The following is a 57,671-nucleotide window of genomic DNA, read 5'->3' as shown; positions in this document are numbered from 1 at the left end:
TTCTGATATTTTTCTTTTTATCGAGACTGAAAATATGTCTATTCAAGATGTGAGAAATCTTATTTATGATCATTTGGAAGAATTAATTAAAGATTGTAATAATGAAATAACTAAAAAATGGTTACAATTTATTGCTAACGACAGAAGCAAGAAAAAAATAAATAAAAGAGATAAGTTTAGCAATTTTACTTTACCAAATCATTCAAATTTAGAAACTAAGAGACTCTATGTAAAAAGTTTAAATGATGAAAATTTTTACCTAACAAGTCCAGACTATACAGAATCAATAGAAATAGAAATTTCAGATAAATGGCCTTTTCATCGATATTCAAATAGACTGGATCGTTTTTTTGAGTTTAAAGATGAAGTTTGGAAACTTAAAAATTCTATATAATTGAGAAGTCATAAAAACAGACGAATTTCGGATGATCTGAAAGCTCCACTAACGACAATAAATGTCTTGTTCTGAAAAAACTTTCCAGATTTGACTATTAATCCTAATAGATCTTACTGATTCGAATATGTGTAAATATTAGAACCTAATCATTTAAGTTATTGGTAACTAGAGGCCTTTAAGGAATTCAACAAATAAATTCTAATTACCAACAACTTTTTGTATTAGTGATAGATTGTTAGCTTTTGCATCTTCTCAATTCATATATTCCATAATATTCTATTCTCTTTAAGTCTACACTACACTAACAGTCAACTTCATTAATAGTACTTATATTGTGTTATTATTAAAAAATGCATAATAATTCATCTTATCTAATTTTAATCTTTCAGTAAATCTTCGTTTGTATAAATATTTGCCTTCATAAAAATATTTGTAGAAGCTATTAGATCTTTTGCCAAATTCACGTCAGAAGCAAAATAAATTACTATGAGATCTTTTCTTGCACGTGAACAGGATACATAAAATAGACGCCTCGTCCTAGCTATTACGTTGTCTCTACCTTCTTTAATATTTTCCTTATCTCTCGTCGATAATTCTTCAACTCCAAAATACTTATTATAGGAAAAATGGATATGAGAACTTTCATCGTCATCTAAAATTGTTATAACTTTATCGAACTCAGCACCTTTAATACCCTGTTGAGTAGCAAATGGAGATTCATTATCACAATATTTTTTGTATCCTAAAAATTCATTTGCGCTGCATTTAAAAAACCGCTGCATTGCTTCTTTTTCGATGGTTAAATTATCAACATCCTCTTCCTCTTGATCATTTCCAAATGTTCCATTTAAATGATTAATGATTCTACCATCCAAAACAATCAATTCTTCCTTTTCAATAATTTTTAGTATATCATAAACAGTTTGCTTAGAATCTTCATTCATTCCTGCTATAATTTTCTCTGTTGCTATTTTAAGTCCTGTCAATGTCTCACGTAATTGCACTCCTTTTTGATTTTCACTTGATAATTTCGGACATTGGTCTCTAAGAATACTCAGAATATCAAAATTGGCATTTAGTTTAGAATATTGTACTAATGGAAGAATAAAATTCATAAAAGGTCTTAAAGGCCAAGCACTTCCATCTAAAAGACCATCTTTAAAAGATTGCGGTGCATCATCATTCATTGCAGCGTATAAATTTGGAAAACCTAGTCTAATAGCAGCCATTCTATGGACAATTACTAAAATTTTAATATCATCAGATACCCAGTGATTATCGTTAAATAATCTTGAAGCCCATTGCTGGACTTTTTTTACATTTTCTGTACGAGAATCATTAATTGGCAAAATAAAAAGATTTGAACTACCTTCTACAGGATTTCCATTTTCAAAGCGCCCTCTGATTTGCTCTAAACCATCTGCCGGTTTTCTGATTTCGTTAATAGTTTTCAAAACCTGTTGTGAACATCTAAAGTTTTCTGGTTTAGTAATAGTTTCCCAGTTTTCTTCACTGGGGATTTCACCAACACCAGTAGGGAAAATTTTCTGCATTGGATCCCCAAAAAAACCTAAACAAAAGACTTCGCTGTGAAGTTGATCAATTTTTTTTAATGAAGAGACAATAATTGGAAAAGTATCTTGGCTTTCATCTACAAATATATACGGATATTTTTGGCTTATTATAGCTCCTAACATTGTGTAATCTTCTATCATTGATGTAGAAAGTTTAATAACGTCATCATGCCCAAGAATACCTTTACTATAATTACTGCCCGTGCCATATGTAAAATATGGTATACTTTCAATCTTAGAAACATGAACATCTAATTTCTCCAATTGCTTATTTAGTATTTCAAGTGGTGTCCTTGTTCGCGGATTATCAATTTTTGCTTGGATTTCAAATTGCTTTTCCGCTATGCGCTGAATAACCCATTTCTTGATATCTTTTTGGAAAGATCTTATCACTGTCCATAGAAAACTATGTATTGTAGAGACATGAATTAATGAGTTATTTTCGACATCATTCCATATTTCTTTAGCCGCAATTTCCGTATAAGTAATGCAAGCAACCTTCTGCCCTCTTCTTCGTAAAGCGTCACCTTTTGAATCAACAATATGGCTTAAGGCTTTAACAAGCGAAGTTGTTTTACCTGATCCGGCACCAGCAATCATATTAAAACTCGTTCGAGGAAACTTATCTAAACAAGTTCTCAATTGAAGATCTGCCTCAGTATCAGGCGAATTTATTCTTTTAGTCATTGGATATTTTTTTTGCTTCTGCACTGACCTCTGTATGAAGTGGTTCTTCATCTGCAACTTCAAGAATGGCAGCCGATACATTTATTTTAACATTCTTTTCCAACCATTTAAGTCCCGTTTCAATATATTTCGGAACAATCCAATCATCTGTTTTCGAAGACAATACACCGAGAGCAAAATTTGTTTTGTTGAATTTATCGGATTTAACTCGATTATGTATTTTTTCTGTAAATTCACTTAAGTTCGTTGGCTTGGTTCGAAGTTTTAAGCCAATATGTTTGCCAGATTCAGATTGACAGAAATCTGCATTTTCAAGTCCGAAAGCTTCTTCCAAAGTCCTTCCAACAGCAACATATTTGTTATTATCCCAATTAATTTCGACCTTTCTTTGATATGTGACCCGTACAGTTGCTGGTGTATGGTCTGTTGGTTGTTGTATTAAGTTCTCATCATCACATAATAATAGCTCAGAAATTAAAGTTTTTTTAGGAATCCATTTTATCAGCGTTAAATTAGAAGTAATTGCACTTTCAAATTCTGGTAAACACTTTTTTCCAAAACGATATTTTTTAGCAATTGGCTCATCGCCTTCATTCTCTGGCTGTTCATTAACTTCAATTTCAATATCATCTTCTTCGTCATCTAAAACTTCATCCACTTCGGTTATTTTTTGCTTTACACTATCAAGATCTGTAATCACTAGGGTTGGAATTCCAAGAAACTCAACTAAATTCTTAAATCTATATGCATAGGCTCCACCAACTTCTAAAATACTTAAATAAGCTTTACTTAAAGATTCTGCACATTTTTCAATCATCGCAGGTAACAAAATCCTTTCAACATTTCCCTCAACTAGTATTACTGCATCGGCAAAAAAAAGATCACAATGTGTAAGTTTCATATATCTCTCAAAAAAGTCTCGCTCAGGTTCATCTTTATAAAATCCTGAAAGATTTAAAGCTACTGAGTGCTGATCGGATCCACCCGCACCTTCTCTTCTAAAATATCTAACTGGCCGGAAGCCACTTTCATATAAAATGTGCGGCGAATGGGTAGTAACGGCTAATTGAATACCATAGTAATATGCGTCCTCACCTTTAATCTTTAAAATATTTAGTATCTGTCTTATAAATACTTGTTGTAATTGAGCGTGTAAGTGAGCTTCTGGCTCTTCAATAATTATCAGTTGTAATAATGCTCTATCTTCCTTTTCATCAATCCACTGCGCCTGCAGATCTAAAAGCTCAACCACCATATAAATAAGGTTTTTAAATCCCAACCCATTATAATTATCGGGCAATGTAAGACCGTCAGAAGTTCCGTCCATTGAATAATGAACTTTTGTGTCTTGGCTCATAATACTTGCTGGATTTAAAGCAGATTTAATAACGAGATGAGGATTTGAAACCCCAGGATAGCCCAGTTCCCCTAACCTATCAAGCATGTCAGAGAATACACTTTTTAAATGTTCATTAAGTTGAATTTCTGAATCAAATAAAGCACTCAATGCTTCATGATCATCTTCTCTTTTTTCTAAATTTCTTTTGTAAAATCTGCTTAGACATTTAGACAGATCTTCAGCACGTGCGTTTGATGCTTTATCCGAAAGGTATCTTTGCGCATGCAAAGTATCTACTCTAAGAAGCGACTTAACAAGCGATTTACTTCTCTCTTTCTGTATTAAAAGAGGTATATAATCCTCACTTTGATTAAATTCTTCATCGAATTTGGAATGATCAAGTGAGTAATATCTAAACTCATATTCCTGGCTTAAAAAGCGACCAAGAAAATCAATTAAATTTTTTGGCCATGGTTTATACTTTTTATCTTTTTCTTTAGGTACATATTTATCAACTTTTTCTTGCGCTTCTCTAAATTTGAGTAGGGTTTCTCTGCTGTTTTTTGGTTGAAAAACAATTCTAAGACCAATGATTGAGCCTTCCCATGTTAATTCAGGCAAAAGATCAAGTACCCTGTGCAGATCGTTTTCTCTAATGGTAAACCATAAGTCCAAACTTATATTTGGTAACTCCACATTATCAGCTATACTTTTACTTGGATCGTCTCCAATACAATTGATTTTTGACCAACAACTAGAATTGAAATCGTATATGGTAAACTCATCTTTATGATTATTTACGAACATATCCAAGGCGTGAGTAGCAGAAGTTTTTCCGCTGTTATTAGATCCAACAAGAATTGAGATGTCAGATTCAACATCAACAAAAACATTTTTAAGACGACGGAAATTCTGTATCCTAAAACAATTAATTTTCATGGCTAAGTTTTCAGGTAATTAGTAATGATAATATTAAGAAAAATACATGAGCAATCAAAATGCAGTAAATTAACTCATTTTTCATAGGTATGATGCTTAAAAAAAGCATAACTTTTTATTTAACACATAAATTGATAATGCAAAAACGTTCAATCAATATTTTTGTAAAAATAAAAGGCACAGCTTAAAATTATATATGTTTTTGCAGAAAGAATTGCAATAAATTTTAAATAATTGAATAGTATCATTATAATATTTAAATAGCAGAATATAAATTACAAAATCTTAACTATCTAAACTTAACATTGCGAGCAAATTGTTTGACTCCTCAATAATCCACTCATCCCGACGAACCAAGTCACTGAGTATGCCCAACTGCAACGGACTCAACAGTTCCTCAATATCTTTCGGCATTCCATTCCATTTACTGTCATGCTTTGTTTGCAATATCCCTCGGGGATTACCATTGGGTGTCAAAAGCTTTATATCGGGGATAATATTCAGTACGTTTTTATAAATCACACACAAACCGTCATAATCCCAATCACAGGAGTAGAAGATTGGCAATCCTCTACCTTGGACATCTGCAAAAGCAAGTTTTGCAATATTTTTTCCGCCGGCATACCATAGCTCGATGTGGTTTGCTCTGGCGATGGTTGGGCGCTTCAAAAAGTCAATATTCTCGCATAATACAATGCACCTCGGATCTTTGCACTCCAGCACAAATTTATATTGTTGATCTTTATCATCAGCGAGCTCCTTAATACCAAGCAAAGACTTAATGCTATTGATTAGAGAATACTTACCTAATAGATATTTTTCGTTTCTAAAAAACATCAGTGATACCATCCTTACAGTAACCTCACTCTTTAGAATCTGCTGTCGCAGTGGTTCTAGGTTTCCGTTCTCAACATCGCACTGTATTCCCATCAAAATAATTATATCTGATTCCTCAAAACGCAAATATGGTGATAGCAACCCATTGGATTCCAAAAATGTCTCATAAATAACATAGTTATTGAGATAGTCTCTTTGGTACATTTCCTCATAGCCGGGCAACACGAATAACATTCTATGTCCCAGTTCAATTTTGCGACGAGAGTTGATCAGATAACTAATTTCTTGACTAGAGGCCAGTGTCTGGTTCAACTTAACCTCCTTATTTTTATATAATGTATTGAGTGCTTTTAGTTCGATCCAATTCATTCTTCTAATCGGTTTATATAGGCTGCAAGATCATAACTCACGGATTTGGTTTTGAAAAAAGAAGAAGAAGGATAATGATTAATCTTGTCATTCCCTTTTCCCTTAATTAGATGGTGCGCATACCATTCTTGTGACAGCCCGATATTAAAAGCATGCGGAGCCATCGTAATAATTTGGTAATGAAATTCCTCTGCTATATCCGGGAAAATATTAAAATTCGTGTTATCGAGACTTCCCAATTCCTCCAGAATAATAAAACGAAGTCCTGCTTGATCCACCTTTTGACTTGAAAGTCTAGCTACAGCGAGTAATGCAATAGCGGAATAACTTTCGCCCGTACTACCGGATATATCCTCTCCCAAATCATCCTTTAAACTTGTACTAATCGAAAAGTATGTCTTGGCATCAAGCAACTCGGAGATTGACACGCGATCTTTTAGACCTGCCATTTTTCGAAAAAACTCTTCAAGAAAACCATCGATAGATTGATTAAAAAGCTCTAGTTCACCATTCATTGCCACATAACGTATTTCATTGGCCATTTTCTCAAGATATTCAATCTTAATACTTGCACTAGGATCAAATCTCACGATAAAATTATACTTTCCACTTATTTTCTTCCTGTTCATAAAAAAACCGTCAATCTTTTCGATTTGAGCTTTATAACGCTTATAGTTTTTGGCAGTTTTTGAGAAAACCTCAGCCATCTTATAACGAATGTTATCTGCAATACGGGTACGCTCATCATTAGCCTCCCGCAATGCCGGAACAATGTCATCTCTCGTTTTGAGCTTGCTTCCAAGTAGAACTCGCTCCAATACAGCGAATGAAAATGAACTATGCTGAAGTTCATATTCAACTTCACTGTTTTTCCCTCCTTTAGTTTCCGCAAAGTCTGAAACAATCTCCACATACATTCGAGTATAGGCGTTTAGTGATTCTGAGCACTTATTCTGCAAAATCTCCAGATCTTGTGACTGTTCAAGAAATATTAGTTCTTGCTTCTCAAAATTACGTTGAAAATCTGCCATCAGAATTTTAAATTCCCCTTCTAATTGAAGGACATGGTTTCTCTGGCCTGAAATATCATTATTCAATATTCGAATTTCCTTTTCAAGTGATAGAATCTCACCTTCTTTAATTCCAGCATATTTAGAAATTTTTTTTGAGCGCTTCAGCCACATATCCTGTACCCCTTCCAAAATTTTTTCAACATCTTCTGGCCTTGCGTCATTTCTTAGTGAGAAGTTATGTTGCAACTCCAAAAGTTGTTCAGACTTCTGTCTATACACCGACTCTAATCCTTCGATTTTTTCCGGCAGTTGGAGAATGTAAGCTACAGCCTCCATTAGCTTTCCCTTTTGTGAAGAATCACAAATATCTGGTGCATAAGAATAATCAAAAAGTGATCTTTCATACTCCTTACCGTCCCTGATATCACTAAGAGCTCTAATCTTGCTCTTCACAAGTTGAAGCTCGCTATTTACCTTCTCATTTAGCTTCTTAACTCCAGCATCCAATCCTTTCCGGTCCATAAGCATTTCTGCATCTCCGTTATAAGCTATGAATTCCGCTATTTTATCCAACTTCACCCATATCCCGCCAGGTCGTTTTTCAGTTTGGATTGTTGCAAAATCCGCCGGCTCAATGAATCTATCTCCGTTAACTGGATCTACAAGCTCTTTGGTAGACAAGGTGGCAAAATAAAGCAATGTCTGGACTTGGTCATCATTAAGATCAGGCAAATTTTGAATAAACCAGTACAATAGGCTTTCACTAGAATTTTTTGCAAGTAGTTCGAGCAATTTTTCTTGTTGTACTTTTTGCACAGTCAGCATAGATTTAGAGCTTTCTAACATCTGTAGCTGTTTCTCTCTTACCTGATCCAATTTATCAAGTGTAGAGTAATTCATTAAATATGGTCTAGCATAGTTGACAGCATTTTCAAAAACCTCAACATTGCGTAAAGTAACATCAACTCTCTTTATTACCCCTTTCCAACTTGCATCTACTCTAGGAAGAACAATAGCTCGAAGTGCATCCAGCTGTTGAGATAATTCAATAGCCTCTTGACCGAGCTTTACATACCTATAAATATTCTTATAATTTTGTTGAGCAACCTGAAGACTTGATGTAATACGTCTTTCCATATCGGGAATCTTTTCCATCAATAAAGACAATTTTTGCTTGGTATTCAATAGATTTGTAGCCTGTATCGATTTTTCGTTCACGAGATTGGTATATCTTTCAATTTCAATCTTACAGTTGCTTAATTTAGCCCTTTTGAACTCCATAAGAAGATTCTGCCAAGAATTAAACTTCCCGTTTAACGCTTCTAACCTATTTTGCTTGATACTAAGTAATTTTATATGTTCATTTAATCTTGAATAATCTTTTAATACTTTCTCTAGATCATTTTTCTTTTTATTGAAATCCGCATGTACATCATCCTCACTTTCTTCCAACAGAAATTCTTTCAAATTTTTTGATGCATCCCTTCCTGAAAGTTTCAAAGTCTTGGCCTTCGAGAAAGACTGTATTACCTTAGCAAATACCTTTAGGTTGTTCCCCCTTGCAAGATTTATCGGTAAAATTTTCTTCTCACTAAGAAAATGATAATATTCCTCAACCTGCTCCTTAGTTTTAAAAAAAACAAGTTTAAGATTTTGCTGGACTGCAAGCGACTCGGCAAGATCCTCAATTTCTGGAATAATTCCATCAATTACAAAATCCCGAGAAAGCAGTAGCTGTTCTTTATACAATAGCATTTCAGAACGTTCCGATTTAAGTTCTGCACTATTACTAATCACAAATGGTACCAGACGTTTCCGCTCCTGATCACTGATCTGTACGCCTATAGTTATAAAACGGTCTGGCTCCACAAGTACATTCAAAAAACAGTAGCCGCAGCCATCCCCCAGCGGAAGAGTGTGGATGAACCTTGTTTGCTTCATATCTTCAGTACCAAACTTGATGAGTTCCCTGTCATAAATAAACAATAACTGCAACAAGTCGGCAAGAATTGACTTTCCAACACCGTTAGGCCCAATAAAATCAGTCCTTTTCTCATGGAATAGATAATCATTGTTATAGTGTTTCAGCAATCCAACCGTGGAAAGTGAATATATCTTAGGATTCATCATCATTGTTCATCTTTATTTTTGATTTCATCGTAAGCTGGGATACAAATATGTCGAAATTCTCAAGTTCCCTGTCATACATTTTCGCAAGTCTATTGATTGCAGGGCGAAGTTCAAAACTCTGAACCTCCGTACCACCCGTGCTGGGCAACTTCTCTACCCAACCTATTTTATCAAAAAGATCAATAGTTTTATTGAACTTGCGATAGACATTTCCCCATTCCCGGGCATCATAGCTGTTGGACTCACGAACTTCACCGAAGAGTACTTTTTTGTAGGAATGCTGTAGTTCACCTTCTAAAATGATATTGCGGAGATCAGACCATTTTACGATTTTATTCTCATCGAAAAACCGCTTATAATAAATGTCGATCAACATAAGTCCAATAAGTGTCTGGGTAGAACTAATGACCCTATGGCGGGAATAGTCCAGAAATAGTCCTTTGGAATCGTCAAAAAAATTCAAGTAAAAGCAAAACTGCCCATCAAAATTGCCCGAAACAAGATCTAATCTGTACAACCTTCCGTAAAATGTTTTCCAATGCTCGAGATTATCTTCAATTAAGTTGAAAGCTAGATAATCCCGCTCATCGATATGCCTACCCGAGAGTAGCTTTAAATTGATATCTGCAAAATGCTTCTCAATATTTTCTTTGGCCAAAAAAGCATAAGAAATTACATCGTTATCTTTGTTATCCATGTTGTCAAATTTTCTTTTTGAATTTCGGTGAGCTGCTGGCGAATATCGATCTGTATTCCTTGCTCCGTTGAGGCAAGTGCAATAAGTTCGGCAGCAACTCCATATGCAACACTAAAATCACCTTGGTCATCGATAATCCGACGCATTTCCCTTTCCAATGATAGATCCTTTTCATTTACGAGCTGCTCTGTTAACTTTTCGACCCATATGTTTATAACCTGCTGTCGTGAAACTTCCTGATCGATCTTTTCGCGCTCCTGGTGCTCATATAAAGGATCGGGTAAAACAACAATTACTCTATTTGGTGCTCGATCAACAAATTCATAATGCTTTTGGTGGAACATCCTAGGCTGCTCATACACCAGGTTTTTCAATGGAAAATCCGTATCCACATTAATTTCATCCTCACCAAAGGATGACGTCTCCAAAAGATAGACAAGCAGTTTCTGAACTTTCAGTCTATAATTGGACCGGCTGGAAAAATATTCCTGTAACTCGCTGAGCTTCTCACTTGCATTGAAAATCTGCCTACGGGCACCATTAATCTTACGCTCAACAGCATTAAAGAAAATCTCTATGTCGGCATAGATCGCTCTGGAACGTTCCCAATTTTCATTGAGTTTTTTCTTTTTATCGCTATCCTCCAAACTTCTCCCTTCGTCCATTTCTCTATAAAAAAAATCGACCACATCACCAAGATCCTTTAGAAATCTATCCTTGCTTCGCATTGCATCAGTAATATCTTGCGCACGCTCACCAAATTTCCGGAAGGTAAGCGCGAATGCCCTCACCATCTCCACAGCCTCCTGTCCCTGATTGTCTAGAAGACCATTTAACATAAGATAGGCGTCTCTAAGCTCGTCCTCAAGCCCCTCTAGATGATCAATGATTATTTTTTTTGGTCCCGCAATAAATAATCTTCCGAATTTCCTTTCAAGATCATTGATATCCTTGATCTCTTGCGGTAGAATAGAAAAACATTTCTCAAAATTCTCTTTTAAAGGCTGATTCTTATAAGGATTTTCTAGCTTATTACGCATCAAATCTAAAACTCCTTTAGCATATTCCGTTAGGTAATATCTACCGGGTTCCTCTGGGTGATTTGCAATAAGGTAATTTAGCAGATCATCTTTAATCTGAGACCACTGCCTCACGGATTCCTGCTCAAATTCAAAGCTAATCTCCCGCAGAATGAACTCAATATCATTCAAAGTAAAGTATTCATCCAGTTCGCCGAACTTTATCTTTTCATCTAGGGCAATGATAAGATAGCCACCTCTAAATTTTGAAGGCAGCAGCTGATCATATTTACTATATAGACCTTGATCTCTTCTCATAAAAACTTAATCGAATTCTACATGCCAATCGTGTTGCAAAAGTTACACGCTACAAACATTTTTTGCTAAGAATTCATTTTTGGTCAATACTTTATAGCTAAATTTAGGCAAAAAAAATAAAATACTATTGATAACAGCTACGGGAATCCGTAATTTAAAAGAAATTATTGCCCATTGACTGCAGAATTGGTATAAGTCCCCGATACCAATCTTACTTGTCAGATACAAGAGAAATAAAAAAACAATTCCACTCCTCTCCCTTTCATGTAAAAAAAATGAAATTATAAAACTTATAATCAACATCATGATTAAAAATATATAAAAATACATTTCTTTTATAAACTAAATTGGAGCTGATTATTATCAACTCCAATTTGTAAAATACGTATTTTGGCCATTAAAATAGTCCGAAAAATTAATAAAAATCAATATGGCAAGAGGATTCGAACTTGAATTACAAATCCTAAAGTACTAAAAACCAAAATATTGACAATTATACTTCTTAAAATATTAGGACAAAAGTTCGAAAAATCGCTCCCGTCAACATATCGCAAAAGGATTCGAACTCTCCGAACACAAACACAAACAGTTCATAATCAAATATTTAATTTCAGAATCCAATTCAAATCTTGTATCAGACGGTTCGAAGATAATCCTTCCAAGTTCACTGAAAAAGACTTTACAGAAATGTGAAGTCTTTTTTGCTTTATAACAGCATCATAAAAGATCAGCTGAATAGAACATTCCTATTTTAATGGGGATCTCAAAGGTTCGGATCCTTTCGAATTAAATTTGATAACCAAGTCTTTACATCAATATAGAGACTTTTATTTTTCGCAGATCAGATTATTGGGCCATTCGCTATTGAAATGGTACATCCTGAAATGCCTGTTACAATTAATACTTTTCGGCTCAGGCGATTATGTAGGGATTTCAGAGCTGGAAAGATGTAAATGCATTAGGTAAGATTACGAATTATAGCAATACATCTATACCTCACCCTATGACTCTACAGAAATACGCAAGCTTTTTTGTCTCACCCTTCCCCGTTATACTCTGATAAAGCAACCCTTTGCTGTTCTCCCTATTGATTATTTTCGACATGCTTACAGAAATAAATTCGGATTAAGAAAAATTTTAAAATTTATTTCAAAATACCGTGAAATTTAACATTTAAAAGTAAATAATAAAAAAAATATATTCATTATATTTACAATACCACATCATATTATTAATTATATAATACTAATCACAAATTTAATCACTTAAACTTAACAAAATATGAAAAAGATTTCCTTTTTTATTGTAACGGTAGCGGTTACCTCTACAATACAGATGAAAGCACAGGTAGGTATTCTTACTGATTCTCCACAGTCTACCTTAGATATTACCGCAAAGAACAGTACCGGGCCCACTACCCTCATTGATGGACTATTAATTCCGAGAGTAGACAGGGAAAGAGCTCAAAATATGACCTCTGCACCGGTTTCTACGATGATTTACGTACAAAGTATTGATACCGGAGCACAAACAGGAACCGCTTTGAATATTGATGCTGTCGGGTACTATTATTTTGACGGTACGGTCTGGGCAAAGCTCAATCCGAATATTAACATTTATAACTCAAACGGGACACTTTCCGGTAATAGAATTGTTTCCCAGGGAGGAAATACACTGACCTTTAATACCAATCAGGTCAATGGATTTTCAATAGCGGGGAATAACTTCTCTGTGGATGGAGCCAACAACAGATTAGGCTTTGGGACTTCAACCCCACTGGGCAAAATAGACATTGTTTCGGATAACGCTGGTGGCGGATCCGGAAATGATATATATTTCAATGGTTTTGGAACTTCCACTGCACCGGGCTTTTTTCTGGGTAGCGCCAGAGGAACTGCAGCCGCTCCAACCAATCTTATTAGCGGTGATATAATAGGGGGATTGTATTTTAATCCTAGAATAGGAGAAAATTTTACTTTTACAAATTCATCCAACATTACTTCTACTTATTTAGGTGATGGAACTACCAACTTAACCGATTTGAAGATTTCGACTTCCGGCACCAACAGGATGACAATAAATGAATTAGGTAATACCGGTATCGGCACTACTGCTCCAACAGCACTGCTAGATGTGAATGGAAATGCAAGAGTGCGTACTTTACCGACAGGAACGCCAACGGATAATGTAATTACTACAGATGCGAACGGAAATTTAAGACAGGTTACAGGAACTACTCTGGGTGCCACAAACAATTGGAGCAAGACAGGAAATGCAGGGACTACACCTACTGCTAATTTTATCGGAACCACGGACGCCCAGGATTTTGTTACCCGGTCCAATAATATTGAGAGAGTAAGAGTAACCTCTACGGGTAACATCGGTTTCGGTACAGCGGCGCCCACCGCTCTTGTTGACGTAAACGGAGGCGTGAGAGTGCGTACACTGGCAGCCGGCGCAGTGGCAGACAATATCGTAACTGCTGATGCTAACGGGAATTTGAGACAGGTTGCTTCAGGGACTTTCAGTGCTAACAGCAATTGGACTAAATTGGGAAACGCTGCTACAGATCCTGCCACTAATTTTATAGGAACTACTGATGCTCAGGATTTTGTAACACGTACGAATAATACTGAAAAAATGAGAGTAACATCAGCAGGAAATGTGGGTATAGGCACTGCTACTCCTGAAGGAAAACTTGTTGTAGTATCAACTCCTTCTACTCAGGCAGTAATTGCCCGAACAACTGCACTGGCCACGAACCAGTTTTTACAAGGGACCATTACCGACGGTGCAATTACCAATACCTGGGGGATTCAAAATAATAGCGATGCTGTATTTTACGGATCCAGTTCAGCTTCTAATTTAAGTTTACGAACGGGAACCATTAACAGGCTTTTCATTGAACATGCTACAGGAAATATCGGTATTGCCAATAATGCTCCTACCAATACTTTAGATGTAAACGGCGGGGCGAGGGTACGTACTTTACCTACAGGGGCAGCAGCAGATAACGTTATTACTACAGACGCCAACGGAAACTTGAGACAACTTTCCGCAGCAACCTTTGGTGCCGCAAATAACTGGAGCAAGACCGGTAATGCCGGAACGACACCTGCTACTAACTTTATCGGAACAACAGATGCCCAGGATTTTGTTACCCGATCCAACAATACAGAAAGGATGAGGGTAACGTCTGCTGGAAATGTCGGGGTGGGAACAAGTACACCAACTGCAGCCTTTCATGTGGTAACTACAGCAGCAGGAGGAATGATCAGCGAAAGAGCTACTGCCGGAACGGGGACAGGATCACCGGCATATCTTGTATTGAGAAGAAACAAGGCAACAACTCCTACCAGTAATGCAGCCGTAGTAAGCGGAGACGGCTTAGGAGCCATTTCCTTTGTTGGCAATAATGGAACAGGTTTTATAACAGATATAATAAACGGAGTTCCTATAGTATATTCTGAAGCTACAGAGACATTTAGTGCTACTGCCGCAGGATCCCGTCTTGAGTTCAGGACGGTACCCAACGGAACTTTAACAAATGTGACCCGTATGAGAATTGAGCAGGATGGAAAGGTGGGAATAGGAGCCCAGGCAACCTCCGGAAGGCTTACAGTAGCCGGAAGCGGTGCAGGGAATACGCCAATGCTTTCATTAACCAATACCAATGTAACAGGAAATCCTACTTTAAATATTTATCCGGGATATACTTCAAATGGATCTGCAATTGTTGAAGGCAATCAGTACGCAGTTGTTTTTGATCAGGATCCCGGGACTTCTGCAGGTATAACTCAGTCACTATATGATTTCCACGGACAGCTTCGGGCAGTATCTACTTCCAGTCTTTCAGACAGAAGAATCAAGGAGAATATAACCGATATGAACCAATACGGGCTAAAAGATGTACTGAAAATGCAGCCTCACAATTATATTCTTAAAAAATCCAAAACCAAAGATATAGGATTTATAGCACAAGAATTACAAACTATTATTCCCGAACTTGTATCAGGAGAGGAAAAAGAAAACTCCTTACTTTCTGTAGATTATTCTAAAGTCTGCGTGATTCTGGTTAATGCGATAAAGGAACAGCAAAAGACTATCGATGATCTGGAGAAGATGGTAAAATCACTCCAATCGGATGTCACTATTTTGAAAACAAAAAAATAAATTCTTTCAAACCATAACAGTAATACTTAAAGATTCTGAAAACACAACACAGTCCGTCAGCCAGCTGACGGACTTTTGCGTGCGAACTTGCAGAAGGACACAAACGCGCCGGCAACATCGATTTTAATGAAAGACTAAGCAGATCTCCACCTAGAAATACCAGTCCCAAACAGGAACAGGTATGTGTTTCATATGACAAATCTTTTCAATGTATTTAAAAGCAAGTCGTTGATAGATACTCCTATTCATAACTTGCACATCATATGAGACTTTCTGATATTTATGTTTTATAAAAACGCTAATCATGACAGATAAAAATTTAAATATGGGCAGTCTTCAGGATTCCCAGCGGGATATGAAAACCGGCTATGCCTATGGCTCAACAGGCGTTTTGGTCTCCGGGATCATTTGGGTGATTTCCGGCCTGATCGTGAATTTTTATTCCCCGCAAAAAGGAATCTGGGCCCTGCTCATCGGAGGGGCAATGATATTTCCGCTCTCCGCATTAATGGGAAAACTGATGGGTATAAAAGGAGAACATCAAAAAAACAATCTCCTCGCCAGGCTTGCGATGGAAGGCACGATTTGGATGATTATGTGTATTCCGTTGGCTTATATCCTGTCTTTAACTAAAACGGAATGGTTTTTCCAGGGAATGCTGATGATCATTGGAGGGCGCTACCTTACATTTGCCAGCATCTATGGTCTGCGTATTTACTGGGTTTTGGGAGCTGCGTTGGGACTGGCTGCTATTGTGCTGTTCAGGTTTGAAGTGGCAGTATTTACTTCTGCACTCAGGGGTGGCATCATTAAAATTGTATTTGGGTTTGTTATTTATGGAGCTAAAAAAAAAAAAAAAAAAATTCAAAAAAAAAACCGCCGTATTTTCATACAGCGGTGCGATATATTTTAGTAAGAAATTTATTTCAACCGATATGAATTTCCGTCCCAAAGGTAAGTTTTGGACGAACGCTTTTTCTTTTCCCTGTCCTTATCATCTTTCTCCATTTCTTCCATTTTAAAGATGAAAGCATTGGGAATTCCGCCTTTATCATTGGGAAATACAAATTCTTCGGAATGATAGTATACATCTGCATCTCCTACATTCGTAAGCTGTGGAAGAGCAACTAATTTTTTACCTTTAAATAGCACATATTGATCGTAGCTTGCAATTCCGCACGCTTCTCCGGAAACCATGGCTTTAAGGGTCAGGTCTACATTTTGCAGCTTATGTCCGCTTTCTATTGCGAATGTGGCATAGCTCAGCTCCTCTCCCCTTCCTGTGTCAAAGTATACCTCATCAATTAAAGTGTTTCCTTCCATGACTTTTATTCCGGCAATATTCTGCTTTATGGTTTCATTGTAACCTTTATTTTTCCGGTCTACTGTTTTTGACAATCCAAAAAGAAAGTCATAGCCGTTTTTGTTTCGGTAGCCTACACACAGATTTCCACCCCAGATATAACCCTCTGACGTCACATCACCTTTCTGATATGATACTTTATACCAGTTGGCTCCTCTTTCCCCTAACCTCAGTACTTTTTCTTCCTTCTTAAGGATCATCACCTGCTGATTGGTCTGCAGGGAATCTAAAAGTTCAGACTGCACATCCGGATCTTTTCTGACCCTGGTCCAATCTGTAAAAATTTTCTGGGTTTTATTTTCTTCAAAGCTGAAAACTCCGTCAGGATACACCTCATTTTCTTCCTGAGCTGAAAAAAGCTGCAGCGCCATCAAAAATAAAACGGTCAGCAAGGATTTCATATCTGTATTGTGTTTTGATTATTTCTCAAGCAGCAAGCTTACCCATTCTTCACGCTGTAGCTGCTTCTTCAGCTCCAGTCCGCTTTCTTTACACACTTCAAGGATATCGTCCACATCAAAAAAGCACAGGCCGGATAACAGCAGTTTTCCTCCTTCATTCATCACGGAAACATATGTTGGAATATCAGAGATCAGGATATTCCTGTTGATATTGGCTAAGATAATATCAAAATTCTCTTTTCCCAGATTATCTGCCGTTCCCAGTTCAATATCCAGTTCAACGCCATTTCTGACAGCATTTTCTTTTGAATTTTCTACGGACCATTCATCAATATCAATTGCTTTCACATTTCCAGCGCCCTGTTGTTTAGCATAAATAGCAAGCACAGAGGTTCCGCATCCCATATCCAGGACTTTTTTACCGGTAAAATCAATATCCATCATCTGCTGGATCATCAGGTGTGTCGTAGGGTGATGCCCTGTTCCGAAAGACATTTTAGGCTGAATAATAATTTCATGCATTCCCGGTACAGATTCATGGAATTCTGCCCGGATCAGCACTTTATCTTCAATATTGATCGGCGAAAAATTCTTTTCCCATTCTTCGTTCCAGTTGATGTTTGGCATCTCCTCAAAAGTGTAGCTGATCTGTACATTTTCATTGTCAAAAAGCGGAAGTGCTTTAAGTTCATCTTCATTGAACAGTTCTTTCTGAATATATCCTAAAATTCCGTCAATTTCTTCTGTAAAGCTGTCAAAACCTATTTCGATAAGCTCTGCCATTAATATCTCGTTCCATGGCTGTAATGGAGAAATCTTGAAATTGAATTCCAAATAATTTTGCATGTGAGTGAATAATTTACTGCAAAAGTAAGAATGTTATTATTGTTAAAAAAATAGAAGTGTTACGAGTATGCTATATTTTGCCCATCATGGTTTTTATTTCAATGCCAAACGCCTGAAAATGTTTTTATATTTTGGCTGAAGCCGGATGAACTGTCTGAATAAAAAAACGGGCTGAAGCCCGTTCCTATTGAATATTTTCTGCCACAACTAATAACTAATAACTAATAACTAATAACTAATCTTACGGATTCGTAGAAAAAATAGAACCATTGGCAATTAATGCTCTTCTGTTCATTTTTAAAATATCTCTTACCCATTCTGCAAAATCTTCAGGCTGAAGTACTTTATCCGGGTTTCCGTCTGTAAGTCCGCCCTGGATGCTCATATCAGAAGCGATGGTACTTGGTGTCAGGGTGATAACGCGGATATTCTGTTTTCTCCATTCTGCCATCATAGATTGTGATAATGAAACCACAGCCGCTTTTGATGCAGCATATGCCGACATATTCGGGCCTCCTTTTAAACCTGCTGTAGAAGCCACGTTAACGATATCCCCCTCCCCATTCTCTTTCAGGAACGGATACACAGCTTTAGCGGCATAATAAACCCCGAAAAGATTGGTTCTGATCACCTGCTCCCAGGTTTCGGATGGCATATCCTCAATACTTCCAAAATCCCCGATTCCTGCATTATTCACCAGAATATCCACCCCTCCAAGCTGACCGGCAAGAGTTTCTATACCCGCCTTCACTTCAGATTCCTCATCAATACTGAAAACCGCGTAAGCTGAATTCACGCCCAAGGCTTTAATTTCCTCAACGGTATTTTTAAGATTTTCTTCATTTCTTCCCGTAACTGCAACATTTACTCCTTCATGAGCCAAAGCAATAGCAACCGCTTTTCCAAGTCCTCTTCCACCACCTGTAACGATGGCATTTTTTCCGTTTATGTTCATAATGATATTTTTCGTACAACAAATTTACGAAAGAACAAGTTGTCAGAAGCGGTTGAATACAGATTTAACTGAATTTTAATAGCGAAACGAAGTCCGGATGTTTTTAACCACAAAAGGGGCAAAGTTTTTAACACTTTAGTTATTTTAAAGTTCAATTCTTTGCGCAGAAAAAGTTCACATAAGTTTTGAAAAAAATCAAAGATTTTTATGCTGAAAAATATACGCAATCATCTGTGAAAATCTGAGAAATCTGTGGGAGATAAAAAACAATCACAAAAGCAGGTGAAATTTTAAAACCATTAAGGAGAATTTAAGTTTTTAAGAATATTAAGTTTGAGCTGCGCTTGAAGAGTAGGGTTAAAAAACTTTTAGATTTTCCTTAACTTTCCTTACCTTCTTAAATCCCTCTTAATGCGTCAAAAAATAAGCAGGATTTCAATCTATCATTCAAAAGTTATAAAAAAACAAAACCGGCCCTATTACAAGCCGGTTTCTATTGAAAGTATAGTAAAAAAATGAAAAAGCTATGGAATAAGAACAGGGTTCTGTACCTCAAATTCTTCCGAAGCCGTAAACTGATTTCCGTACATATCGGCAGCCCTCACCTCAAGTTTATGCTTTCCTAAAGCCAGTTTCTTAGGAAATCCAGTGGTCCAGATATGCTTTGACAGTTCAGGATTGGAAGGCCTTCTGCCCGGAAACAGATTCTGTGTGGAATCCCATTTGAATACGGAAAGGGCAAAATTTGGGTCTACAGCTTCATCGTACTCCATTTCTTCCCAGTTTCCATTATCTATCCTGTATTCTACTTTGTCCTTTTTGCTTCCCATAAAGAAGTTGGCAAGGATCTTTGCAGAAGTTTTTGACGGATGAGGAATCACCTTTGGTAGGTATAATTTAATCTGATAATCCTCCGGTTTTCCGGCGGTTCTGTATTTCACTTTATATTGGTTATCATTAAAGCTGATAAAAGAATAGCCTTTCGCAGTTCCGTCTCTCATAGTGGAGGTAGGAAGTCCGGCATCATCCGGTGTTCCGGAATACCAGTCTCCGCAGGTGGTCCCTACATTATATTCATGAAGGTCTTTTGCTCCGTTCCAGCCTGATTTCTTGGTGTAGAAAATCTGTTGCTGGATATGCGTATGCGCTGATAAAAGCAGTACATTTTCAAAAGGATTCAGGAAATCAAACAATTTCTGACGGTCTGCATTTCTGAAGTTGTCCTCATTGTTATGCTCCAGAGGAATATGGAAAGAAATAACGATGAGTTTATTTTTATCAACCAGTTTCAGATCATTTTCAATAAATTTCAGCTGGTCCTCACGGAATCCGCCCCAGTAGCCTTTCCCATCTCTTGGATCAGGATACAGGATATCATCTAAAATGATGAAATGAACATTTCCGTAATTGAAAGAATAATTGGCCGGACCGAAATTGTTTTCAAAGGTTTCATCTGACAAACGGTCTTCTTTGGCATCATAATTCATATCATGATTTCCCATCACGTTGTACCACGGCAGCCCGATCTCTTTCATCACATCCGCATAAGGCTTCTGAAGGCTCAGGTTGTCTCCAACCAAATCTCCCAGACTGATTCCCAATACTGCATTTTTCTTGGTATTTTTCACCTCATTCACAATTCCTCTTCTGAAATAATCCAGCTCTTTTTCAGTATACGGCTGCGGATCTCCGAAAACAAGAATGTCAAAATTTTTGCTCTCTTCTTTTTTATAAAGCGGGAAATTCAGCTCTTTCGGGAGTGCTCCCGTGGGTGCCGTTCCTTTATATTTAAAATCAGCCGGTGAACCTTTTGGTTTATGATGATAATAAAACTGTGGCAGGTTATTACTGTTCAATGCGGTTTGATACCCCGATGGTTTGATCACAAAAATCGTCTGGTCTTCCTGAACCGGCAGGCTGTATCTTCCGTTCTTATCAGTAAGAACCACCTGCACTCCATTGGAAACGGCAACGCCTTCCACTCCTTTTTCACGGTTCTCTTTCTTTTGATTGCTATTACTGTCCTCAAACACATATCCCGAAACAGAATCCTGTGAGAAAGCCATTGCTGAAAACAGCACACACGGCATTAAAAATTTTACCTTTATACTCATATCTTTTTTCTTTTTTCTTTTTTCTTTACTCTTCATTATTTATTCCACCACATTTTCACATTGATATCATCTCCACCCATCTGCTGAACCGCAGTCTGGTAATTAGAGGTATTCAAAACCTTAGGATTTGGAGGGTACATTAATCTCAGAGGCATTGCACCGCCATTCAGGAGGCCGCCATTGTTTGGAAGCACCGGGAAACCTGTTCTTCTTTTTTCAAACCACTGCTGCTGATCTACAAAGAAAAGTGCGATATATTTCTGAAGCATGATCCTTTGCATTTCAGGTTTATACTCCACATTTGGATTACTGAAATAATTGGCAGGAACCACTGCTCCCCACTGTTCAATAGCAGCTTTTACTCCATTTTCGTAGTACGTTTGTGCACTTCCCGGGATAATGCCTTTTAAGGCAAGCTCAGACAGGATGAACTGAAGCTCGGCATACGGATATACGAAGATCTTCAAAGGCGCTTTGGCCAGGTTCTGATTAAGATTGGAAGGCTGATAATCGAATGTAGTTCCGAAAGCATAACCGGAAGGAGCACCTTTATAGCCGATATTGACATTGCTCAGATCTTTTGCCTGCGAGAAAAACATAGCTAAACGCGGATCGTTGTTGTTTTTCAATGTGGTTACAAAAAATTCCGAAGCGGCCCTTCCCGTCGTAAAATCCTGAGGCCTTGCAATAGGCGGCATCAGCGGGGAAACCCCTGTGATATCCAGTTTAGCCCCATCAGCATTGCTTTGAAAAATCGGATACACAGCAGGATTACTGATGATCTCCTGAATTCTCGCATAGACATTTACTTCCCCGTTTCTATTTAAAATTCTCGTCAACAGTCTTAATGAAAGCGAATTACAGAACTTTTTCCAGTTGTTGATTCCGTTCGCGTCTGTTTCAGCTTTGTAGAACAAATCATTTCCTGTCAGCACCTTATTCGTGATAAAAAGAGAGTTAGCCGCTTTAAGATCATCCAGCATTTTTACATAGATATCCTTCTGCCGGTCAAATTTTGGCTGTAAAATCCCATCATCAAGCTTTGAAGCTTCGGAAAAAGGAATATCGCCGTAGGTATCGGTAAGGTTGGAATAGATCCATGCGTTCAGGACCAGCGCAATCGCCTCGTAATTTTTATCGCCTTCTTCCAAAGCGGCTCTTTTCAGGTCGTCCACCTGCTTCAGCCAGCGGTAAGAATTATTCCAGAACCCGGCTCCTGTATTTTCAGTGATGTAGTAGCGGCTCAGTGAATTTCCTTCGTTCGGGAAATCCAGGGAAACCTGCATCAGGTCGAAAGTAAAATCATTGGCCCTGTTATAGCCCACTGAGGCCATATTGTACTGTACCGGTGCCAAGAGTGAACTTGCCACAGGATTATTGATCCGGCTCTGGTCTTTATTGATCTCATCGAGGCTCCTGTCACATGCCAGGGCGGCTCCCAGAACCAGGATACATGAAGATATATAGAAAAGTCTTTTCATTGTTCTTATTTTTTAAAATTTAACGTTTAACTGTATCCCGACTGTCCTTGAAGTAGGCAGCTGCCCTATTTCTATTCCCGGCGTAATGGTTGAATCATCCAACGTTGCGGCTTCAGGATCAAAGAGTGGGAATTCTGTCCACATCCAAAGATTTCTTCCGAAGAGGGCAAGGGTAATATCAGTTACTTTTAAAGGGTCAACAACAGATTTCGGGAAGGAATAGGAAATCCTTGCATCTCTAAGCTTGATGAATGAAGTATCGAATGAATTCGTTTCCACATTGGCCCTTCTGTAATAGTCAGCGTAATAAGTCGGAACTGGAACTCCTTTGGTATTAGGGGAGAAGCTGCCATCCGGATTCTGAACTACGCCCTGTCCCACGATCAAACCGTCCGGATTATCCCTTCCCCAAAGCGTATGCTGGAGTTTCCCCTGTTCGGACATTTTGTGATGCGACTGAGAATAGGCGATTCCCTTATACTGTCCGTCGAATGAGAAGCTTACGGTAACATTCTTATATTTAAATTCGTTCTGAAGACCGGCTCTCCATTTGGGATAGGCGTTTCCTATTTTTTTCATTTCGGTAGGTTTTGCCGTCAGCCCGTCGCTGCCGTAGATCACCTGTCCATCCGGAGAATACATCAGGCCGTAACCGTACATATCTCCAAGTGAGCCACCCACCACAGCATCATAATACACTACACCGCCTACACTTCCGATGGTGTAAGGTTTTCCATTGAATTCTTCCGGAAGGGAAAGGATTTTATTTCTGTTCATCGACCAGTTGGCGCTTACACTCCATGAGAAGTTTTTGTTCTTTACCGGGTATGCATTTAAAGTCATTTCAAGTCCCCGGTTCCTGATCTCACCGGCATTGATGATCCTTCTGTTATAGCCTACTTCATACAATACAGGAATTATAATCGTCTGGTTCTTTGAATTATTCTGATAAGCGGTGATATTGTAGCTCAATCTGTTTTTAAGGATCGTGAAATCCATTCCTCCTTCAATGTTTGTGATCATTTCCGGTTTCAGATCAGGATTGGGATACAGCAGCGGAGATTCTACGGAGCCGGCAAAAGAACTGTTCTCATAGTATTTGTCAAGCATATAGTTGTAGGTATCGTTTCCTACTTTTGACCATGACATTCTCAGTTTCCAGAAATTGAACTGGTCTGATTTCATTTTAAAGATATCAGAAAGGATGAATGATGATGACACTGACGGGTAGAAATAAGACCTGTTGTGTTTAGGCAGCGTGCTACTCCAGTCGTTTCTGGCCGTCACATCCAAAAAGACCAGATCTTTATAGCTGAAGTTCGCCAGGGCATACGTACTGTTCACCTGGTTATCGTTAGGCTTCGGAAGTTTATTATCCAACGCTATTGCATTGGTCAGCTGGTATACCCCTGCTTTATTCAATCCTATTGCCCTGTAATCACTTGTGGTCTGCTCATAATACCTGATATTTCCTCCGGCAGATGCGGTCACCCCAAAATCACCGAACTTATTTTTATAGGTAAATAAAATATCATTATTCAGGTCAAAATATTTGATATACTGCTCTCTGTAATATCCTTTCAGATAATTGGCGGAGCTCCACGGCCTTCTTTGGGTACGGAATTCATTGCTCCATTCAAGACCGGATTTAAAGGCTACGTCAAAGTTTTTTGCGAACTGATAATTCACATTAATATTTCCGGTAATAATTTTCTTATCTGTAGAATTCAGGTTTTCATAGGCAATAAGGTAAGGGTTATCAATGTATGAACTGAATGGGTGTATCTGATCCACCTGCTCCTGTCCGCTTTTCCAGATTGGTCTGTACCATGCCAGATCTACATTGGGATTCTGGAAGATCATGAAATAGGATATCGACTGGTTGTTGTACCCCGTAGCCGGAAGGTTATCACTCTTGGTCTGGCTGAAATTCAATTTGGTCCCCACCTTCAGCCTGCTGTTCATCTTGTGATCAACGGACACAGCTGCATTCAGCCTGTCAAAGCCGGTATTCGGCATCATCCAATCATTTTTAAGATAGGAAAGCGATGATCTGAAAGCGGTGTTCTCGTTGGAATGCTCCAGTGACAAGCTGTTTGAATAAGTGGTTCCTACCTGCCAGAAATCTTTGATGTTATTTTTGTAAGGTCTCCAAAGCTGTCTTTCTTTGCTCTGCCCTTCTACGGACGGATCATACTGAAAGTAGTATTGCCCGGCAAATTTCGGTCCGAAGGCGCTGCTGGTAGATCCGGTGTTCACACCGTCTGGAGAAGCTCCATATGAATAGTAATAATTTCCTGCTTTATCTTTCTGCATGGTTCCCTGCCCGTATTCATACTGGTAATCCGGCCATTTCAGAACGGTATCAAAACTGGTGTATGAATTGAGTGTGATCTGAACTTTTCCTTTTTTTGTTTTTCCGGATTTGGTAGTGATCATAATAGCTCCCCTGGAACCTCTGGAACCGTATAGTGCCGATGCACTCGGCCCTTTCAGAATGGTTACGGATTCTATATCATCCGGATTAATGCTGTTAAAGCTGTCCCCGTAATCAATGGGCAGGTCACCTCCCGACCCTGCGCCATATGCTGCAGTGCCGGTTCCGGTTTTACGGTCACTTAAAGGAACGCCGTCTACAACGATCAGTGCTCCGTTATTTCCCATATTCATCGAAACATCTCCACGGAGGGTAATACGGCTGGTTCCCAGCGGTCCTGCCCCAGCGGTCTGCACTTTCAGTCCGGCTACTTTCCCTTCCAGTGCCTGTGCCCAGTTGTTATTCTGGGTTTTGAGAATTTCTTCTGATTTGACGGTTTGGGTAGAATACCCTAAAGACTTGTCCTGTCTTTTGATCCCGAGAGCGGTAACCACAACCTCATCAATGCCTTTAACAGTATCTTTTTTTACTTTCTGCTGAGCTGCCAGATTGACGCTGACTAATCCCAGCAGCGACAAAACCAGCAGTTTTTGTGTCTCTTTACGCATATCCTTTTGTTTGCGCAAAATTAAAACGACATTATGGGTATAGGTTTAACAATATTTTAACATTTATTAAAAGAATATTAAACAACATATTAACAAATCTTTAACAGACTTTAAAACCCTACTGATAAACAGTTGTTTAAAGAATTAAGGATTTTTAATTATGTTTTGTTCCCACAATCCCTTAATTTTATTGTCTTTTTTTGATAAAATAAAACAGAGGGCTGGAAGCCGGAAGAGAGAGGGCTGGAAGTTTTTTCCGTGGGCATAATAAAACATAATGAACAATTTAAAAAATGACTGAAGCTGTTTCTCTGTTACTTATAACTTCCCTCTTCCGGCTCCCATCTTCCCATCTTAGATTTAAATCATTCCACAAAAAAACCTGCCTCTATAAAAAGAGACAGGCTGTGAATTTTCAGCATTTGACTTTTTAAGTCGGTCTGTTATTTATTTTTTAACTGATCAGGAATATTGGTGGTAATAAAACCTATCCCCTGATCTTTCAGCTCCTGATATACCGCAACATCATTCACTGTCCAGGAATTGGTGATCAGCCCAAGTGCTTTGGCTTCAGAAATCCATGTCGGGTTTTTCTTAAACACACTGTAGTGATAATCCATTCCGTCCAGGCCTTCTTTTTTGATCTGCTCAGGAGACAGCTCTCCGTTCAGGTACTGCACTTTGAATTTCGGTTCCAGTTTTTTGATCTGCTTGCAGATGTTTAAGCTGAAAGAAATATATTCGCTCTGCCCTTCCAGCTTCATATCTTTGATCATTTTAAGGGTCTTTTGCGTGATCTCATTTTCAATTTCCGGGGTTTTAGCCGGTTTGATTTCAACGATCAGCTTCAAAGAAGAATCTTTTTTACCTTGCTTCAGATAGTCCTTCAGGGTAGGAAATTTTTCACCGTTAGACAGCTTCAGTTTCTCCAGATCTTTAAAAGAAGTTTCAGAGATCTCCATTTCACCGTGGTGCTCGTCATGGTTCACTACAAGAACGCCGTCTTTGGTCATTCTTACATCAAATTCAGATCCGTATATCTTTAATTTCTGGGCATTTTCCAAAGAGGCAATAGAATTTTCCGTTGTAGGCGGCTGAGCCTGGAAATAACCTCTGTGTGCGATAATCTGGGTTTGGGCCTTCATGATAACTGTGCTTAAAACTGCTAACCCTAAGATAATTTTTTTCATAATACAATGGGATAATTAAATAAAAAACTTAAAACGTTCGATAAAGGTAATGTTTATCTGTTAGAAACTGTATTTCGCTCCGATCTGAATCTGATAAGGGTTTCCTGAAAGCGGTGCCAGACCGCTGGTATTCTTAACATATTCAAACTGTTTTGTAGCCTGATTGAACTTGGTTACCCTGTACAAAGACATATTACCATAAGACTTGTTCACGCCCCACTCTTTGTTCAGAAGGTTGGCTACGTTGAAAATATCTACGGACAGCTCAAAAGCTCCTATTTTTTCAAACTTGATCTTTTTCGCAACACGTACATCCCATACTCCGTAGAAGCCATTTTTACCTCCGTTACGCTCTGCAATGGCATTGTTATATTTTTCAACATAATCTTTCAGTGCCTGTCCTACTTCAGGGTCGTTAAGAAGCGGCTGGGTGATGATTTCCGGGAAAATGTAAGCCAGGTCATTGGAATCCACGAAATCCCCGTTGATATTTCCTCCTGCAGTTACCGAGAAACGCGTTCCTCCGATCCCTGAATATCGTAATCCAAGTGTAAATCCTGCGATAGTAGGTGAGTTACCATACACTACAATTTTATTTCTGAACTGGTTGTCTGAATAGCTCATCCTCAAATCTCTCGGATCACTCTGAACCGGAGTGGAAAGGGTTGCAGAATTCGCTACGTTTCCGTTGTAGGAAGTATTGTCCTTGATATCAGACCAGGTATAACTTGCCGTGATCTCCCCATCTTTCCAGTAACGGTAGCTGGCATCCACCACGAATGAATACTGGTTCACTTTACCGTCACTCACAAGCTCAAGCACTCTTCCGAATTTTTTATTGATTCTTCCTTCTTTCCAGTCGATGCTCACACTGTTATTTGCATTATTGATGATCGTGGATTCAGGCACATACACTCCTCTTCCGCCTTCGTTGGCTAAAGTGAAAGCCGGGTTAGCCTTCATATTTCTGTCGTAGTAGAAGTAATTATTTCTTCCCAGTGCCATATATCCTGCAATTCCCGCTCTGAATCTTTCGTTAAAGAAGTGAGTGTAGGAGATATTCGCTTTATAAACGATTGGAATTTTTGCGTCCTTTCCTGTGTAATTGATGGTTGGGATCTGATATTGTGACAATGAAGGAACCGTTCCATAGTCATTTCTGTACGCCGGGAAATCAGGAGTCAGACCAATCGTGGTAGGATTTACATCTACTGTCGCGAGATGATTTCCGTCAAAAACAAGATTATTGATCACCATATAATTGTTGATATCGGAAGAGAAAATTCCGGCACCAAATTTCACAAAATCTTTATTCTCTTCGTTGATATTCCAGTCAAACTGGAATCTCGGCTGAACAACAAAAGATTTGATCTGGTTATCCGTTCTGATTCCCATCTCATCAAAAAGCTTCTGGTTGAATTCAGCTTTCGGATATCCTCCGTAATCAAATCTTAATCCGGCCATGAAATCAAGGCCTGTGGCTATTTTAGTCTGGATCTGCCCATACAGACCTGCATTCCAGATACTGGATTTCACAGACGGGTCATCTATCAAAGGCACCTCCCTGTAGAATCTGTAAGGCGTAAGGTTGTTGAAATTCGTCATTCCCTGAAACTGGAATCTTCCGTTCACCTCACTTCCATAGATGGATTTTGATCTGGTGTACATTAAGTCAACCCCAAAAGTGTATTTAATTTTATCCGTGTTGTAGTATAGGTTATCCACTACCTGGAATACATTATTTCTGAAACCTTCCTGAGCGAAACGATGTCCCCCGATCTGGATATTGGTTGCTCCCACACTGGAAACCACCCCTTCTACCACAGCTCTTGGAACTGTTTTTCCTAACTCGTCGTTCTGATAACTGTCCTGGAATGTATATAAATACTGCGCTTTTAATTCATTTGTGATATTCGGCCTGATATTCGTCCTTAATGTTAAAAGTAAGCTGTTATCCAGGTTTTTATCATTCCCGTATGATTCAAAGAAATTGATCGCGGTATTGTCTCCCAATCCGTTTTTGTTCAGGTCATACGTGAAATTATTTCGTAAGGTCAAGAGGTTTTTCTCATTGATCTGCCAGTCCAGACGAAGGAATCCTGCATCAGAATTTCTCACTTTATCAAAACTTCCGAATTGCGGCGTATTTCCTACACCATATTTTGATCTTGCAATATCCAGAAACTGATTAAGCGTCTGGGTGGTTGTATTGAATCTTTTCTCATCTTCCGGAGACTTGATGTCTGCAATGATCAGCGGTCTTGAATCCAGCTGGTGGTCCCAGGCAACAAAGAAGTGAAGTTTATTCTTGATAATTGGTCCGCCCAATGAAAACCCGAACTGGGAAGTAGAGAAATCGTTCTCTCTTTTATTTCCGCGGATGTCATACGGGCTGGAAAGCCAGTTGGTTCTTAAATATTCCCATGCACTTCCGGAGAACTTATTCGTACCGGATTTTGTAACGGCACTTACCGTTCCACCGCCGCTTCTTCCCAACGTTACATCGTACTGGTTAGTCGTGATTTTAAATTCACGTACCGCTTCGATGGAAATGGAGAATGGTGCACCGCTTCGGCTGGTCGTAGATCCTGCAGACGTTGGGTTTTTGGCCGTCATCCCGTCGATGGTGAAGTTCGTGGAAGATCCCAGCTGTCCGGAAAGGTTTCCTCCTTTTCCGCTTAACGGGGATAATTCGGTAAGATTGGTGAAATTTCTTCCGTTCACCGGAAGCATGCTGATGTTCTTCGCAGAAATAGCAGTAGCAGCTCCAAGGTTTCCGATCTTGTTTTTCAGATTTCCGGTTACCACCACTTCTTCTATCTGGTTCTGCTCGCCGCCTAAGCTCATATTCACCGTAACCTGATCACCGAAGTTCACGTTATAGCCTTCTTTTTTCTCCTCATTCACGATCACCGTATAAGGCCCACCCAGAGGAATTTCTTTAAAAATATACTCCCCTTTTGAGTTGGTCTCTGTCTCCGTCCTGAACCCTGTAGACTCGTTCACGATCGTTACTTTCACTTTTTCCTGAGCAGTACTGCCCAGCCCGGTTACTTTTCCCACAATAGAAGCCTGCGTAGTCTGCGCATAAGCCAGTGTTCCAAATCCCAAAAACAATAATCCTAGTACAATCTTTACTCTTCTCATCTCTTCCGAAATCTTTTTAATTATTTTTTTAAAGCCGTCAGGAACCTGCATGGTTTTATGTTACCAAATCATTCTGAACATACAGGTTTCTTCAAATTAGATGTGCAAAGGTATTTTGTCTTTCCCAGCCGCGTGTTTAAGGGAGTTTTAACAAATTTTCAATTAAATCACAACATAATGTTAAATTAATTTAAACAAGTGTTTTAAAATAATAAAAATCAATGCTTTAAATCATATTACGCTTTTTTAATTTTCCCATAATATTTTATTGCGGTATTTTTTAATGAAATTAGTTTAGCTATTTTTGCGTAAAAGATAGAAAGGAATGTCTGAAAATATACAGCAAAAAATAGAACAGCTCCGGAAAGAGCTTCACCAGCACAACGAGAATTACTACCTTCTGGACGCAGCTACCATCTCTGATTATGAGTTTGATATGCTTCTGGAGCAGCTTCAGGACCTGGAAGCGAAACATCCGGAATTTTATGATGAAAACTCTCCTACGGTTCGTGTAGGCGGAGGAATTACAAAGGTTTTCCCTACCATCCAGCATAAATTCAGAATGTATTCCCTGGATAATTCTTATGATTTTGATGATCTTGAGGATTGGGAAAAGAGAATCATTAAAACGATCAATGATCCGGTGGAATTTGTTGCCGAGCTGAAATACGACGGGGCATCCATTTCTATCCTGTACGAAAACGGAAAGCTGGCCCAGGCCGTCACCCGCGGTGATGGCTTCCAGGGAGATGAAATCACCTCAAATGTCCGCACAATCTCAGATATTCCTCTTACGCTGAAAGGTGATTTTCCGCCTCATTTTTTTATGAGAGGTGAAATTTATCTGACCCGCAAAAACTTTGACAAGATCAATAAACTGCGTGAAGAAGAAGGCCTGGATCCTTTTATGAATCCAAGAAACACAGCCAGTGGCAGCCTGAAAATGCAGGACAGCGGTGAAGTAAGAAAACGCGGCCTTTCTTCCGTACTTTATCAGTTCATTTCCGAAGATGTTCCTGCAAAAAGTCACTGGGAACTGCTTCAGAATGCGCAAAGCTGGGGCTTCAAGACTTCTCAGCAGGCGAAACTCTGCAAAACCATGGATGAAGTGAAGGAATTTATTAATTTCTGGGATACGGAACGTCATAATCTTCCTTTTGAAATTGACGGAATTGTTCTAAAGGTAAATTCCCTGCAACAGCAGAGACAGCTGGGCTATACGGCAAAATCACCAAGATGGGCCATGGCTTATAAATTTAAGGCTGAGAAGGTGGAAACCGAGCTTCAAAGCGTATCTTACCAGGTGGGAAGAACGGGAGCCATTACTCCGGTTGCGAATCTGAAACCGGTTCTTCTTGCTGGGACTATCGTAAAAAGAGCTTCTCTTCACAATGAGGATATTATTAAAAAGCTTGACCTTCATGAACATGATTTTGTGTATGTAGAAAAAGGCGGTGAGATTATCCCGAAAATTGTGGCCGTCAATACGGAAAAAAGAACGGAAGAAAGCAAAGAAATACAATATATTAAAAACTGCCCGGAATGTGGAACAGAGCTGGTAAAAGTGGAAGACCAGGCCATTCACTTCTGCCCGAATGAACTTCACTGCCCGCCGCAGGTTGTAGGAAGAATGATTCATTATGTTTCGAGAAAAGCACTGAATATTGACAATCTCGGAAGTGAAACGATAGAACAGCTGTACAGGGAAAGACTGATTGAAAATCCGGCGGATTTTTATGCTTTAACGAAGGAGCAGATCCTTCCATTGGAAAGAATGGCTGAAAAATCTGCACAGAATATTATTTCAGGAATTGAAAAATCCAAAGAAATTCCATTTGAAAAGGTGCTGTATGGGATCGGGATCAAGCATGTGGGGGAAACGGTAGCCAAAAAGCTGGTGAAAAATTTCGGTACGATAGATGAACTGAAAGCAGCTACGGTGGAAGAGCTCTGTCAGGTAGAGGATATCGGAGCTAAAATCGCTGTAAGCATTGTAGAATTCTTCCAGAACTCTGAAAACATTCTGATGATTGAGCGTTTGAAATCTTACGGAGTACAGCTTGAAAAAGGAGAAAGCACCAATGAAGTCCTGTCTAACGTTCTGGACGGAAAAGCATTTCTTTTTACCGGAAAATTATCTTTATTCACCAGAGAACAGGCAGAGGAAATGGTGGAAAAGCACGGCGGAAAAAATATTTCTGCCGTGTCCAAAAACCTCAACTTCCTTGTGGTAGGAGAAAAAGCCGGAAGCAAGCTTAAAAAGGCTCAGGACATAGGTACGATCACCATTCTGGATGAACAGGAATTTTTGGATCTGATAGAGAAACAATAAATTCTTTAACAAATAAAAAATAAACCATTGAGATTAGATTTCAATGGTTTATTTTTGTGCGTTTATCACTGATAAAAGAATAATAAACTAAATAAAACTAATCTATGAAAAAAATCTACTTCATCATTCTGATGATGTTTGTCGGTGCACTCCAGGCACAGATCCTTTCTATTCCCGATTCTTATCTAAAGTCAAAATTGCTGACGTATGGAACGGCCAGTAATTCAGGCGGGACTTATATCACCCTTGATGCCAATGGCGATGGAGAAATTCAGGTTTCGGAAGCAGCAATGGTTTATAAACTAAATATCAATGACCTTACCGATGCATTAACAAGTTTATCCGGTCTGAACCAATTTCCGAATCTGACTGAACTGACTTTAACCAATCCTAATTTAACCACCTACCATCTGGTTTTCAGCAATTATCCTAATCTTCAGATCATAAAATTTCTGGGAGGCCAGGCCGCCAACGTAACCATCGAAAACTGTAACGCCCTTACCCTGGCGCATCTGGGAGCTCATGGAAATATCATCAATATCCAGAATACGGCTGTTCAGGAAATTAAGCTGAATAATGTCAATGGCGTGAATATTTCAGCCACACCAGGCCTTAAAAAATTCTCTTTATCGGGTTCGACCCTGACATCTTTAAATCTGAGCAACCTTCCTTCGCTTGAAGAAGTAAGGGTCACTGAAAACCCGTCCCTGACCAGTATTAATTTTGCAGGCGATGTAGGTTTAAAAAAACTGGAATTATTCCGTAATAAACTAAGCAGCCTTAATGTCCCTAATCCTTCTCTGGTTACTTACTTAAGCATATCCACCAATCTCTTCCAGACTTTTGATCCTTCGCCATACACAGGACTGCTTGACTTTTACGCGCATGAAAACCAACTTACAAGTTTGAATTTTAGCGCCAATCCTTTGCTTTATCAACTTACGATCAATAATAATTTACTTTCAAACTTAACGTTCAATAACAATAATAATCTGCTGTATATCTATGCCGGTAATAATCAGCTGCAAAATATAGCCTTTAATCAGATTCCTTATATAAAAGGAATCCAGCTTCACAATAACCAGTTTACCAATCTTGATTTTACCCAAAATTCCCAGCTGATTTCATTTGACTGTTCCGATAACATTAATCTGAAGACACTGTTGATGAAAAACGGTAAGGAAATCTTTAACGGGCAGGGATCGGCGAGTGCGTTTGCCAATACACCACAGCTGCAGTACATTTGTATAGATCCGGGGGAAATTTATGCAGTAAATGCGTTGTTAACCCAATACAATCAGACGAATGTGGTGGTGAATTCTTACTGCACCTTCACACCCGGCGGTAATTCTTCCCTGGTTCAGGGTACAACAAGGCTGGACAGCAACGGAAACGGATGTGACAGCAGTGATCCTTCGAAACCTTTCCAGAAATTCAGTGTTTTAACGTATGGATCAGGATTTTCAACCACAATAGCCAACGGAAGCGGTTCTCATCAGATGTACCTTCCGGCAACCACCAATATCATCACACCTGTTTTGGAAAATCCGTCGTATTTTACGGTTTCACCGGCTTCATCAACGGTTAATTTCCCAAGCCAACCAGCTCTGTTTACTCAGAATTTCTGCCTTGCAGCGAATGGAACCCATCATGATCTGGAAACGTTCATTATTCCGTTTACGATTGCCCGTCCCGGCTTTGATTCCAAATATAAAATCATTTACAAAAACAAAGGAACATCGGTACAATCCGGAAGCCTTAGTTTCAGTTACAATCATAATGTCATGAATTATCTGAGTTCAAGCCTAGTTCCGAATTCATCATCCCCGGGAACCCTTAACTGGAATTTCAGTAATCTGCAGCCTTTTGAAACGAGAGAAATAACGGTAACGGTACATTTAAATACACCGACACAAACACCGCCTCTGACCAGCGGGTCTATACTTCCCTACCATGCACAAATCAACGGAGCTTCGGACGATACTCCGGCAGATAATGCATTTACGTTAAATCAAACGGTTGTTAATTCTTTTGACCCGAATGATAAAACATGCCTGCAGGGAACTTCAATTTCTCAGGCGAAAGTTGGAGATTACGTTCATTACCTGATCCGGTTTGAAAATACGGGAACTGCCAATGCCCAGAATATTGTGGTAAAAGATGAAATTGATGCCACTAAGTATGATCTATCCAGTCTGGTTGCCCTTAACGGAAGCCACAATTTTGTAACCAGAATTTCAGGAAGCAACGCTGAATTTATATTTGAGAACATTCAGTTGCCGTTTGATGATGCCAATAATGACGGATATGTGTCTTTTAAAATTAAAACAAGATCTACTTTAGCAGCCGGTGACAGCTTCAGCAATAAGGCGGATATCTATTTTGATTATAACGCTCCGATCATTACGAACACCTACACAACCACTGTACAAAATGTTCTGGCCACATCTGAGGTGATGAATGTTAAAGATGATTTCAGTATTTATCCTAATCCTGTACAGGACATTCTTTACGTTAAATCCAATGAGGTGGTGATCAAAGCTGAGCTCTACGATGCATCAGGAAGAATCCTTACTACTACAGGGATAAAGAATAATTCCTTAAATGTTTCCAATCTCAAGAAAGGAAATTACATCATCAAAGTATCTACAAAGAGCAAAACAATGACTCTTAAGTTTATTAAGGCTTAATTTTTTAAGGCTTCAAATAATAATAAAAAGACTATCTCACTTTTGAGATGGTCTTTTTTTGTCTCTCGCAGATTAAACAGATAGAGCAGATTTTTGATGATCTATAAAAACTTTTGATTTTTTCTAAAACTTATGTAAACTTCTACGCATTCTAATATTAAACTTCAAATCACTAAAGTGTAAAAAACTTTTGCGCCTTTTGTAGCTATTTTTTATTTCCCACTGATGACACAGATTTCCACAGATGATTGTGCAAATTTTACGGCATAAAAATCTTTGATTTTTCTAAAACTTATGTGAACTTCTACGCATTCTAATATTAAACTTCAAATCACTAAAGTGTTTAAAAACTTTTGTGACTTTTGTGGTTTTTTTGTCTCCCACAGATGACACAGGTTTTCACAGATGATCAGGATAGATTTAAAACATTAAGATCAGTTAAGAGGATAAGAAAAGTTAAGAGAAAAAATCTAAAGATTTTTTTAAGCCATACCGCTTAAGCGCAACTCGAACTTAATATTCTTAAAAACTTAAATAAATCTTAATGGTTCTTTTTTTATCTCTCGCAGATTAAACAGATAGAGCAGATTTTTGATGATGGATTAAAATCTCTGATTTATCCAAAACTTAAGTGAACTTCTACGCATTCTAATTAAACTTCAAAATAACTTAAGTGTTTAAAAACTTTTGCGCCTTTTGTGACTATTTTTTATTTCCTACTGATAACACAGATTTCCACAGATGATTGTGCAAATTTTACGGCATAAAAATCTTTTGATTTTTTCTAAAACTTAAGTGAACTTCTACGCATCCTAATATTAAACTTCAAAATAACTTAAGTGTTTAAAAACTTTTGCGCCTTTTGTGGTTAATTTTTAATCTCAAATAATCCGGATCTTAATTTTCCTGTCAGGATTATTTTCCGTTTTTATCATTCAATACTGCAGAAAATTTAGATTGAATAAAATTAATATAAAATCAACATTTCAATAAATTAATTAAACAAAAACAAATAAAATAAAAATTATATAAAATAATAAAAACTAAAAAGTAATTATTTTTCGTAATATAATTTTTTATATATTTATCAGAACAAATATCACTTAACCATGAAAAAACTCTACTTTTTTGTGCTCTTTATGGCGCACTTATCTGTCGTAGCGCAGATTGTAAACATTCCGGATCTTCAGTTTAAGACTAAACTTCTTTCCGGAACTGCTACCAACCACATCACCCAGGATCTTGCAGGCAACTGGATCGCCATGGACCTTAATAATGACGGGGAAATCCAGCTTTCTGAAGCCGCCAATATCAGGGATATTACCATTTACAGTTCAAACGGAAACCCTTTTCAGATTTCTTCCATTGAAGGGGTAAAATCTTTCACCAATCTGGAATATCTGGATGTTTCCGACTCTCCGGGTCTTCTTTCAGTAGATGTTAGCGGTATGCAAAACCTAAAGCTGGTGAGCTTCGAGAATAACATTAATATGACCTCTGCGAATTTTACAGGCTGTCCTGTCCTGGAAAATATTAATGTTTCCAATTCCGCTATTGTGAATCTTGATATTTCAAATCTTCCCAAAATGAATATCCTGACTTGTAACGGCGGAAAACTGCAAACGATCAACTACGCAGGAAGCACTACAATGAAATATCTTCTCATCAGCTACAATGAAATCACCAGTATTGATGTAAGTTCGCTGGTGGATCTGTACAGCTTTAATATTACGGGAAATGCATTAACGAGTCTTGACTTAACTAATCTGACAAAGCTTGAAACCCTGAACTGCCCGGCCAATCAGCTTACTTCAATTATTCTCCAGAATACTCCAAAATTAAAATATCTGGAAGCCAGTTTTAATAATCTGTCTACATTAAATTTAAGCCAAACTCCTGCTTTAAATTATCTGAGAATCATCAACAACCAGCTGACAAGCATCGATCTTTCGGCGGTTCCTGCGTTGCAGACGCTTTTCCTTAACAACAATCAGCTGACTTCTCTTGATATCAGCCATAACACGATACTGAACTCATTCAATGCTCCTAACAACAATTTACAGAATATCTTTATAAAAAACGGCAGAATGACGTCGGGTTTATATCAGAACAACCCCAATTTAAGCTATATCTGCTGTGATGATTCGGAAATTAACAATACGATCAGCCAAAATGCGCTCTTCGGATATAATAATGTAACAGTAAATTCTTATTGTTCCTTCACTCCGGGCGGAACTTTCTATACCATCAAAGGGAATACAAAATATGACCTTAACGGAAACAGCTGTGATCCAACAGATCCGAATAAGGCATTTCAAAAATTCACTGTTACAGGTGGCGGAATTACGGGAAGTATAATCGGTAATGGTGCAGGAGACTACTCCATTCCGGTGCAGGCAGGAGCCCATACCATCACTCCGGTTCTTGAAAACCCGGCTTATTTCAGTATATCGCCGGCTTCTTTTACAGCCACCTTCCCGACGATGACCAGTCCACTGACCCAGAATTTCTGTATTACGGCGAATGGTTCCCATCCGGACCTTGAAATTGTCATCATCCCGCTGGACTCTGCTGTTCCGGGATTTAATTCAGATTATAAGATTGTTTATAAAAATAAAGGAACAACCATGCAGTCCGGAACTGTTGGATTCCTTTACAATGACAGCCTTATGGATTTCGTAAGCTCTACCGTAACGCCTGATGCACAATCTACCGGAAACCTGACCTGGAATTTTACGGGACTTGCTCCTTTCGAAACCAGAGAAATCAAGGTGAAACTGGAGCTGAATACCCCTACCGACACTCCACCGGTAAACGATGGTGATGTTCTGCATTATACAGCACAGATCACCGGAGCAACAGATGATACACCGGCTGACAATACATTTACCCTGAACCAAACGGTCGTAAACTCCCTGGATCCGAATGATAAGACCTGTCTGGAAGGAACCATGATTGCACAGACACAGGTGGGAGATTACGTTCATTACCTGATCCGCTTTGAAAATAAGGGTACGGCCAATGCCAGAAATATTGTGGTGAAAGATGTGATTGATCCTTCAAAATTTGAAATTTCCACATTGACCCCTTTACATGCAAGCCACAGTTTTGTAACGAGAATGACCGGAAACAATATGGCCGAATTTATTTTTGAAAATATCCAGCTTCCGTTTGATGACCAGAATAACGACGGCTATATTTCTTTCAAGATCAAAACAAAATCTACGCTGAATTTAGGTGACGCGTTCAGCAATACGGCAGACATCTACTTTGATTATAACGCTCCGATTATCACCAATACCTATACCACAACGGTAAGAAATGTACTGGCCGTAACTGAAACCAAAGGTAATAAAGATGTTGTGAGTATTTATCCGAATCCGGTAGAAGACATTCTTTACATTAAATCCGGTGAAGAGATCATTAAGGTTGAAATTTACGATGCTTCCGGAAGAATAATGAATACCAAAGGAGTAAAAGGCAGCTCTGTGAATGTAGCTGAACTGTCCAAAGGCAACTACATCATTAAACTGTTTACCAAAGACAAAACAATGATTCAAAAATTCATCAAAAAATAAACTAATAACCTGATCTATATCTGCAAGGCTGTAATTTATTTACAGCCCTGTTTTTTTAAAGACTTTTATGATTAAAATAATCCTGAAAATATTCATCTTTAGGTTATTCTTTAATATTATTTTCTTTCATGAAACTTCTGTATTTCGTTTCCCATATCGCAAAACTTTTAAACTCTTCCTTTCTCCCAACTACGATAGCCGCTCCGTCATTGAATAGTTTTTTATCACCCAGTGCTTTTACTCCATCCATTATGTTGAGAATACCATAGGCACTCTCATTATTTTTAATTCTGTCCAGAAGAATATCCTTATTTTGTAGTATCAAAGTATTGTCTTTCAGCTTTAAAATAAAACTGTCCACATCAAGGTCATCTATATTCTGGAGTGAATTCCTTACTGCTATTTCGTATGCGTTTTGGGAGATCTCTTTGGTCTTTTGCAGCAGCCTGACAAGCCTTAAAGTAGCATCAAAAGTCATATCGCCGGATACATAATCCATAACATGGCCCATATCATATGCATTAACAGCAATAATTTCAGCTTCTCCGGGTTTCAAAAATCCATCCAGCAAGAATTTTTCTGTCTCTGCCTGAGTATGGGTTTTCACATAATCATCCAGGACATTAAATGAAATGATCTTATCCGTGAGCCAAAGATCTGCCAGCAGCGGATAATTGAGTGTACATTTTCCCTTTTCAATCTGCTGATACAAAAAAGAAAGACATCCGTTATCACAATCCCGTTCCTTATTATGCTCCTTATTGTATTCAATAACTTTAGCCACTATTTTCTTAGCTTCTTCGCTGCAAAAACCGGACAAGGCAAACATAAAAGGAAATGATGACGAATCTTCAAAATGCTCATTCATAAACGGCAGAAACTTAGGATCCGGAAACTCCTCAATGGCGGGATAGGCCTCTGCTCCAAAGCTTTTGATCAGTTCTATATCATCCGGATTTTTATATTTGGCGAGACTGGTCAGCAACAAAGGTGATTTTGTATCCGTAACCAGCTTCCTGATTTTGCCGTAGTCATCAGTGTTGACCGATAAGCCGTAGCTCAAAGCTTCCAACAGCTCTTTATTAACAGGCCTGGCATTCAAAGCAAGGGATATCATGTCCCGTTGCAGAATTTCTTTCTCTTTTTCAGAAAAATTATCGCCGAAAGAAACAACTTCATAAATATGACTATCTAAAAGATAATAACTGGCAAGACAAGTTGTTCTATAAGTTATTTTCTCTTTTGCATAAAGATTCTTTTTAAAGGCTTCCAACAGCTCCTTGCCTTTTCCCTTTTTCGCCAGAGCATTGACAGCCATTGCTTTTATATAGACGTTCCGGCCTTTTCCTGTTAAAAAAACAAGTTCCTCAGGAGAAGCTTCTTTATAAAGCTGTTCTTCAATCTTTTTCTCTTGTTCATTCTCGCCGAAGGAACGATATTTTTCAACAGGTTTAATAATGGCAGCCGTTCTTTTGGAAACCTGAGAACTGGCGCAGAAAAAAAAGAGGAGTAATAGCAGACTTATTGGTCTTTTCATGGAATGGTTTTGCTGTTGTGTAAATTTAATCTATTTTGCCTGATACAGCTTCATTCTGTTGATTAAAATCTCTAAGTTTTGTCTGCAGCAGATCCAACAACACTTTTGTTTTGACATTTAAAATATCAGCCTGTATAAATTGCTGGTTGAAAAGTGAAGACTTACCTCCTTTTCCATTTTGATCAGCAGGCTTTAAAACGATAAAAATATGTTCGGTTGTTTTAATTCCCCGGTGTCTTGTGCCTGATACATAAAATGATACAATATCACCAAAACCAACTGAAACCGGCTTTGCAAACATATGGTAAATAATAATCTGATGATCAGTGATAGTAAGCAGTGGCTTTCTTCGAAACAATAAAACAATGGAATAGATAAGACCTAACGAGAATAGAACAAAGCCCAAATTATATATAACTACCATAAATACAGAATACCGATCCTGATCTAGAGAAAAATACAGATAAACAAATACCGCAGAGATTACAAGCAAGATAAAGCTTGTCATTTTACTTGAATAGAAATGGTGTTCTTTCATTGCAGGCTCAGATATATCAAATCTCCATTTTAAAAATTTCCTCTATATCCTGATTAGCTTCATCCTCCGTAAGAAATGCTGAATTTTTGTACTCTTCCCGAGCTTCTGATATCCTATCTTTTTGAGATTCAGTCAGACTAAATTCGTTTTCGTTTAATTCAAAATCAATTTCCGGATCTGATGTATTCATCTTGTGTGATTTTGATTCAAATTTAAAAAAATTAACTTAATTGAATTCATAAATAACTATTTGGTTTACGATCATTTCAGGAAATTGAAGCTGGAAGATAAAAGTTATTGAAATCAGTGCTACAAGACGGTTTTATTAATTTCCGTGCCAGGCATCCTTGTCAAGGTTTAAAACCTTGACAAGGATGCGAAGGTAGCTGCATTAAACCTTTTAAACCACCGGCAGCCTGAAATAAAACGTACTTCCCTGGTTCGGGGTGCTCTCTACCCCTATTTCCCCGTTCTGCTTTTCAATAAAGTTTTTGGAAATAGCCAGCCCAAGCCCTGTTCCGTTCTGCTGTTCTCCCGGCACCTGAAAATAACGGTCGAAGATCTGGCGGTGGTATTTTTCATCAATTCCGCTTCCGGTATCGGTGATGCTGAACTGAACCATTGTATCCAATTTTTCTACCCTGATCTCAATTTTTTCATCCTGAAACGAATGCTTTACTGCATTGGTCAGGAAATTATTGATTACCCAGACGGTTTTGTCGAAGTCTGCATGAACGAAATCATCACCCGACAAATATTCCGTCTGGATAGAAATATTTTTCTGTTCGGCCAGCTTTTCAACATTTTTTACAGCGGCCTGTACCATCTCATTCGGGGAACACTTTTCAATGGTGAGACGGATGTTTCCGGTTTCTACCTGCGAAAGATTCAGCAGCTCTCCGGTGATATTCAGTAATCTCTGCCCGTCATCATTAATGCTTTTCAGCAGTTCTTTCTGCTGGTCATTCAGTTCTCCGAATTTCTGGTTTCCAAGGAGCTGGACACCCATTTTTATTGCTGATATCGGAGTTTTCAATTCATGGGAAATAGTAGCGATGAAATTGGTTTTAGCGAAATCAAGCTCTTTAAAAGGGGTAATATTCCGCAGAAGAATCACCTTCCCGATATACCGGGTCTCCTTTTCTCCGGTTTTTACAATATTGATGGGAACAATATCCTGTTCAAAATAATTTTCTTTGTTATCACGAACGATTTTAATAGGTTCTTTAACCGGGTGATCGATATTTTTAAGCAGCTCACGCATCAGATCATTATTGACAGCAACTTCATGCGCCGTTTTACCGATGATTTCTTCCTTACGGAGGTTCGTGATCTTTAAAGCCTCGTCATTGATCATGTAGATAAAATGATTTTCATCCAGCCCAATCACTGCATCATGCATATTGTTGACCAATGTTTCAATACGTTTTTTCTCCATCAGCTGTCTGGAAAGGCTGCTGCTTTCATATTCCTGCAGTTTTTCAGCCATGGTATTAAAAGAGTCCGCAAGGCTGTTGAATTCTTCACTTCCTTTAAAATGAACCCTTTCATTATAATTTTTAGCGGCGATCTGTCGGATACTGAAGGTCAGCTGATTGATCGGTTCAGCAATCGTCTGGGGCAAATTGAAAAGCAAAATAAAAGCAATCAGGAAACACACAGTTCCCAGACTGACGATCCAGAAAGTTGCATTTTCAGCTGTAATGATCGCGATATCACTTTTTCTTTCAATCCCTTTCATGTTCAGGGACATGATCCTGGCCAGATCTTCACGGATCAGTTTTTCCTTTTCCGGAGCAGGATACTGCAGATAACTTTTAAAATGCTGATTAAGGTTCTGGGTGGCTTCCTTTTCCCCGAATTCCGTAAGGTTTTTTTCCTGCAGCCTGTTGTATTTCTGAAAATCTGCGACCGCAACTACGCTGTCCGTACTTATTTTATCCAGCGCCAGCAGCATATTTTTTGAAAATTCCAGACTGTTATAATTGGCGGTAAGGATCTTTTCCGTGTCAGATTTCAGTTTATTGATATAGACGGACCCGATGACCGACATTAAAACGATCAGTAAAAATAAAAGACCTACGCCTAAGGTGAGTTTTGTTTTAAGTTTCATTATTTCTAAGATAAAATAATAATATCTATCTGTCTTTCATTCAATCGGTTCATCAGCGTATAGATCCAGCTGTAGCCGGAAAGACGCTGCCATAATTTTGCATGGGGTTTCCCGATGCAGACCGTGGTGATATTATGGGCAATTACATAATCCAGAATTCCTTTATGGACACTGCTTTCTTTTACCCGGACCACTTTAGCTCCCAATTCCTGTGCTAAATTAAAATTATTAATCAAATACCGCTGTTTGTCCAGGGCTATTTTTTCCGGATTTTCAGACGGCCTCTGTATGTAAAGAACCGTCCAGGGGCTGTTATAATAACTTGCCAGACGCGCTGTTTTCCTGATGATATTTTTTGCAATCTTTTCATTGCTGCTGATGCAGGCCAGAAATTTAATCGGTTTGAAGTTTTCCGTTTTGATTTCGGTTTCCACCTTTCTTTCAACGTGAGCAGCAACTTCCTTCAGAGCAAGTTCCCGAAGCTGGAGAATATGGCCGCTCTGGAAAAAATTAGTAAGTGCGGTCTGAATCTTTTCTTTTTTATAAATTTTTCCTTCTTTCAGGCGGGTCAGCAGTTCATCGGCGGTAAGGTCTATATTCACAACCTCATCAGCCAGGGCCAGGATTTTATCGGGAACGCGCTCGGCAACCTCTATTCCTGTGATTGTTTTCACTTCCTCATTCAGGCTTTCTATATGCTGGATATTCATGGCACTGATCACATTGATTCCGCTGTCAAGGATTTCCAGTACATCCTGCCATCTTTTTTTATTTTTTGAGCCTTCCACATTGGTATGTGCCAGCTCATCCACCAAAACCACTTCAGGATGAGCATTGATAATAGCCTGAAGATCCATTTCTTCAAGGTTTTTGCCTTTATAAAAAACAGACCTCCTTTCTATTTCAGGAATCCCATCGGTAAGGGCTACTGTTTCTTCGCGGCCGTGGGTTTCTATATATCCAATTTTGACATCAATGCCGTTACGCAGAAGAGACTGCGCCTCCTGAAGCATCCGGAATGTTTTCCCCACCCCTGCACTCATCCCGATATAGATCTTGAATTTTCCTTTCCGGGATTTCTGAATTAATTCTAAAAAATCTTTTGCTGATGACATTTCTTTATTTTTTGACCACAAAAAGCATAAAAGTTTTTATTTCGAGCCCTAGAGTTGACAAGGAAGTTACGACATTCTAATACTGCATTCACCAAAATAAAAATCTCTGATTTTTTCTAAAACTTATGTGAACTTCTATTCATTCTATTATGAAACTTCAAATAACTAAAGTGTTAAAAACTTTTGCATCTTTTGTGGTTATTATTTTGTTACCACAGATGACACAGATTTTCACAGATGTGCAGATACTTTTGCTGGAACTTATGTGAACTTCTATGCATTCTATTATGAAACTCCAATTACTTAAGTGTTTAAAACTTTTGTGACTTTTGTGGTTATTATCGTATTTATAACAGATTACAAATATTTTCACAAACGATTGCGTATATTTTTCTGCATAAAAATCTTTGATTTTTTCTAAAGCTTATGTGAACTTCTATGCATTCTATTATGAAACTTCAAATTACTTAAGTGTTTAAAACTTTTGTGACTTTTATGGTTGTTTTTTATTTCCCACAGATGACACAGATTTTCACAGATGCTTATGGATATTTTTCTGGATAAAAATCTTTGATTTTTTCTAAAGCTTATGTGAACTTCTATGCATTCTATTATGAAACCTCAAATAACTAAAGTGTTAAAAACTTTTGCATCTTTTGTGGTTATTTTTATTTCCCACAGATGACGCAGATTTTCACAGATGCTTATGGATATTTTCCTGGATAAAAATCTTTGATTTTTTCTAAAACTTATGTGAACTCCTATGCATTTTAATATTAAACTTCAAATTACTTAAGTGTTTAAAACTTTTGCATCTTTGTGGTTATTTTTATTTCCCACAGATGACACAGATTTTCACAGATTCTTAAGGAGAATATTTTTTTAATGTGTAAAAGCTTTTATGACTTTTATGGTTAAATTACAATTTCAATTTTTACTTTTTAAAACCAGGCAGAGAGACCCGTCGTTACAAAGAAGTTGCCTTGTTTCATCTCATCATTGTTCACAAAAATGGCATCTTTAGACGTAAATCCCCTGGCTTCTGTACGAAAAACCACATTTTTCAGGATCGCATAATCTACATTTAAAGAATACCCGAAGGTCTGGAAACCATTGGGGGTTTTCGTGCTGATGATCACTCCGTTTTTATCGTTATAATATTCAAAACGTCCTGCCAGGGCCCATTTATTGTCCAACTGGTATTTCATCAGAATATTTGGGGTATACCAGATGTTGTAACTGCTGCTTCCTTTCTCTTTTTGTTCCGCTCCGATGTCAAAGCCAAGCAAGGCAGAAAACCGGTCTGTGAGCTGAAAACTTCCGTACAAATCGTGGAAATATCGCATTCTTTTTTCCTCTTTGGCTTTATCATTTCCGATGAATGAGCTGCTGTTCAAAGTAATCTTATCATTCGGTTTGTAGGTCACCTGATGTCCGAATGAAATACTTTGGTTGCCCTCCGGTTTGGCGATACGCTGCCAGCCGTTAAGAACCAGACCGCTCAGAAACCATTTTCCGTTGTCGGAAGCATAGAAAATCTTTGCTCCGGTCTCAAAATAAGGTGAATTGTCAGCAGCAAGGCTTCTGGTAAGATTCATATTATCTTTTCCGATGGCGCTTTCCCAGCCGATATGGGATGGCATAATCCCGGCATCAATCCACAGATTTTTGGTTTTTGAGATTCTGATCCCGATATTCGCTTCATTAACGTAGCGTAAAGCCTCCTGCTCGGCAGCCATATTGTCCTGTGCATAGGTTCCGGCCATTAAAGCAACATTGGCACGAAGGTTTTCACTCTGATAATTGGCTTTAACCAACCCTAAATTGAGATTCATTTCATTATGCCTGTTGTAGGAGTATAAAAAGTTCTGGCGAAGATGATTGGCCGGCTCATTAAAATCATAAGTATAAAACAGCTCTGCATACGCTGAAAATGTCACTTTATGTTCTGTTTTTAATGAATCTGATGATTGTGCCTTCGGGAAAAAGATTCCCAGCATAATTCCTAAAATGATATATTTTTTCACGGTAATTTCTAGATTATTTTAATTGATCCAAAGCCATATTAAGCTTCAGTACATTTACTTTTGACGGTCCTAAAAGACCTAAAAACGGTTTCTCGGTCTGGTTTTTAACTAAATTCCTAAGGGTTTCTTCGGGAAGATTTCTCACCTGTGCAATTTTCTTCACCTGGTACAAAGCTCCTTCTTCGGAAATATCAGGGTCCAGACCGCTTCCACTGGCGGTCACCAGTTCTACGGGAACTTTTGCATGCTCCATTCCGGGATGTTGCATTTTTAAAGTGTCCATTCTTTTCTGCACGGTTTCCAGGTATTCCTGATTGCTGGGACCTTTATTGCTTCCGCCGCTTCCTGCAGCATTATAATTAACCGATGACGGACGACCGTGAAAATACTGGTCAGATTTAAACTCCTGCCCGATATTGGCGTAGAATTTCTGCCCGTTCTGTGTAATGATTTCTGCATCTCCTTTTGTAGGCAGTATTTTGGAACCGCCATACACGATTACCAGATAAATTCCGGTGACAGCCAGCATTACCAGAGTCAGTCTGAATGCTGCAACAATATGATTTTTCATTTTTTTAAAATTTTAATAGAATAAACTGATCAGCAAGTCAATGATTTTGATTCCGATGAATGGAACGATCACGCCGCCCAAACCATAGATCAAAAGGTTTCTCCTCAATAATGCACTGGCCCCGATCGGCTTATACGCAACTCCTTTTAACGCTAATGGAATAAGGAAAGGAATAATTACAGCATTGAAAATAACGGCTGATAAAATGGCGGTTTCCGGGCTGTGAAGGTTCATAATATTCAATTTCTGAAGTGAAGGAATAAATGTAATGAAGAGTGCCGGGATAATGGCAAAATATTTAGCCACATCATTCGCAATACTGAAAGTCGTCAGGGTTCCGCGGGTCATCAGCAACTGTTTTCCAATCTCCACGATCTCAATAAGTTTGGTAGGGTCATTATCAAGATCCACCATATTTCCGGCTTCTTTTGCAGCCTGTGTTCCGCTGTTCATCGCTACGCCTACATCGGCCTGGGCCAGTGCCGGAGCATCGTTCGTTCCATCTCCCATCATCGCGACCAGCTTTCCTTCCTGCTGTTCTTTTTTGATGTAATTCATTTTGTCTTCAGGCTTGGCTTCGGCAATAAAATCATCCACACCCGCTTTTTCGGCGATGAATTTTGCCGTCAGAGGATTATCTCCGGTTACCATCACCGTTTTCACCCCCATTTTTCTCAGTCTCTGGAAACGTTCCTGGATTCCGGTTTTAATGATGTCCTGAAGCTCAATAACGCCCCATACTTTTTCATTAACAATCACCACCAGAGGGGTTCCTCCATTTTCAGAAATCTTGGTTACCGCATCCTGGGTTTCTTTCGGGAAGGTATTCCCGGCTTTTTCAGTCAGTTTTTTTATGGTATCATAAGCTCCTTTACGGATTCTTGTCTCTTCGAAATCAATTCCCGAAGTTCTGGTTTCCGCCGTAAAATCAATATACACAGGATTGGGAACAAGAAGATCTTCCGGTTTCAGCTGGCTCAGTTCAATGATGGATTTTCCTTCCGGTGTTTCATCAGCCACTGAGCTTAATGCCGAAGCCTTGATAAAATCCAGCAGCCTGATTCCATCTGCCGGATGGAACTCCGTCGCCTTACGGTTTCCGATCGTTATAGTTCCAGTTTTATCAAGCAGCAAAACATCGATGTCTCCTGCTGTTTCTACCGCTTTACCGCTTTTGGTTATAACATTAGCTCTGAGAGCTCGATCCATCCCCGCAATTCCGATTGCAGAAAGCAGACCTCCAATAGTTGTGGGAATCAAACAAACGAAAAGTGAAATAAATGCCGCAATGGTAATGGGTGTCTGCGCGTAATCTGCAAAAGGTTTTAAAGTGAGTGTTACGATAATAAAGGTCAGGGTAAATCCTGCCAGAAGTATAGTGAGTGCGATTTCGTTGGGTGTTTTCTGTCTCGATGCGCCTTCTACCAGTGCAATCATTTTATCTAAAAAAGATTCTCCAGGTTTGGTGGTCACCCTTACTTTGATCCGGTCGGAAAGAACTTTTGTTCCTCCCGTTACCGAGCTTTTATCACCTCCTGATTCACGGATCACGGGTGCACTTTCCCCGGTAATCGCTGATTCGTCAATGGTTGCCAGTCCTTCGATAATTTCTCCGTCCATCGGGATCTGATCTCCGGTTTCGCAAAGGAATATATCTCCGAGTTTCATTTCGGCTGATCTTTTCAGAACAGTTTCCACCTGAAAGCCGGGTTTGTTTTCTACCACTACTTTGGCAGGTGTTTCTTCACGCGTTTTTCTAAGGGTATCCGCCTGCGCTTTTCCTCTGGCTTCAGCAATAGCTTCCGCAAAATTGGCGAAAAGAACCGTGAAAAATAAAATAATAAATACGGTAAAATTATAAGCAAAGCTTCCCTGTGAACGGTCTCCTGTAAGGCTGAATAAGCTTACGATCAGCATTACCACAGTCCCAACTTCTACCAGGAACATCACAGGATTTTTAAACATGATTTTCGGATTCAGTTTAACGAAGGACTGTTTGATCGCTTCATTCACCAAATCTTTTTGAAACAATGTCTGGGATTGATTTTTCATTTTTTTGAAAGAGTTATATCATTATAAACCAATGGCAACCATTAAGACAGATTAAAAAAACAAGGTTTGAAATGGATAATATATTCAGGTGAATGTTTCGATGAGTTTTTAGACTAGTTCCCTGATATTTCTATCTTCCTAATGGTTTACTATTGATTTTAATTTTTAAAAAATTATTTTGAGAAATACTGAATCTGTTCCGCTATTGGTCCCAATGTCAGTGCAGGGAAGAAAGACAGCGCTGCAATAAGAAGAATCACGGCCAGCGTCATAAATCCGAAAGTAGCAGTATCCGTTTTGAGCGTTCCTGAACTTTCCGGGATGAATTTTTTCTGGGCTAATAATCCGGCGATTGCAACTGGTCCGATGATCGGGATAAATCTTGATAACAACAGTACAATTCCCGTTGAAATATTCCACCAGGGTGTATTGTCGCCCAGCCCTTCAAATCCGGAACCGTTGTTCGCTGAAGAAGAAGTAAACTCGTACAGCATCTCACTGAATCCATGGAAACCGGGATTATTCAATGTTTTTGCCCCGAATTCCGGCAGATACGCAGTTAAAGCGGTTCCTACAAGAATCAGAAACGGATGGAACAGGGCTACGATCATCGCGATTTTCATTTCTTTGGCTTCAATCTTTTTACCCATGAATTCCGGTGTTCTTCCCACCATCAAACCACTGATAAACACAGCAAGGATAATAAAGATGAAATAGTTAAGAATTCCCACACCGCAACCGCCGTAAAAGCAGTTGATCATCATCGCCAGCAGCTCATTCATTCCGGAAAGCGGCATGGTACTGTCGTGCATGGAATTGATTGATCCTGTGGAAATTACCGTGGTGGCTATACTCCAGTATCCTGAAGAAGCACTTCCGAAACGGATCTCCTTGCCTTCCATCGCTCCAAGGCTGCTGTCTGCACCCATTTGGGTAATCAGAGTATTTCCACCGGTTTCATTGACAATATTCGGGATGGTAAGAGCCAGAAAACCGACGGTCATTACGGTAAAAATTACCCATGACAGTTTTCTTTTTTTGAGATAGAATCCCAATGCAAAAACCATGGCAAACGGAATGATCATCTGGGCTACCATTTCGGTCATATTCGTTATATAATTCGGATTTTCAAGCGGATGTGCGGAATTGGCTCCAAAGAAACCGCCTCCATTGGTTCCCAGGTGCTTGATCGCTACAAAAGCAGCAACGGGCCCTCTGGAAACTTCCACTTTCTGGCCTTCCAGTGTGGTGACATGATCTTTTCCTTCGAAAGTCATCGGACTTCCGTTAGCTGAAAGGATTAAAGCGACAAGGATACTGATCGGAACCAATATTCTTACTACGGATTTAGTAAAGAAATCATAGAAATTTCCTAATTCGGTGGTCGTTTTTTCTTTAAAAGCTTTGAAAAGGACGGCCATTGCCGCCATTCCGGTCGCTGCGGTTACAAACTGCAGAAACATCAGATACAGCTGGCTCAGATAACTAACCCCCGTTTCTCCGGAATAATGCTGAAGGTTACAATTCACTAAAAAAGAAATGGCTGTATTAAATGCAAGATCCGGTGACATATTCGGGTTTCTATCCGGATTGAGAGGGAGCCAGGATTGGTTCATCAGGATTAGGAATCCTATAATAAACCAGACCAGATTAATCGTCAGCATGGCATACATATTCTGCTTCCAGTTCATCTGCCGGGCCGGATTAATCCCCGATATTTTATAAATTAATTTTTCTAAAGGTTCAAAAACAGGATCCAAAAAAGTCTTTTTGTACCCGTACACATTCGCAATGTATTTTCCTAGAAATACTCCGATCACCAATGTGATAACAAACATGGCAATTACGCCTAAAATTTCTGTATTCATGACCGGTTAAAATTTTTCAGGTTTTATCAAAACATAGCAGATGTACACAAAAGCCAGGATTGAAAGGAAAAATAAACTCCACATATTTTTATATTGTATCAAAAAATTCAACGGATTTGTAAAGAAGCCAGAACATCACTGCAAAAAGCAGGATCAAACCTATCAGCATCATATGGAAATTATAAGGATTAAAAGGGTGAGAATTACATACGATACCATCAGCCGGCTTAAGTCGGCATGCTCACGTTTTTTGAACGTTTTTCTTGAAGTTGTCATTTTTAAAATATTTTATTTGATACCTACAGGCCAAAATAAGGTCCGTTTTTAAAACAAAATATTTAACAAGATAAAAATCAAACACTTACACAATAAATACACATGATATAAAAATGCAAAAGCCTATCAAAATGATAAGCTCTTTTATTGAAATGATAGGAATCAGTTTTAGGGATTAGGGATTAGGGATTAGGGATTAGCAAAATTATTCATTTGAGGTAAGGGGGAATATGAGGAGAGATTATTTAATTTTATGGTATGTGTTGCTGGTGGCTTCGAGGACCTCAGCCGCCAGGTATTGGTCGTTCATTCAAAATTTTCAGGATTTACACTTTTTTACCCTGTACTCAGACACTCCGGAACCTGAAACACTCAGACTCTAAAACACCCAAACGCTCGCACTCTTAAACCCTCCAACTCTAAGACTCTAAAATCCGAAATCATCTACCTCAATCCATATTCTTCCAGCTTCCGGTACAGCGTAGCAATCCCGATTTCCAGCAGCCTTGCCGCTTCGGCTTTGTTGCCTTTGGTGTATTGAAGAACTTTCTGGATGTGTATTTTCTCCAGGGACCGTATGCTTAAGGAATCATTTTCAGGAACCTGTTTTCCGGAATAATGCGGGAGACTCGCGGCGTTCAGAATATGATCATCCATTAAAATGAGACTTCTTTCAACGGCATTTCTAAGTTCCCGGATATTTCCTTTCCAATCGTTTTTTTCCAGCATTTTATAATAATCAGGATCTACCTGCAAAGTCGGCAGATGAAGTTTGCGGGAAAACATATCGATGAAGTTTTTGGCCAGTAATTTCAGGTCTTCTTTTCTTTCACGGAGTGGCGGAAGGTGAATTTCAAAAACATTCAGACGGAAATAAAGATCTTCACGGAAATGTCCCTGTTTTATCTCGTCCTCAAGATCACGGTTGGTGGCCGCAATTAATCTGAAATCGGATCTGGACACTTTTGTTTCACCCATTTTTATAAATTCCCCCGTTTCCAGCACGCGGAGCAGTTTTGCCTGCAATTCTACCGGCATTTCTCCTATTTCATCCAGAAATAATGTTCCTCCGTTAGCTTCTTCTATTAAACCTTTTTTGTCTTTTACAGCACCTGTGAACGCTCCCTGCTTATGCCCGAACAGCTCGCTCTCCAGAATTTCCTTACTGAAAGCTGAACAGTTGATGGCTACAAAATTATTTTTCTTTCTTTCACTTCCTTCATGGATGGCATTGGCAAAAACTTCTTTTCCGGTTCCTGTTTCCCCGGTCAGCAGTACGGCGGCATCTGTTAAGGCCACTTTTTCAGCCAGTTTTTTAGACTGAAGGATTAATGGAGAAGTACCTATAATCTGTTCAAATCCTTTTGATATGCCGGCTTTCTGAACGATTTTGGATTTGTTGTCTTTTACTTTTTCCAAAGCTTTATACACCAGCGGAATAATTTTCTCATTATCATCTCCTTTTACCAGATAATCATAAGCTCCGTTTTTCATGGACTGAACTGCATCGGTAATATTCCCGAAAGCCGTCATCAGGATAATTTCAAGATGCGGATATTTGGTCTTCATTGATCTTACCAGCTCTACTCCATAGGCATCGGGAAGCCGGACATCGCTGAGTACAACATCAAATTCATACTGCTCCAGCATCGTCATTGCAGAGCGTGCGGTAGAAGCTTCTTTAACGTTAAAATTCTCTTGGGAAAGGATCATCCCCAGTAATTTCAGGAGTTTGATCTCATCATCAATGATCAGAATGTTTCCGGACATAGTGGTTGTTTTTGGAAAACCTGATACAAACTTATGACTTTTTTGGGAATTACGTGAATTGGCGAAGAAAGCTGAGAAGGCGAAGGAAGCAAAAGGGCGAAAAGGTGAAAGAGCAAAAAGGCAAAGGGGCGAAATAGCTACGGGGAATAACTGCCAGGAAAAAAATACATGTGCTAAATAAGCTAATAGCAAATAAGCTGATTTGCAAATTTGCCCTTTTGCTTCCTTCGCCTTCTCAGCCTCCTTTGCCTTTTTGCCATTTTGCGATTTCGCTTATTCGCCTTTAATTCACCGGAAAATCAAAATACGTATCCGGAAAAGGTTCATCAATGAGGGTAAAATGCCACCATTCTTCATGATAATCTTTAAAATGATGATCCAGCATGGCCTGTCTCAGGATCTGTCTGTTTTTCTTCTGTAATTCATTGATTTTACCTGTATCCTGATGAGATATTTCTCCGAAAAGATCAAACGGGCTTCCCATGTCGAGCTCCTCTCCGGTCTGTATATCAATCAGGGTAAGATCTACCGTGCTCCCTCTGGTATGGCCGGATTTAGCCGCCAGGTAACCTAATCTGAACAGGTCATGCTTATCTACATCCGGATAAAATTCTGCTTTAGCAATAGTATCATTGGCGTTCCTGGCCCAGACTTCAAATGAGCTGACCGCTCTTTGTGGCCTGTAGGCATCAAATACTTTCAATGCAAGGCCTTTCTTTCTCAAATCTTTCTGTACTTTTTTCAATGCATAGACAGCTTTCCGGCTCAGGATCAGAACAGGACGCTCATATCCTTTGACAGGTCTGCCAGTGAAATTATGCGCCCCAAAATAGCGGAGGTCCAAAGCAAGACCGGGAATTTTTTCCTGGGCATACACAAAACCGCTTTGCAGCCTGCCTTTCTGCGAAATACAAGATGCAAATAAAAATAAAAAGCAGGTTATACCCATTAACCTGAAATACAGTTTTTTCATGATTTGTGAATTTAATTAAAAAATTGAATGGTTACAGCTTAGTGTTTAAGGAAAGATCATATTTTCCGAATACAATCATAGATTCAATAATTCAAAAAAATGCAGTGTTCGCATTCTATTCCTTACATTTGTAATGCATTCGGATCTAACAGAATGAAAACAGATTATATGATTGACCAAAAGCATAAAGAGACGCTTCACACCGATAAAAACAACTACGAATATATAACCGTAACAAATGATGAAAATAAGGTAAGAATTTACACCCTGAAAAACGGCTTAAAGGTTTTTCTTGCACAGAATTCTGATGCCCCAAGAATCCAGACCTACATCCCTGTGAGGACCGGAAGCAACAACGATCCTGCAGATAATACGGGACTCGCACACTACCTGGAGCATATGATGTTTAAAGGAACTTCCAGAATCGGGACCCAGAACTGGGCAAAGGAAAAAGAACTCCTCGACCAAATTTCAGCACTGTATGAGGACCATAAAACCGAGCAGGATCCTGAAAAAAAGAAGGAAATCTATAAAAAAATAGATGAACTCTCTCAGGAAGCCAGCCAATATGCTATCGCCAATGAATATGATAAGGCGATTTCTTCACTTGGAGCCAACGGAACCAACGCCCATACCTGGTTTGATGAAACCGTCTATAAAAATAATATCCCGAATAATGAGCTTGAAAAATGGCTTAAAATAGAAAAAGAAAGGTTTTCGGAAATGGTTCTTCGTCTTTTCCACACCGAGCTAGAATCTGTTTATGAGGAGTTTAATAGAGCTCAGGATAATGATTCAAGGCTTGTAACCTATGAGCTGATGGATGCCCTTTTTCCTACGCACCCGAACGGCCAGCAGACTACCATCGGGAAACCGGAACATCTGAAAAACCCATCTATGAAGGCTATCCATAAGTATTTTGACGAATATTACGTTCCGAATAATTATGCGATGGTTCTGGTAGGTGATCTGGATTTTGAGGAAACGATACAGCTGGTTGACCGGTATTTCGGAACCATCCCGTATAAAGAGCTTCCGAAAAAGACACCTGTTGTGGAGCAGCCTTTGACGGAAATCGTAAAAAGAACAGTAAAAAGCCCGACCACTCCAAGGGTTCAGTTGGCATGGAGAACGGACAGCTATGGAACAAAGGAGGCTATGCTGGCGGATATCACTGCCAATATTCTCAGTAACAGAGGTGAAGCCGGGCTTCTTGACCTTAATATCAACCAGACCCAGAGAATGCTTTGGGCACAGGCTTTTTCAGTAGGCTTAAAACAATACGGCTATTTTTCTGTCGTAGCGGTTCCAAAGGAAACCCAAACCCTGGAAGAGGCTGAAAAAATGGTCCTTGAACAGATAGAACTGATCAAAAAAGGAGATTTTCCGGACTGGATGCTTCCTGCCATTATCAAGGATTTTAAGATCCAGCGTCTGAAAAGCCTAGAAACAGCAGATGGACTGGCTACCAATCTTTATGACACCTATATTAAAGGAAGATCATGGGAGGAAGAGCTTAATGAGCTTGATGAATACCAGCGTTTCACTAAAGATGATATTATAGATTTTGCCCGATCTTTTTTCAAAGACAATTATGCTGTTATTTATAAAGAAAAAGGGGTGAATGACCAACTGGTAAGGGTTGACAATCCAGGTATTACTCCCATCAAAATCAACCGTGACGCCCAGTCTGAATTTTTAAAAGAAATTATAGCAGAAAAAACGGAAGATATACAGCCAGAATTCATTGATTATAAAAAAGAAATCACCACAGACACCGTTAAAGATAAGAAGCTGAGTTTTGTTCGTAATAAATACAATGACATTGCGCAGGTTCATTTTATTTTCCCTTTTGGAAGTGATCATGACAGGGATCTCGGGATTTCCACCCAGCTGCTTCAGTACCTTGGAACGGAAGATTTTTCTCCGGAAGATTTAAAAAAGGAATTCTTTAAAATCGGGGTTACAAATGATTTTAAAACGACAAACGACCAGCTTCTGATTTCCCTGAGCGGTCTTGAAGAAAATATGGAAAAGGGGGTTGCCCTTTTGCAAAAGTGGATGTACGGTGTACAGCCTGACGATACTATTTACAGGCAGTTTGTGGAAACGGTTGTAGAAAACCGCGAGGCGACCAAAAAGGACAAAAACCGTATCATGACCGCCCTGACCAACTATACAAAGCTGGGCAGTTTCTCCCGCTACACGGATATTATTTCGAAAGAAGAACTTGAAAACAGCAGTGCAGAGGTATTTACGGACCGGATGAAAAACCTTTTCAAATATCCTTATGAAGTATTTTTCTACGGAAAAGATCCTGAAAATTTCAAACAGTATATTGGCAATTATATAGAAAATGAAAGCCTTCAGATTCCTGAGCCCAAATATTATCCTGAGCCCGAAACCAACGGCCATGTCTATTTTACAGATTATGATATGGTCCAGGTGGAAATGAGTAAAGTAGGAAAAGGACACGCTGTGGACACCTTAAACTTTGGAAAAATTAATGTTTTCAACGAATATTTCGGAAGAGGATTGTCTTCGATTGTGTTCCAGGAAATCCGCGAAAGCAAGAGTTTAGCGTATTCCGCCTATGTTTCCTATGCAGCCAATTCTGAACTGGGGCATCCCGATTATATTACCACTTACATCGGAACCCAGCCGGACAAGCTGCAAACTGCAGTGAGTACTATGAGCGAACTGATGAATGAACTTCCCGAAGTGCCTATCCAGTTTGAAAGCGCTAAAAATGCGGCCCTGAAACAGATCGCTTCTACAAGAATTACGAGGAATAATATATTCTTCAACACTTTACGACTGAAAAAACTCGGAATTTCTCATGATTTCAGAAAGGATATTTACGGACAGATTCAAAACCTGACCTTTGAAGACCTGAAAGATTTTTACGAGACTGAAATCAAGCCGATCCATTTCAATACAGCCATTATCGGTAAGAAAGAGAATCTGAACATGGATGCTGTGAATCAGATGGGAACTTTTAAAGAACTAACACTGAAAGAAATCTTCGGCCATTAAAAATAAAGACCGCTTCATAATATGGAGCGGTTTTTTTAGAGTTTTGGCTGCAGTACAGGTGGCTTCAAGAACCTCAGCCACCGGGTATTTGTCGTTCTTTCAATAGGATGCCCCCGGGTTCACAATTTAAAACTCAAGACCCGAAACTCATAACTCATAACTCATAACTCATAACTCATAACTTTAAAGCTCATCACCCTAAAACCCTCCAACTCCTACGTCATCATACAATCCCCGTCCCCATCCTGATATTCCAGATCAAATCCTTCGGGAAGATGCTGAATCAGCTGGTTGTGGAACATGTATCTTCTTTCAAAATGCCGTTTGTAGATGCCGGGAAATATGCGGGAATGTTCCAGCTGTCGATTGAGCTCTTTCTGGTAGCTGGTCAGCGTTTTAATTTTATTTTCGATGATAAAATGGCTTAAAAAATCTATAAAACGGTCCAGACCGGAATCTGAAAACAGGTAAGGAATTTTAAGGTTTCCGTCTCTGAGCAGGAACAGTGAGCAGGTTATCAAGCTGCCATTATCATCGTATATTTTTATCCAGAAATATTTAAAAACCCTCGCGTAGCTCGAAAAAAGATACCGGTTTTCCTGTTCTGAGCTTTCCAGAACCCATGGATTTTTAATGTAGATATTTAATTCATCAGCATTCCGTCTGCTTGGGAATTTTGACATCCATTCAGTACTTTCTGCATCAATAAGGTCAAGAATCTCAAATCTGAATTTCGGCTTTTTTACCGCCATGTTTTTTACCGTCAGCACGGCATTGGCCACCGCATCTGTAATCTGAAAAAGAGGTTTAAGGGCTTTTGTCCCCGGTTTTTTTTCAGGAATAATGAAAGCTGCGTCCGATCTGAAGTAGTATCTTTTTCCCGCTTTTGGATACACATAGTCGAAAACACCCAGCCTCTTAAACAGTGCTTCTGCTTCCCTGGTGAATTCCGCTGCGATGACGTTGCCATCATACTCTTCAAACATTTTATCCAGGAGATTTTTAGCAATTCTTTTTCCACGGAATTCTTCGGGGACAAATAATGTACTGAGCCAGCCATAGCGAAATATTGCTCCGTCAATTACAAAATAATCGGGAAAACATCCCAGGTAACCTGCAAGCTTTCCTTCATAAAAAGCGAGAATTAAAAGGGTCTGGTCATCTGAAACTTTGGGGTTCATGATCTGAGATTTGGCCCTTTGTTCTGTTATGGGAAGAAAA

At 38.9% G+C, this 57,671-nt stretch carries 33 protein-coding genes (2 of these 33 cut by a window edge); 7 read left to right on the top strand and 26 right to left on the bottom strand.

Annotation, left to right across the window (positions count from 1 at the left end):
* Nucleotides 1-394, top strand: partial view of a DEAD/DEAH box helicase gene (locus tag B7E04_RS08900; protein WP_080778327.1) — the 3' end only. 2,993 nt of this gene lie to the left of the window's left edge; only the last 394 of its 3,387 coding nucleotides appear in the window; its start codon lies off the left edge, out of view; the stop codon is at nucleotides 392-394.
* 380 nt (nucleotides 395-774) lie between these two features.
* Here the strand turns inward: B7E04_RS08900 and B7E04_RS08895 are convergent, their stop codons facing one another.
* From B7E04_RS08895 to B7E04_RS08870, 6 genes are all read right to left on the bottom strand, one after another.
* Nucleotides 775-2,658, bottom strand: a complete 1,884-nt coding sequence (locus tag B7E04_RS08895; protein WP_165439421.1) for a UvrD-helicase domain-containing protein — start codon at nucleotides 2,656-2,658, stop codon at nucleotides 775-777.
* Complete coding sequence (locus B7E04_RS08890; protein WP_080778325.1) at nucleotides 2,651-4,936, bottom strand: ATP-dependent nuclease; 2,286 nt, start codon at nucleotides 4,934-4,936, stop codon at nucleotides 2,651-2,653. The genes B7E04_RS08895 and B7E04_RS08890 overlap by 8 nt, the downstream gene beginning before the upstream one ends.
* Nucleotides 4,937-5,221: 285 nt before the next feature.
* Nucleotides 5,222-6,142, bottom strand: a complete 921-nt coding sequence (locus tag B7E04_RS08885) for a hypothetical protein (RefSeq protein ID WP_080778324.1) — start codon at nucleotides 6,140-6,142, stop codon at nucleotides 5,222-5,224.
* On the bottom strand, nucleotides 6,139-9,288 hold the full coding sequence (locus B7E04_RS08880; RefSeq protein ID WP_139785367.1) for a hypothetical protein: 3,150 nt from the start codon (nucleotides 9,286-9,288) through the stop codon (nucleotides 6,139-6,141). Before B7E04_RS08880 ends, B7E04_RS08885 begins: the two co-directional genes overlap by 4 nt.
* A complete protein-coding gene (locus tag B7E04_RS08875; RefSeq protein WP_080778322.1) occupies nucleotides 9,272-9,982 on the bottom strand; it encodes a condensin complex protein MksE in 711 nt (236 codons plus the stop codon). The genes B7E04_RS08880 and B7E04_RS08875 overlap by 17 nt, the downstream gene beginning before the upstream one ends.
* Nucleotides 9,958-11,319, bottom strand: a complete 1,362-nt coding sequence (locus B7E04_RS08870; RefSeq protein WP_080778321.1) for a hypothetical protein — start codon at nucleotides 11,317-11,319, stop codon at nucleotides 9,958-9,960. The genes B7E04_RS08875 and B7E04_RS08870 overlap by 25 nt, the downstream gene beginning before the upstream one ends.
* Before the next feature lie 1,281 nt (nucleotides 11,320-12,600).
* Between B7E04_RS08870 and B7E04_RS08860 the strand changes: the two genes are divergently transcribed.
* Both B7E04_RS08860 and B7E04_RS08855 read left to right on the top strand, forming a co-directional pair.
* Nucleotides 12,601-15,492, top strand: a complete 2,892-nt coding sequence (locus tag B7E04_RS08860) for a tail fiber domain-containing protein (protein WP_080778319.1) — start codon at nucleotides 12,601-12,603, stop codon at nucleotides 15,490-15,492.
* Between the two features lie 304 nt (nucleotides 15,493-15,796).
* Entirely contained in the window at nucleotides 15,797-16,405 is a 609-nt protein-coding gene (locus tag B7E04_RS08855) for a DUF7010 family protein (RefSeq protein ID WP_228439874.1), read from the top strand.
* 8 nt (nucleotides 16,406-16,413) lie between these two features.
* Here B7E04_RS08855 and B7E04_RS08850 read toward each other — a convergent pair whose 3' ends face one another.
* From B7E04_RS08850 to B7E04_RS08815, 8 genes are all read right to left on the bottom strand, one after another.
* Nucleotides 16,414-17,256: an SH3 domain-containing protein gene (locus tag B7E04_RS08850; protein WP_080778318.1), complete on the bottom strand. Its 843-nt coding sequence runs from the start codon at nucleotides 17,254-17,256 to the stop codon at nucleotides 16,414-16,416.
* An 18-nt stretch (nucleotides 17,257-17,274) separates the two neighbouring features.
* Nucleotides 17,275-18,102 (bottom strand): 50S ribosomal protein L11 methyltransferase, encoded by an 828-nt coding sequence (gene prmA, locus B7E04_RS08845; protein WP_080778317.1) that lies wholly within the window; start codon nucleotides 18,100-18,102, stop codon nucleotides 17,275-17,277.
* Nucleotides 18,103-18,343: 241 nt separating this feature from the next.
* The gene (locus B7E04_RS08840) at nucleotides 18,344-19,057 is read right to left on the bottom strand and encodes a 3-ketoacyl-ACP reductase (protein ID WP_080778316.1); all 714 of its coding nucleotides are present in this window, start codon (nucleotides 19,055-19,057) and stop codon (nucleotides 18,344-18,346) included.
* Between the two features lie 524 nt (nucleotides 19,058-19,581).
* Complete coding sequence (locus tag B7E04_RS08835; RefSeq protein ID WP_139785475.1) at nucleotides 19,582-21,147, bottom strand: calcineurin-like phosphoesterase C-terminal domain-containing protein; 1,566 nt, start codon at nucleotides 21,145-21,147, stop codon at nucleotides 19,582-19,584.
* Nucleotides 21,148-21,206: 59 nt separating this feature from the next.
* Nucleotides 21,207-22,652, bottom strand: coding sequence for a SusD/RagB family nutrient-binding outer membrane lipoprotein (locus tag B7E04_RS08830; protein ID WP_080778315.1), 1,446 nt, complete (start codon nucleotides 22,650-22,652; stop codon nucleotides 21,207-21,209).
* Between the two features lie 12 nt (nucleotides 22,653-22,664).
* Nucleotides 22,665-25,637, bottom strand: coding sequence for a SusC/RagA family TonB-linked outer membrane protein (locus B7E04_RS08825; RefSeq protein WP_080778314.1), 2,973 nt, complete (start codon nucleotides 25,635-25,637; stop codon nucleotides 22,665-22,667).
* A gap of 443 nt (nucleotides 25,638-26,080) precedes the next feature.
* On the bottom strand, nucleotides 26,081-26,827 hold the full coding sequence (locus B7E04_RS08820) for a glycerophosphodiester phosphodiesterase family protein (protein ID WP_080778313.1): 747 nt from the start codon (nucleotides 26,825-26,827) through the stop codon (nucleotides 26,081-26,083).
* Nucleotides 26,828-26,887: 60 nt separating this feature from the next.
* On the bottom strand, nucleotides 26,888-29,974 hold the full coding sequence (locus tag B7E04_RS08815) for a TonB-dependent receptor (RefSeq protein WP_080780630.1): 3,087 nt from the start codon (nucleotides 29,972-29,974) through the stop codon (nucleotides 26,888-26,890).
* A 325-nt stretch (nucleotides 29,975-30,299) separates the two neighbouring features.
* Here B7E04_RS08815 and ligA point away from each other — a divergent pair, with 325 nt between their 5' ends.
* From ligA to B7E04_RS08800, 3 genes are all read left to right on the top strand, one after another.
* The gene (gene ligA / locus B7E04_RS08810; protein WP_080778312.1) at nucleotides 30,300-32,306 is read left to right on the top strand and encodes an NAD-dependent DNA ligase LigA; all 2,007 of its coding nucleotides are present in this window, start codon (nucleotides 30,300-30,302) and stop codon (nucleotides 32,304-32,306) included.
* A gap of 104 nt (nucleotides 32,307-32,410) precedes the next feature.
* On the top strand, nucleotides 32,411-34,996 hold the full coding sequence (locus B7E04_RS08805; RefSeq protein WP_080778311.1) for a DUF7619 domain-containing protein: 2,586 nt from the start codon (nucleotides 32,411-32,413) through the stop codon (nucleotides 34,994-34,996).
* Between the two features lie 1,109 nt (nucleotides 34,997-36,105).
* The gene (locus B7E04_RS08800) at nucleotides 36,106-38,574 is read left to right on the top strand and encodes a DUF7619 domain-containing protein (protein WP_080778310.1); all 2,469 of its coding nucleotides are present in this window, start codon (nucleotides 36,106-36,108) and stop codon (nucleotides 38,572-38,574) included.
* Between the two features lie 103 nt (nucleotides 38,575-38,677).
* On the opposite strand, the gene B7E04_RS08795 is transcribed toward B7E04_RS08800, so the two are convergent.
* The 11 genes from B7E04_RS08795 to B7E04_RS08745 form a co-directional block, all read right to left on the bottom strand.
* Nucleotides 38,678-40,111 carry a hypothetical protein gene (locus B7E04_RS08795; protein WP_080778309.1) on the bottom strand — a complete coding sequence of 478 codons (1,434 nt, stop codon included), beginning with the start codon at nucleotides 40,109-40,111 and terminating at the stop codon, nucleotides 38,678-38,680.
* A gap of 25 nt (nucleotides 40,112-40,136) precedes the next feature.
* A complete protein-coding gene (locus B7E04_RS08790; protein WP_080778308.1) occupies nucleotides 40,137-40,649 on the bottom strand; it encodes a hypothetical protein in 513 nt (170 codons plus the stop codon).
* Nucleotides 40,650-40,665: 16 nt separating this feature from the next.
* The gene (locus tag B7E04_RS22120; protein ID WP_157884437.1) at nucleotides 40,666-40,839 is read right to left on the bottom strand and encodes a hypothetical protein; all 174 of its coding nucleotides are present in this window, start codon (nucleotides 40,837-40,839) and stop codon (nucleotides 40,666-40,668) included.
* A gap of 210 nt (nucleotides 40,840-41,049) precedes the next feature.
* Nucleotides 41,050-42,762, bottom strand: coding sequence for an ATP-binding protein (locus tag B7E04_RS08785; protein ID WP_080778307.1), 1,713 nt, complete (start codon nucleotides 42,760-42,762; stop codon nucleotides 41,050-41,052).
* Nucleotides 42,763-42,767: 5 nt separating this feature from the next.
* Nucleotides 42,768-43,877, bottom strand: coding sequence for a histidine kinase (locus B7E04_RS08780; RefSeq protein ID WP_080778306.1), 1,110 nt, complete (start codon nucleotides 43,875-43,877; stop codon nucleotides 42,768-42,770).
* 941 nt (nucleotides 43,878-44,818) lie between these two features.
* Nucleotides 44,819-45,904 (bottom strand): porin, encoded by a 1,086-nt coding sequence (locus B7E04_RS08775; RefSeq protein WP_228439872.1) that lies wholly within the window; start codon nucleotides 45,902-45,904, stop codon nucleotides 44,819-44,821.
* A 13-nt stretch (nucleotides 45,905-45,917) separates the two neighbouring features.
* Nucleotides 45,918-46,475 carry a K(+)-transporting ATPase subunit C gene (gene kdpC, locus B7E04_RS08770; RefSeq protein WP_080778305.1) on the bottom strand — a complete coding sequence of 186 codons (558 nt, stop codon included), beginning with the start codon at nucleotides 46,473-46,475 and terminating at the stop codon, nucleotides 45,918-45,920.
* Between the two features lie 12 nt (nucleotides 46,476-46,487).
* Nucleotides 46,488-48,527, bottom strand: coding sequence for a potassium-transporting ATPase subunit KdpB (gene kdpB / locus B7E04_RS08765; RefSeq protein ID WP_080778304.1), 2,040 nt, complete (start codon nucleotides 48,525-48,527; stop codon nucleotides 46,488-46,490).
* A 173-nt stretch (nucleotides 48,528-48,700) separates the two neighbouring features.
* A complete protein-coding gene (gene kdpA, locus B7E04_RS08760; RefSeq protein WP_080778303.1) occupies nucleotides 48,701-50,395 on the bottom strand; it encodes a potassium-transporting ATPase subunit KdpA in 1,695 nt (564 codons plus the stop codon).
* A 720-nt stretch (nucleotides 50,396-51,115) separates the two neighbouring features.
* Entirely contained in the window at nucleotides 51,116-52,441 is a 1,326-nt protein-coding gene (locus B7E04_RS08750; RefSeq protein WP_080778301.1) for a sigma-54-dependent transcriptional regulator, read from the bottom strand.
* A 283-nt stretch (nucleotides 52,442-52,724) separates the two neighbouring features.
* Nucleotides 52,725-53,414: a M15 family metallopeptidase gene (locus B7E04_RS08745; protein ID WP_080778300.1), complete on the bottom strand. Its 690-nt coding sequence runs from the start codon at nucleotides 53,412-53,414 to the stop codon at nucleotides 52,725-52,727.
* 168 nt (nucleotides 53,415-53,582) lie between these two features.
* Between B7E04_RS08745 and B7E04_RS08740 the strand changes: the two genes are divergently transcribed.
* Nucleotides 53,583-56,450 (top strand): M16 family metallopeptidase, encoded by a 2,868-nt coding sequence (locus tag B7E04_RS08740; RefSeq protein ID WP_080780628.1) that lies wholly within the window; start codon nucleotides 53,583-53,585, stop codon nucleotides 56,448-56,450.
* A 215-nt stretch (nucleotides 56,451-56,665) separates the two neighbouring features.
* On the opposite strand, the gene B7E04_RS08735 is transcribed toward B7E04_RS08740, so the two are convergent.
* Nucleotides 56,666-57,671, bottom strand: the 3' portion of a protein-coding gene (locus B7E04_RS08735) for a GNAT family N-acetyltransferase (protein WP_080778299.1). Its footprint extends 74 nt past the window's final position; only the last 1,006 of its 1,080 coding nucleotides appear in the window; its start codon lies beyond the right edge, outside the window — the gene reads right to left on this strand; it ends in the stop codon at nucleotides 56,666-56,668.

Source organism: Chryseobacterium phocaeense (assembly GCF_900169075.1).
Lineage (GTDB): Bacteria > Bacteroidota > Bacteroidia > Flavobacteriales > Weeksellaceae > Chryseobacterium > Chryseobacterium phocaeense.
This window is presented reverse-complemented; position numbering and strand designations above follow the sequence as displayed.

Coding starts and splice junctions, on each gene's coding strand:
- B7E04_RS08895 (WP_165439421.1), bottom strand. CDS start 2,658: ATGACTAAAAGAATAAATTCGCCTGATACTGAGGCAGATCTTCAATTG.
- B7E04_RS08890 (WP_080778325.1), bottom strand. CDS start 4,936: ATGAAAATTAATTGTTTTAGGATACAGAATTTCCGTCGTCTTAAAAAT.
- B7E04_RS08885 (WP_080778324.1), bottom strand. CDS start 6,142: ATGAATTGGATCGAACTAAAAGCACTCAATACATTATATAAAAATAAG.
- B7E04_RS08880 (WP_139785367.1), bottom strand. CDS start 9,288: ATGATGATGAATCCTAAGATATATTCACTTTCCACGGTTGGATTGCTG.
- B7E04_RS08875 (WP_080778322.1), bottom strand. CDS start 9,982: ATGGATAACAAAGATAACGATGTAATTTCTTATGCTTTTTTGGCCAAA.
- B7E04_RS08870 (WP_080778321.1), bottom strand. CDS start 11,319: ATGAGAAGAGATCAAGGTCTATATAGTAAATATGATCAGCTGCTGCCT.
- B7E04_RS08860 (WP_080778319.1), top strand. CDS start 12,601: ATGAAAAAGATTTCCTTTTTTATTGTAACGGTAGCGGTTACCTCTACA.
- B7E04_RS08855 (WP_228439874.1), top strand. CDS start 15,797: ATGACAGATAAAAATTTAAATATGGGCAGTCTTCAGGATTCCCAGCGG.
- B7E04_RS08850 (WP_080778318.1), bottom strand. CDS start 17,256: ATGAAATCCTTGCTGACCGTTTTATTTTTGATGGCGCTGCAGCTTTTT.
- prmA (WP_080778317.1), bottom strand. CDS start 18,102: ATGCAAAATTATTTGGAATTCAATTTCAAGATTTCTCCATTACAGCCA.
- B7E04_RS08840 (WP_080778316.1), bottom strand. CDS start 19,057: ATGAACATAAACGGAAAAAATGCCATCGTTACAGGTGGTGGAAGAGGA.
- B7E04_RS08835 (WP_139785475.1), bottom strand. CDS start 21,147: ATGCCGTGTGTGCTGTTTTCAGCAATGGCTTTCTCACAGGATTCTGTT.
- B7E04_RS08830 (WP_080778315.1), bottom strand. CDS start 22,652: ATGAAAAGACTTTTCTATATATCTTCATGTATCCTGGTTCTGGGAGCC.
- B7E04_RS08825 (WP_080778314.1), bottom strand. CDS start 25,637: ATGCGTAAAGAGACACAAAAACTGCTGGTTTTGTCGCTGCTGGGATTA.
- B7E04_RS08820 (WP_080778313.1), bottom strand. CDS start 26,827: ATGAAAAAAATTATCTTAGGGTTAGCAGTTTTAAGCACAGTTATCATG.
- B7E04_RS08815 (WP_080780630.1), bottom strand. CDS start 29,974: ATGAGAAGAGTAAAGATTGTACTAGGATTATTGTTTTTGGGATTTGGA.
- ligA (WP_080778312.1), top strand. CDS start 30,300: ATGTCTGAAAATATACAGCAAAAAATAGAACAGCTCCGGAAAGAGCTT.
- B7E04_RS08805 (WP_080778311.1), top strand. CDS start 32,411: ATGAAAAAAATCTACTTCATCATTCTGATGATGTTTGTCGGTGCACTC.
- B7E04_RS08800 (WP_080778310.1), top strand. CDS start 36,106: ATGAAAAAACTCTACTTTTTTGTGCTCTTTATGGCGCACTTATCTGTC.
- B7E04_RS08795 (WP_080778309.1), bottom strand. CDS start 40,111: ATGAAAAGACCAATAAGTCTGCTATTACTCCTCTTTTTTTTCTGCGCC.
- B7E04_RS08790 (WP_080778308.1), bottom strand. CDS start 40,649: ATGAAAGAACACCATTTCTATTCAAGTAAAATGACAAGCTTTATCTTG.
- B7E04_RS22120 (WP_157884437.1), bottom strand. CDS start 40,839: ATGAATACATCAGATCCGGAAATTGATTTTGAATTAAACGAAAACGAA.
- B7E04_RS08785 (WP_080778307.1), bottom strand. CDS start 42,762: ATGAAACTTAAAACAAAACTCACCTTAGGCGTAGGTCTTTTATTTTTA.
- B7E04_RS08780 (WP_080778306.1), bottom strand. CDS start 43,877: ATGTCATCAGCAAAAGATTTTTTAGAATTAATTCAGAAATCCCGGAAA.
- kdpC (WP_080778305.1), bottom strand. CDS start 46,475: ATGAAAAATCATATTGTTGCAGCATTCAGACTGACTCTGGTAATGCTG.
- kdpB (WP_080778304.1), bottom strand. CDS start 48,527: ATGAAAAATCAATCCCAGACATTGTTTCAAAAAGATTTGGTGAATGAA.
- kdpA (WP_080778303.1), bottom strand. CDS start 50,395: ATGAATACAGAAATTTTAGGCGTAATTGCCATGTTTGTTATCACATTG.
- B7E04_RS08750 (WP_080778301.1), bottom strand. CDS start 52,441: ATGTCCGGAAACATTCTGATCATTGATGATGAGATCAAACTCCTGAAA.
- B7E04_RS08745 (WP_080778300.1), bottom strand. CDS start 53,414: ATGAAAAAACTGTATTTCAGGTTAATGGGTATAACCTGCTTTTTATTT.
- B7E04_RS08740 (WP_080780628.1), top strand. CDS start 53,583: ATGATTGACCAAAAGCATAAAGAGACGCTTCACACCGATAAAAACAAC.